Here is a 54,732-nt window from a genome sequence, read left to right as displayed (position 1 = left end):
AGAGCAGCCCGAAGATGCCGATCGGGATCGTGCCGACGATGACGTACCAGCCCATGCGGTAGTCGAGGCTGGAGCGCACCGAGCGGTCGACCAGGCCGAGGCACCAGGTCCGGACGATCCGCCAGATGTCCTTGAAGAAGTAGATGAGCACCGCGGCCTCGGTGCCGAGCTGGGTCACCGCGGTGAACGACGCCCCGGCGTCCCGGCCGAAGAAGATCGCCGAGGTGATCCGCAGGTGGCCGGAGGACGAGACGGGCAGGAATTCCGTGAGCCCCTGGACGATGCCCAGGACGATGGCCTCGACCCAGGTCACTCGCCGACTCCGGAGAGGTCCAGCGCCTCGGCGACGGTGCGGAGGGTCTGCACGCCGCTGTCCCGGTCGGCCACGAACAGGGTGACCGACAGGGTGGTGACGCCGGCGGCGGCGTACTCCCGCATCCGCTCGGCGATGCGCTCCTTCGGGCCGAGCAGCGAGGTGCGGTCGATGAACTCCATGGGCACCGCGGCGGCCGCGTCGCGCTGCCGCTTGGCCAGGTAGAGGTCCTGCACCTCGCGGGCGGCGTCGCCGTAGCCCATGCGGGTGGCGAGCTGGTTGTAGAAGTTCTGCTGCCGGCTGCCCATGCCGCCGACGTAGAGGGCGGCATACCAGCGGACCAGCTCGGCACAGCTGGCGATGTCGTCGCCGACCACGACCGGCACCGACGGGACGACGTCGAAACCGGCCAGCTCCTTGCCGGCCTTGGCGCGGCCGGCGCGGACCGAGGCGAGCTGCTCCTCGGCGAACTCGGGGGCGTAGAAGACGGCGAGCCAGCCGTCGGCGATCTCGCCGGCCAGCTCCAGGTTCTTCGGGCCGACCGCGGCCAGGTAGATCGGGATGTGCTCGCGCGGCGGGTGGAAGCCCAGCCGCAGCGCCTTGCCCGGGCCGTCCGGCAGCGGCAGCGTGTAGTGCTCGCCGTCGTACGCGACCTCCTTGCGGGCCACCGCCAGCTTCACGATGTCGACGTACTCCCGGGTGCGGGCCAGGGGCTTGGCGAAGCGGACGCCGTGCCAGCCCTCGGAGACCTGCGGGCCGGAGACGCCCAGGCCCAGCCGGAACCGACCGCCGGAGAGGGCGTCGATGGTCGCGGCGGTCATCGCGGTCATCGCCGGGGTGCGGGCGGGGATCTGCATCACCGCGGCGCCCACGTCGATCCGCTCGGTCTGGCCGGCCATCCAGGCCAGCATGCTGGGCGAGTCGGAGCCGTAGGCCTCCGCCGCCCACACCACCGAGTAGCCGAGCCGATCCGCCTCCTGGGCCAGAGCCAGGTGGTCGGCGGGCGTGCTCCACGCCGTCTGGTATCCGAGGCTGAGCCCGAGTCGCACTGGTCCTCCCACCATCCGCACCACAGGTCGCATCAGGTTACGCAATGGGAGTGGCCGCCCGGACCACCGGCTCACCTCGAACGCGTCACACCGCTGGGAGGTCGCGCGGGAAGTTGACTATGGCGAGGATATCCGTGACGCCGGGTTCGAAATAAGGTTCACCCATGCAACAGCGACCGCTCGGCCGAAGCGGGCTGGCGGTTTCGCGGCTCGCGCTCGGCACCATGACCTGGGGACGGGACACCGATGCCGACGATGCTGCCGCCCAGCTGAAGAGTTACCTCGACGCGGGCGGCAACCTCGTGGACACCGCCGACGTCTACGCCGACGGCGACGCCGAGTCGGTGATCGGCTCCCTGCTGGGCAGCCTGGTGCCCCGCGACGACCTGCTCATCGCCACGAAGGCGGGGCTGCGGCCGGGCAGCGGCCGCCGCCGGGACGGCTCCCGGGGGCACCTGCTGCGCACCCTGGAGGCGTCGCTGCACCGGCTCGGCACCGACCACGTCGACCTCTGGCAGGTGCACGGGTACGACCCGGACACCCCGCTGGAGGAGACGCTCTCCGCGCTGGACCACGCGGTGTCCAGCGGCAAGGCCCGGTACGTCGGGGTGTCGAACTTCTCGGGCTGGCAGACCGCCCGCGCCGCCGCCTGGCAGGCCGCCTGGCCGGGGCGGGCCCCCGTGGTGGCCGCCCAGGTGGAGTACTCGCTGCTGGAGCGGGGTGTGGAGCGTGAGGTGCTGCCCGCCTGCGAGGCGATGGGGCTGGGCGTGCTGCCCTGGTCGCCGCTGGGCCGCGGGGTGCTGACCGGCAAGTACCGCAACGGCCGCCCGGCGGACTCGCGGGCGGTGTCGCCGCACTTCGAGCGCTTCGTGGCCACCTACCTGGAGCCGCGCTGCTCCAGCATCGTGGAGGCGGTGGCCATCGCGGCCGGCGGTCTGGGCGTGTCGCCGCTGGAGGTGGCGCTGGCCTGGATCCGGGACCGGCCCGGGGTGACCGCGCCGATCCTCGGCGCCCGCACCGTGGGGCAGCTGCTCGGGGCGCTCCAGGTGGAGCGGATGACCCTGCCGGAGGAGATCGTCACCGCCCTGGACGACGTCTCGGCGGTGCCGGTCGGCTACCCGGAGCGGGACGGCTGAGCCCGCCGGCCCCGGCGCCGCTGCCCGAAACGGGCGACGTGGGTCACCCTCAGGGGGTGGCGGCAGGCAGCGGAGCTGGGCAGCATAGAAGGCATGGACTACGAATACGCGCCGCTGCGGTTGCCTTCGAACGTCGATCGGTTGACCGCCGCGGCGCAGCTGGCGATCCAGGCGGAGTTCTCCGGTTGGGAGTTGGCCCGGGTGCGGCTGTACCGGGACGGCACGCGGCAGGTCATGCTGCGGCGCCGCCGGGTCAACCAGCCGCAGCCGGGCCTCTCCTACTGACGGCGGGGCGGAGCGTCCCCGGGGCCACCGCGGGCCCCGGGGCGCCGCTGCCTAGTGGGCGTGGTCGTGCTCCTCGTCGAGCTCCAGGAACGGGTGCTCGTCGAGCCGGCCGACCAGCCGGTCGTCGGCGGCCGGCTGGAACGGGCCGACCGGGTCGTCGTCGTCGAACGACTCCAGGTCGACCGGGGTGCCGACCTCGCTGACCATGACCACGCCGTCGAGCGGCTCCAGCTCGGGCACGTCAAGCGCGGACAGCGAGCCGTCGCCGCTCTGCAGCAGCTCCAGCACGGCCTCGCCGACACCCTCGACGGGGGCCGTCTCGTCCTCCTCCGGGGTGCCCTCACGGCGGGCCGCCTCGGCCGCCCGGATCAGCGCGGCGACGCTGGGGACGCGGTAGTCCCGCCGCTGCCGCACCGAGATCACCCGCGGGTGCGGGTCGGTCGCCTCGACGCCCTCGGCGCCGCCGAAGCGCTCGTCGGCCTCGTCCGGGTCGATCGACTCGACGTCCCAGGGCGTCACCTCGCCGAACGCGTCGAGCAGCTGCTCGTCGTACGCGAACGAGGCGTTGTTCAAATTGACGTACGCCTGCCAGACGGCGTCGTCGTCGATCCGGCCCTGGGCGGCGCGGACGGCGGCCAGGTGGGCGCGGGCCGCGTCGATCACCCGCTCGAGGGCGGCGTCCAGCTCACCGTGCTGGTCGGTCATGTGAGGCAGTCCCTTCGCGATGGGGGAGGTTCCGCGCCGACGGCGCGACGGGCACGGTCAGCAGCTGCGGAGAAAGCGGTCGAGAACCCGCACGCCGAACTGTAGTCCGTCCAGCGGAACCCGCTCGTCGATGCCATGGAACAGGCCGGAGAAATTGAGGTCGGCGGGCAGCCGCAGCGGCGCGAAGCCGAAGCACCGGATGCCGAGCTGGGCGAACGCCTTGGCGTCGGTGCCGCCGGAGAGCATGTACGGCACCGGGCGGGCGCCCGGGTCCTCGGCGCGCAGCGCGGCCGACATGGCCGCGACCAGGTCGCCGTCGAAGGTGGTCTCCAGGGCGGGCTGGCGCTGGACGTACTCGATGGCGATGTCGGGCCCGACCAGCTCGCGCAGCTGCCGCTCCAGCACCTCGCTCTGGCCCGGCAGGCTGCGGCAGTCGATGGTGGCGGTGGCCCGGCCCGGGATGACGTTGTCCTTGTAGCCGGCGGCCAGCCGGGTCGGGTTGGCGGTGTTGCGGATGGTCGCGCCGATGATGTTGGCGATCGGGCCGAGCTTGGCGATCGCGGTCTCCGGGTCGTCCGGGTCGATGTCGATGCCGAGGACGTCGGAGACCTCCGCCAGGAACGCCCGTACGGTGTCGGTCATGACGACCGGGAAGCGGTGCCCGCCGATCCGGGCGACCGCCTCGGCGAGCGCGGTGACCGCGTTGTCGTCGTGCACCATCGAGCCGTGGCCGGGGCGGCCCTTGGCGTGCAGGCGCAGCCAGTCGATGCCCTTCTCGGCGGTCTCGATGAGGTAGAGCCGCCGCGACTCGTCGACCGAGTAGGAGAAGCCGCCCACCTCGCCGATCGCCTCGGTGCAGCCGTCGAAGAGGTGCCGGTGCCGCTGGGCGAGGAAGTGCGCGCCGTAGTCGCTGCCGGCCTCCTCGTCGGCGGTGAAGGCGAGCACGATGTCCCGGGTCGGGCGGACACCGGCGCGCTGCCAGCCGCGGACCACGGCCAGCACCATGGCGTCGAAGTCCTTCATGTCGATGGCGCCCCGGCCCCACAGGTAGCCGTCGCGGATCTCCCCGGAGAACGGGTGCACCGACCACTCGTCCGGGTCGGCGGGCACCACGTCGAGGTGGCCGTGCACGAGCAGCGCGTCCCGGCCCGGGTCGGTGCCGGGGATCCGGGCGACCAGGTTGGCCCGGCCCGGCGCGGACTCGACCAGTTCCGCGTCGACGCCGACCTCGGCGAGCTTCTCGGCGACGTACTCCGCGGCCCGGCGCTCCCCGACGCTGGTGTCGTTGTCCCCGGTGTTGGTGGTGTCGATGCGCAGCAGGTCGCGGCAGAGGTCCACGACCTCGTCGGTGGGGTCCGGTCGGGTGGAGGGGGCGTCGCTCGTCATCGCTTCTTCATACCAGCCGGCCCCGCCGGGCGGTTCGCCCCGGTCGGCGCGCGGTTTCGCGGATCGCGCGGGCGGGTACCGCCGGACCGTCACACCCGTCGATCCCGGAGGGCACCATGACCGTCCCGCTGCCGCCGCTGCCGCCCGCCGCCGACGACGCGTACCGGCCGGGTGGGCGGAGCCTGGCCGACCACGTGGACCGGGAGCACCGGGCGCTGCTCGGGCTGGCCGGGCAGGTCACCGACCCGGGCCTGGACGGGGCCCGCCGCCGCGAGGTGCTGGACGTGCTGACCGCCGCGGTGTCCCGCCACCTCTCCGCCGAGGAGCAGTATCTCTTCCCGGCCGCCCGGGCCGCGGTGCCGGAGAGCGGCGAGCTGGTGGACCGGGAGATCGAGGCCGACGCGGCCCTGCTGACCGCCCTCAAGGGACTGTCCGGGCCGGACGATCCCGCGGTGGCGGAGGTCGCCGACCGGGTACGCCGGCACGTCAGCCGGGTCGCCGCCCTGCTGACGCCGCTGCGCGAGGTGGCCAGCGACGCGGAGCTGATCCGGCTGGGCAACCGGTGGGAGATCGCCGAGGAGGCGGCACCCACCCGGCCGCACCCGGGCACGCCGGCCACCCCGCCCTGGAACAAGATCGTCGAGCCGGCGGTGGGCGTGCTGGACAAGGTGCGCGACGTGGTCAGCGGGCGGCGTACCCGCCTCGCCGACCTGGAGCGACCCCGCGACCACTGAACCCCTGGTTCATACAGCTATACCGATGCGGTCGGACCCTTCCGCCCACCCGCTGGGTGGTCCTACCGTCACCGTATGAATCTGGAGCTGCGACACCTGCGGGTGGTCTGCGCGATCGCGGAGACGGGGAGCGTCACGAAGGCGGCCTCGACGCTCGGCCTGGCCCAGCCGGCGCTGACCGCCCAGCTCCAGCGCATCGAGCGAGCCCTGGGCGGGCCGCTGTTCGAGCGGGACCGCCGGGGCGCCCGGCCCACCGCGCTGGGCGAGCTGGTGCTGGACCGGGCCCGGGTGCTGCTGCCGGCCATGAAGGGCCTCCAGGACGAGGCGGCCCGGCTGGCCGGGGCGGGCGACCCGCTGAGCCGGTACCGGTTCGGCGGGGTGAACAGCCCCATCCTCGGCCGGCTGGTGCACCGGCTGGCCGCCGAACGCCCCGAGGTGCAGATCACCACGTACGCGTCCTGGTCGGCGGACGAGCTGGCCCAGCTGGTGGCCGGCGGGCGGCTCGACTTCGCCCTCACCGGGGTGTGCGGGGACGCCACCCCGTCGGCGGAGTTCGGGCTGAGCTGGCGGGAGGTGGCCGTCGACCCGGTCTTCGTGCTGCTGCCGCAGACCCACCCGATGGCCGGACGCGACGAGGTGCGCCTCATCGACCTGCGCCGCGAGCAGTGGGTGGCCGCGCCCGGGGACGGCTGCTTCGGCGACTGCTTCGCGGCCGCCTGCGCCCGGGCCGGCTTCACCCCCCGCAAGGTCTACGAGGCGGACGTGCGGGCCTGCCTGGACCTGGTGGACGCGGGCGAGGCGGTGGCGCTGTGCCAGGCCACCTTCCGCCCGGTGGCCGGGCTGGTGACCCGCCGGCTGGCCGGAACGCCGCTGCGCTGGCGGCTGCTGCTCGGCTGGCACCCGGACGCCCCGGCGGCCCGGGTCGCCGAGCCGGTGCTGGAGACGGCGGTGGCGTCGTACACCGACGCGCTGGCGAACCACCCGGACTACCTGGCCTGGCTGCTGGCCCACCCGGACTTCGGTGCGCAGCCGACCACGGCGGGCGGGGTGCGAACCGCCTGATCGCGGGTATCTGGGCGGCATGACTGATCTGTACCCCGCCGCCGACCAGCGGGAGCTGCTGCGCCAGGCGGCCGCCGCGCACACCGCCGCCTCCGCCGACCTGGAGGCGTTCCTGCGCCGGTTGCCCGAGGTGCCCGAGCCGGCCGACATCACCGAGTACGCCAACCTGCTGACCCGGGAGGAGCGGGCCCGCGGTGAGCGGCAGGACGCGGCGGACGCCGCCGGACTGCAACTGCCGAGCATGGAATCGGAGTAGGCCGACGGCGGCACCCGGGACGAGATCCCGGGTGCCGCCGTATCGGGCGGTCAGCGTTCGATGAGGACGTCGTGGCCGAGGTCGAGCAGCGAGTGCCGCCACTCGTCGTCGGCGTTGCCCCGGCTCGGCTTCGCCGCGGTGAGCGCCCGGATCCGCTCGATGGCGTCCCGCATCACCTCGATGTCGTCCGGGGTGAGGTCCACCTTGCGCTTGGTCAGCACCTGAAGGATCCGCCGGCCGCGCTCGGGCAGGTCGAGGTCGGGGTTCGGGCCGAACGCCTCCTCGCCCGAGCCGCGGGTGAGCAGCCACTGCCGCAGCTTCTCGGAGGGAACGTTCACCTCGGCGTGGAAGTCGTCCCAGATCACCTCGACCTCGGGGTCGAGTCGCGCCTCGCGTACCATCACGCCTCCTCTTCCGCCGGCGACCCGGACGGCGTCGGGTCGCCCTCGCCCTTGTCGGTGTGCTGCTTCAGGCCCTCCGGCGGCACCTTGACCCGGGCCGGGTTGGCCGTCGGGGGCGCGACGATGGGTTCGGTGCGCTCGGTGTCCTCCTGGGTCTCCTCGGGTTCGGTCATGTCCGCCCTCCGATCCGTCGGGGCTGGGGCGTCTTCCCTCATCGCGGATGGGACGTCGTCGCTGCCGTGTGGCCGCGGTCGGCGGCGCTCACCTCGAAGACGAGCTGGCCGTCCCGCGCGTCGACGGTGACCTGCTGGCCGGGCGAGATCTCGTTCTGCAGCAGCATCCGGGAGAGCCGGTTGTCGACCTCGCGCTGGATCACCCGGCGCAGCGGCCGGGCCCCGAACTCGGGCTGGTAGCCGTGCTCGGCCAGCCAGTCCACCCCGGCGGTGGTGAACTCGACCCGGATGTCCTGGGCGTGCAGCCGGCGGCGGGTCTCCTCCAGCAGCAGCCCGGTGATCTGGCGCAGCTGCTCGGCCTCCAGCCGCTGGAAGATGATCACCTCGTCGATCCGGTTGATGAACTCGGGCCGGAAGTTCTCCTGGAGCCGGCGCATCAGCCGCTCGCGCAGCTCGCTGGACTCCTGCTCGCCGGGTTCGCCCGCGCCGAAGCCGACGGTGCGCTGGGTGCCCGTGATCAGCTCCGAACCGAGGTTGCTCGTCATGATCAGCACGGTGTTCTTGAAGTTCACCGTGCGTCCCTGGCTGTCGGTGAGCCGGCCGTCGTCGAGCACCTGGAGCAGGATGTTGAACACGTCCGGGTGGGCCTTCTCGATCTCGTCGAGCAGCACCACCGCGTACGGGCGGCGGCGCACCGCCTCGGTGAGCTGGCCCGCCTCCTCGTAGCCGACGTACCCGGGAGGCGCGCCGACCAGCCGGCTGACCGTGTGCCGCTCCTGGAACTCGCTCATGTCCACCCGGACCATCCGGTCGGCCTCGCCGAACAGCGCCTCGGCGAGGGCCCGGGCCAGCTCGGTCTTGCCGACGCCGGTGGGACCGAGGAAGAGGAAGCTGCCCATGGGCCGGTCCGGGTCGGCCAGCCCGGTACGCGAGCGGCGCACCGCCTCGGCCACCGCGCTGACCGCCTCGTCCTGGCCGACCACCTTCTCGTGCAGGTGCCCCTCCAGGCGCAGCAGCCGGTCCCGTTCCTCCTCGGTGAGCTGGTTGATCGGGATGCCGGTGGCCCGCGAGACGACCTCGGCGATCTCCTTCGGCCCGACCTCGGGCACCTGGTTGGGGCCCTCGTCGCCGCGGGCGCGCCGGAGCTGGTCCTCCAGCTCGGCGGTGCGGTCCCGCAGCTGGGTGGCCCGCTCGTACTGCTCGTCGGAGACGGCCTGCTCCTTGTCCCGGCGTACCTCGTCGAGCTGCTGCTCCAGCTCGCGCACGTCGGCGGCCGGCGTGCGGGTGCGCAGCCGCACCCGGGCGCCGGCCTGGTCGATGAGGTCGATCGCCTTGTCCGGCAGGTACCGGTCGGTGACGTACCGGTCGGAGAGCTCGGCGGCGGCGACCAGCGCCTCGTCGGTGAAGCGGACCTGGTGGTGCGCCTCGTACCGGTCGCGCAGGCCGCGCAGGATGGCCACGGTGTCCTCGACGCTGGGCTCGGGGACCAGCACCGGCTGGAACCGGCGGGCCAGCGCGGCGTCCTTCTCGATGCTCTTGCGGTACTCGTCCAGCGTGGTCGCGCCGATCACCCGCAGCTCGCCGCGGGCCAGGGCGGGCTTGAGCATGTTGGACGCGTCCATGCCGCCCTCGCTGCCCGCGCCGCCCGCGCCGACCAGGGTGTGGATCTCGTCGAGGAAGACGATGAGCTCCTCGCGGTGGGCCCGGATCTCGTCGATCACCTTTTTGAGCCGTTCCTCGAAGTCGCCCCGGTAGCGGGTGCCGGCGACCAGGCCGGCCAGGTCGAGCTGGATGACCCGCTTGCCGATCAGGGTCTGCGGGACGTCGCCGTCGCAGATCCGCTCGGCGAGCCCCTCCACGATGGCGGTCTTGCCGACGCCGGCCTCGCCGATCAGCACCGGGTTGTTCTTGGTACGCCGCGACAGGATCTCCACGGCCTGCTCGATCTCGTCGGCGCGGCCGATCACCGGGTCGATCTGGTCCATCCGGGCCAGGTCGGTGAGGTCCTGGCCGTACTGGTCGAGGGTCGGGGTGCCCCGGTCCGGCTTCGGGCCGGTCGACGGGCCGCGCTCGGCGCTGGCCGCCTGCAGCGACTCGGGCTGGATCCGCCCGGCGGCGAGCATCCGGCCGGCCGGCGACTCCGGGTTGAGCGGCAGGGCCATGAGGATGTGCTCGGGGCCGATGTAGTTGGCGCCCATGGCCCGGGAGAGCTGGTGCGCGTCGAGCAGCGCCCGCTTGGCCGCCGGGGTGAGCGACAGGTTCGGCGGCACCTCGCCCCGGGGGGCACCGTCGCCACGCCCGCCCAACGCGTTGACCAGCGCGTCCGGGTCGGCGCCGGCCCGGCGGACGAGGTCCCGCAGCGGCTCGCGCTGCAACGCCGCCCACAACAGGTGGTCGGTGTCCAGGTCGTTGCTGTGCTTCTGGGCCGCGCGGCGGGCCGCGTCGGCCAGCATCTCCCGCGCGTCGGCGGTCATCAGCCGGGTGATGTCGACCCGGTGCGCCGGCCGGCGTCCCCCCTCGCCCCGCCCGAAGTACCGGGCCAGGAACTCGTCCCACGGGTCGTTGCCGAAGTCACCGGGTCCCATCAGTTCTCCTCCGCAGTCGGTCGGCACGGCCGCCGGGGCGCGACAAGGCGCGGCACGGTCGGCGGTGGCTACCCGGCGGTCGGCGCGACAAACCCGTCACGGATGGCACGCTGGGGGCATGGAGTCCAGGCCGCTGTTGATCGTCGACGGCGCGAACGTGGTCGGGTCCCGGCCGGACGGCTGGTGGCGGGACCGGGCGGGGGCGGCCGCCCGGCTGCGCGACGCCCTGGCGCCGCTGGCCGAGGCGGGCGTGCCGCCGGAGCTGCCGCCGCCCGTCGAGGTGGTGCTGGTGGTGGAGGGCGCCGCCCGGAACGTCCCGGCGGTGCCCGGGGTGGCCGTGGTGTCCGCGCCCGGATCCGGCGACGACACCATCGTCGAGCTGGTCGCGGCGGCGCCGGGCCGCCGCCGGGCCGTGGTCACCGCCGACCGGGAGCTGCGGGCCCGGGTGGGCGCGCTCGGCGCCGAGGTGTACGGCCCGCGCCGGCTGCCCCGCTGACCGCCACCGCGTCCGGTCGACGGGACCCGCGGGTCCGCCGACGGGACCGACCGGCGCCGCCGGGAAGCGCCTTTGCGCACGTCAGGGCGGCAATCGGACAGTCGGGGAGGAACGTCGCGAGGGCGGATGTTCGCCCACCCGTCGGGATGGGTTGTAATGGAGATCTCCCCCGCCCCCAGGAGGTCCCCCGTGGCGAGCGTCGCCGAGCTGAAGGCAGCGATCGATGTCGCTCTCCAGCAGATAGGAGACGGGCAGGCAGCGGTGCAGGCGGCCGGCGAGAAGCTGGCCGAGGCGCAGCAGACCCTCGCCGGCGCGCTGGAGGGCAGCGGCCACGAGACCGTCGAGGCGGCCCAGGCCTCGCTGACCCAGGCCAGCCAGGAGCTGGAGGAGTGTCTCGCCGCCACGCTGGTGGCGGTCGAGCAGGCGCAGCTCTACGTCGCGACCCTCTGAGGACCGGTCGTGTCCATCGTCGAGGACATCGGCGCGCAGGTCCGCGCGGCCGCCGAGGAGCTGCCGCTGGCCCAGCTCGCCGCCGCGCTGGAGAAGTTCGGCCAGGCCACCGAGCGGCTGCGCTGGGTGCGCCAGGAGTCGGCCAACCCGATGGGGGTACCGGAGCTCTCCGCCGCGACGGAGCACGCCGAGACCGCCGGTTACGCGCTGCGGGTGGCGCAGGAACAGCTGTCGGCGTACCTGGCCGCGATCGGGCTGGCCGCCGACGGGGCGCCCCCGCCGCGGGCCGCCGACCGCCGGCCGGGGCACGACCCGGCCCGCGGCGAGGTGGCGCCCCCGGCGCCGGGGACCGCGCCGGAACGGGATGAGCAGCCGGCCGTGCGGCGCTGGTGGGCGGTGCGGGTGGCGGAGCTGACCGGGGGTCGGGAGGGCGCCCCGGACGAGCCGGACGAGCGCGTCGAGGACTCCCGCGAGCTGCTGCGCCGGGTGGTGAACGGGATCCGCTCCGGCGACCGGGACCGGCTGCACCGCGAGCTGCGCCGGGCGCACGCCGACGTCGGGCTGGGACTGGCCGCGATCGCCCCGCCGATGCTGCGCGGCCTGGCCGGGGAACTGCTCGGCCACCCGCCGCGCGCCGACGACCTGGGCCGGCTGCGCCGGGAGCTGGACGGGCGGGTCCGCGACCTGCTGCCCGGGCTGCCCGCGCCGGTGCTGGACACCCTGCTCACCCGGGTCTGCCGGATGCCGCCGCCGCGCCGCGGCGACGACCAGGAGCAGCCGCACGCCGCCGACCCGGCGGTGACCGCCGGGGTGGTCACCGGGGTGCTGCTCGACCGGCTCGGCCGGGACCTGCCCAGGGACACCGACGACCGGGAGCCGACCCGTGGCTGACGTCCGCGCGCAACTGGTGACGCGGGTCCGGGGGATGCTCTCCGAGGCCCTGGGCGCCACCCGGAGCCGGCTCGCCGCCGCCGAGGACGACCTGGCCAGCGGCCGGGACCGGCTGGCCCGGGTGCGGCGCGCCGCCGCCGCCGTACCGGAGCGGGTGGGCGCGCAGCGGGACCGCCGGCTCGCCGAGATCGACGCCCGGCACGCCGCCCGCATCGCCGAGCTGGCCCGCCGGGCCGCCGCCGCGGCCGGGCGGGAGGCCCCGGGCGCGGCGTCCGCGCCGTGGGACCGCTGGCAGGCCACGCCCGCCGGCCGGGCCGAGCCACCCGGCGCCGTCCGGATCGGCACGGTACGCATCCCCGGCGCCGAGCCGGTGCCGGCGCTGGTCCCGCTGCTCGACGCCGGGCACGTGCACCTCGCCGGCAGCGACCGGGAGGGTGCCGCCGCGGTGGTGCCCGCGCTGCTGCTGCGCTCGGTCGGCCGGGCCGACCCCGGCGCCGTCCGCCTCTTCGGGTACGACCCGGAGCACCTGGGCGGCGGGCTGGCCGGGTTCGCCCCGCTCGGCACCGCCGGGCTGCTCACCTTCGTCGGCCCGGGTGGCCTGGGCCGGCTGCTGGACGACCTGGTGGAGCAGATCCGCCGGATCAACGAGACCGTGCTGGCCGGCGAGTACACGTCGCTGCGCGAGTTGGCCGCCGCGACCGGCCGGCGCCCCGAGCCGTGGCGGGTGGCGGTGCTGCTCGGCGGCGACGAGCTGTCCCGGCACGAGCGTGGCCAACTGGACCGGGTGGTGCGTACCGGGGCGGCCTGCGGGGTGCACCTGGTGGTCCGCGGCACCGACCTGCCGGACGGCCCGACCGTCACCCGCGTCGTGGTGGACCCGGACGACGCCCGGATCGGCGGCCTGCCGGTGGTGCTCGACGCCCCGCCGCCGGCCGGGCTGGTCACCGAGACCTGCCGCGAGGTGGCCTCCCGGGTCAACGCCGGCCCGCCGCCGGCGCCCTTCACCGACCTGCTCCCCCCGCCCGGCGAGTACTGGCGGGAGGACTCGGCGCACGGGCTCAGCGCCCCGATCGGCGAGGGCCCGCACGGCCGGCCGGTGCTGCTCACCCTCGGCGACTACCCGCCGCACGCGCTGATCGGCGGCCCGTCCGGCACCGGCAAGACCAACCTGATCTTCGCGTGGATCGGCGCGCTCGCCGCCCGCTACTCCCCCGCCGAGCTGGAGTTCTATCTGCTCGACTTCAAGGAGGGGGTGTCCTTCGCCCGGTTCGCCCAGGGCCGGCGGGACCCGAGTTGGCTGCCGCACATGCGGCTGGTCGGGATCAACGTGAACACCGACCGCGAGTTCGGGCTGGCCCTGCTGCGGTTCCTCGCCGAGGAGCTGCGCCGCCGGGCCGACGCGGCGAAGAAGCACGAGGTCACCAAGCTGGCCGAGCTGCGCGCGGTGGACCCGACCGGGCACTGGCCGCGGATCGTGGCGGTGGTCGACGAGTTCCAGGCGCTGCTCGCGGGTCGGGACGTGGTCGCCCGGGAGGCCGCCGACCTGCTGGAGGACCTCGCCCGGCGGGGCCGGTCGCAGGGCATCCACCTGGTGCTCGCCTCGCAGGACGTGCGCGGCATCGAGGCGCTGTGGGGTCGGCCCGCCCTGGTCGCCCAGTTCACCCTGCGTATCGCGCTGCCCAAGGCGCTGCGGATCCTGGCCGAGCGCAACGACGCCGCCCAGTCGCTGCCCCGGCACCACGCCGTCGTCAACGCCGAGTCCGGCCTGGCCGAGGGGAACGAGGTGGCCCGCATCCCCCTCGCCGGCGACTGGGAGACGTGGAGCGAGCTCCAGCACCGGCTGTGGCGGATGCGCCCGCAGGACGCCGCCCCCGCCCGGCTCTTCGACGGCGACGCCATCCCGAGGTTGGCCGAGGCGCCCGACTTCCGCGCGCTGACCGCCCCCGAGCAGGGGGTCCCCCGCAGCCCGGTCGCGCTGCTCGGCGAGATCATCGACGTGCAGGCCCGCTCGGCGGCGCTGCGGCTGCCCCGCGCCCCCGGGCGGAACCTCGCCGTGCTCGGCACCCGCGTCGACGAGGCGTGCGCGGTGCTCGACGCCGCCGCCCGCTCCCTCGCCCGGCAGTACCGCCCCGGCACCGCCCGGTTCTCCATCGCCTGCCTCGACCCCGACGCCGACCCGGCCGCCCGCGCCCTCTACGAGGACCTGGCCGACGACGCCGCCTGGTACGACGAGGAGACGGTGCCCGAGCTGATGGCCGAGGTGGGTGACGCGCTCGGCGCCCCGGGCACCCCGCAGACCCCGCACTTCCTGCTGCTCTACGCGGTCGACGCGGCGGCCGGGCAGCTCGCCGGGAAGGCCGGCCGGCGCACCGGGCTGGAGCAGCTGCGCCGGATCCTGCACGACGGGCCGGAGCGGCGGACCCACGTGCTGGCCTGGTGGCGCGGGGTGGCCCGGATGCGGGTCGACCTGGGCGGGCCGGCGGCGCGCACCGACCAGATCGGCGCCTGGGTGGCGCTCGACGTGCAGGGCGCCGAGCTGGGCTCCTCGCTCTACCCGGGCACCGGCGGCCCGGACTGGTACCCCCGCCCGTGGCGGGGCCTCTACTTCGACCGGGCGGTGCACCGCACCGGACAGGTGATCATCCCTTATGGTCCGTCCCGATGAACGAACCGGTCTCCAGTGAGACGTACGCCGCCCAGATCCGCCGGCTCGCCGACCTGACCGCCCGGGTGGCGGCCCAGCGCGACGAGGCGCACAGCTGGTACGCCCAGCAGGTCGCCGCCGCCGACCGGGCGGTGGACGACGCCACCGAGCAGGTGCGGCGGGCCGAGGCCGAGGTGGCCGAGGCGCAGCGGCTGGTGGAACGGGTGGACGCCGAGGCCACCCACCTGTGGGGGCAGCTCCGGGCACGGATCGGCACCGGCGGCCGGCGGCTGGGCGACCCGCCCGGGCCGGCCCGCGACGCCACCGGCGACCCGGTTCCGCTGCTGCGCGGGGTACGCGAGCTGCTGGAGCGGACCCGCCAGCCCGGCGAGCTGCCCAGCTCGGCGAACCCGCTGCTGGTCGCGTGCGGGATCGGCGGCGCGCTGGTGGCGTACGCCCTGGGCGAGGGTGCCCGGGCGCTGGGCGCCGGCTCCGGCGGCGACCTGGCCGTCGGCATGCCGGTGCTGGCCCTGGTCGTGACGCTGCTCGGCCCGCTGGTCGGGCTGGCGCCGGCCCGCCTGCTCGCCGACCGCCGCCACGCCGTGCTGACTCCCCGCCCCATCCTCCTGGTAGCGGCCGCCGGCCTGGCGACAACGGCCCTCCTGCTGACCCTGACCGTCACCCGCTGACCGAACACCCACCCGGCCCCCGACGCGGCCCGGACCGGGCGCCGATCATGAAGTTGGCGGCGCGACACGCCGTCGACGACGCCCGCCAACTTCATGATCGCCGGGAACAGAGGCTGGGCTGGCCGGGTGGACGGACTCAGGCGGGGGTCAGGACGGCTTCCTTCAGGAGGCGGCGGGTCAGGACCAGGCGGTCGGCGTCGTCGTCCAGGCCGGGTAGGTCGCCGATCCGGGTGACCTCGCCGGCGAGCAGCGCGCGGACAGCCGGCTCGCAGGTGCCGGGCAGGGTGACGGTGCGGTCGAACAGGCGCAGCGCGACCTTGCCGTCCCCGGCCGGGGTGAGCTGCCACCGCAGGCCCGCCCGGGGTGCGACGCGGCTGTCCGCGTCGAGCGTGGCCAGGGCGGCGGCCTGGGCGAGGGGCCGGATCGGCGCCGGGCGGGCCGCCGGCCAGGCCCGGGCGCGCAGCCGCGCGGCCACCGCGGCGGGGTCGGCCCGCAGCAGCCAGTCGCGCAGCGCCTCGACCGTCTCGGTCAGCTCCGGCTCGATGGCGTCCGGGTCGGCCACGTCGATGCCGAACGGCAGCCCGGCGCGCAGGCGGGCGTCCTCGGCGGCGAGCGCCAGCAGTTCCTCGACCAGGGCGTACCGGGTCAGTGCCCGGATGCCGACGGTCAGGTGCAGCGAGCTGGACTCCTGCGCCTGGGCGCTGTGCAGCCAGCCGCGCGGCAGGTAGAGGGCGTCGCCGGGTTCGAGCACCACGTCCAACGCGGGCCGGCCCTCCGCCGTGGCGGAGACCTCGTCGGCCCGGCCGCCCCACGGCTGCTTCTCCAGCGGGTCGGGCAGCACCGGCGGGTGGATCCGCCAGTGCTTGCGCCCGTCGACCTGAAGCACGAACACGTCGTGGGTGTCGTAGTGGGTGGCGAAGCCCTGGCTGCCGGCCGGGGTCAGGTAGGCGTTCACCTGCAACGGCTGGGCCAGCGCGGCGCCCAGGTCGCGGGCGAAGTCGACAAGCGCCGGCCACGTGCGGTGCAGGCCCTGGAGGACCAGGGTGGCGCCGTCGGCATACAGGGCCAGGACCTTCTCGTCGAGGACCTGGTCGTCGATCTCGGCGCCCGCGCCGCCGCCGCCGGTGTACCGTGCCGCCGGCACGAGCTGGCCGTCCTTGGCGACCCGCAGGAACGGGGTACGCAGGCCGCGCCGGCTGAGCAGCTCGTCGGCGTCGGCGGGGCCGAGCAGGTCGGTGAAGCCGGCCGGGTTGGGCAGCTCGGCCGCCCGGGACAGCAGCGGGCTGCGCCCCCAGTGGTCGGCGGCGAACTTGGTCGGCTCGACCGCCACGCAGCGCGCGAGGGCCTCGGCCGCGGAAGACGGAACCGCCGGGCGGCCGTGGCCGCCCGGCGGATCGATGTGCGTCATGGCGATCGTCAGGAGGCGCTGCCGTCGGCGCCACCGTCGCGCTGGCCGGGGGTCGCACCACCGTCGGCCGGGCCCTCCGCGCCGCCGTCCGCGCCACCGTCCTGCTGGCCCGGGGTCGCGCCGCCGTCGGCCGGACCCTCCGCACCCTGGTCGGCACCCTGGTCGGCGCCGCGCTCCGCGCCCCGGTCGGCACCGCCGTCGGCCCCACCGTCCTGCTGGCCGGGGGTCGCGCCACCGTCGGCCGGGCCCTCGGCACCGCCGCCGCTGGTGGTCTGCATGTCGTCGTCGTTGAGTGCCATGGGTGCTCCCTCGGTGTGCCGCCCCGTCGTCGGGGTCCGTGTGCAGCGGGTGGTACCCCACGCCCGATCTTCTCTAACCACACCGTAGACGCCCGGACCGGGCCGCACGGACGGTTCGGCGGGCACCGGCACGGGTCACCCGTTGCGGCAGGTCACGCCGCTCACCCGCGATGGCGGACGGCCCGGGAGCCGGTCTCCGCGGGGTCGCCGGGCGGCGGGCGGCCGCGTCCGGTGCCAGGATGGCGGGAAGGGAGCACGCGGGAAGGGGGTGGCCGTGGGGCAGCCGGAGCCGTTGACGCCGCTGGCCGAGGACTGGCAGCGGGCGCTCGCCGTGGTGGCCCACCCGGACGATCTGGAGTTCGGCGCGGCCGCCGCGGTGGCCCGCTGGACCGGGCAGGGCAAGCAGGTCGTCTACTGCCTGCTCACCAGCGGCGAGGCGGGCATCGACGGGATGCCGCCGGAGCGCAGCCGGGTGCTGCGGGAGGAGGAGCAGCGGGCCTCCGCCGCCGTCGTCGGGGTGGACACCGTGGAGTTCCTCGGCCTCCCCGACGGGCTCCTGGAGTACGGCGTGGCGCTGCGCCGCGAGATCGCCGCGGTGGTGCGCCGGCACCGGCCGGACATTGTGGTCACCAACAACTTCCGGGACACCTGGGACGGGGCGTACGCGCTGAACCAGGCCGACCACATCGCCTGCGGGCGGGCCACGCTGGACGCGGTCCGCGACGCCGGCAACCGGTGGATCTTTCCCGAGCAGCTCACGGACGGCGTACAGCCGTGGTCCCGGGTCCGCGAGGTGTGGGCGGCCGGCTCCCCGGAGGCCCGGCACGGGGTGGACGTGACCGCCAGCTTCGACCGCGGGGTGGCGTCGCTGCGGGCGCACGGGGCCTACCTGAGCGGGCTCGGCGACGGCGGTTTCGACGCCGAGGAGTTCCTCGAGGGGCTGGCCCGGCCGGCCGGCAGCCGGCTGGGCGTCCGGTACGGCGCCGCCTTCGAGGTCTTCCGGATCGACCTCGCCTAGGCGGCCGGGATGATCCTCGTCGGCACGTCGGGCTGGCAGTACCGGGACTGGCGTGAGCGCTTCTACCCGGCGAAGCTGCCGCAGCGGCTATGGCTGGAGCACTTCGCCGCGCGGTTCGCCACGGTGGAGGTCAACAACGCCTTCTACCGCCTGCCGGAGCGGGACACCTTCGTGGCCTGGCGGGACCGCACCCCGGACGACTTCTGCGTGGCGGTGAAGATGAGCCGCTACCTCACCCACATCAAGCGGCTGCGGGAGCCGGCCGAGCCGGTGGCGCGCTTCCTGGACCGGGCCACGGGGCTGGGCGACCGGCTGGGCCCGGTGCTGGTGCAGCTGCCGCCCACCATGCGGGCCGACCCGGCGGCGCTGGACGCGACGCTGCGGCTGTTCCCCGCCGAGGTGCGGGTGGCGGTCGAGCCGCGGCACCCGTCCTGGTGGACCGACGACACGCGGCGCGTGCTGGAGCGCCACCGGGCGGCGCTGGTCTGGGCGGACCGGCTGAGCCGCCCGATCACCCCGCTGTGGCGCACCACCGACTTCGGCTACCTGCGGCTGCACGAGGGCCGGGCCCGGCCCTGGCCCCGCTACGGCCGGGCCGCGCTGGCCACCTGGGTGCGCCGGCTGGCCACCGCCTTCCCGGCCGGCGAGCCGGCGTACGTCTACTTCAACAACGACCCGGGCGGCGCGGCGATCGTCGACGCGGTGGCCTTCGCCGGGTTGGCCCGGCGGGCCGGGCTGCCGGTCACCCGGACGCCGCCGACCCGCCCCGCCACGTCGGCGGAACGGGCCGGGAACGGTGTGGTCACGGGATCATCCGACCCAGGTCCTTCGGCATCGCCGACTTGACGTCCTCCCATTCGCCCTGGGTCACGTGCTTGCGCAGGGTGTCCAGCACCACCTGCACCACCCGCTCGGTACCGCCCTCCACGTCGTACGGGAAGCCCTGGCGGACCTCGTAGAGGAAGTCCTCGCGGTTCAACTTGATCGGCACGTTCTCCGGCTGCCACCCGTCGAAGTAGACGCCCCGCAGCAGCACCGGCAACTGTTGGGCGAACTCGACACTCTGCCCCACCGGCATCCGGTCCCGCAGCAGGTGCAGCACCGTGCGCAGCGCCGCGTAGGACTGGTTGCGCTGCTCCTTCGGCCAGCCGTACGCCGACTCGATCTCCTTGAGCATCACGTTCGTCTTGTCCAGCGAGGACTCGAACGCGGAAATCATCTGCTCAGCCATCTGCCCACCCCCGTGCATCGGTTTCCCAGCGTCGGTCGTCGGTGCGTCCCGGCGGCCCGCTGGGCCCCCGCCAGAGCCGGGTCGGGCTGAACCGACCGGGCCGCTCGCCCCGCCGGGGCAGGTCGGACCTGCCGACCACGTGCAGCACCCCGCCGCGACGGCGATCCGCTACGACCCGCACCGTCATGACCCCACCTCCTCCTCGGCCGCGCGGTCGTGTCGGTCGACGGACCGCGCACACCGTCCATGCTGCTGGCGCATCGGGTGAGGCGGCCTCACCCGGGGCGGGTGAATCGTCAGTCGGCGTCGAGCAGGCCGGCCAGGGTGGTGGCGTTGCGCTGGGCGTAGTCGCGGTAGCAGTTGTTCATGAGGACGTGGGTGTGCTCGGCCTCGCCGGCCAGCTCGCGCAGCTTGGGCGCCCAGTCGCGCAGCTCCCGCTTCGAGTAGTCGTAGCCGAACTTCTCGTGGATGTCCTTGCTGGTCCACTTGTCGCTGTGGCCGTGGAAGCGGACCACCGCGAGGTCCGCGGTGGCCGCCAGGACCGGGGGTACGGACGACTTGTGCCCCTGCGGCATGTCCACGCAGACGAACGGCAGTTCGTGCTGGCGCAGGAAGCCCAGCGTCTCCTCGGCGTTGTCACCGTCGAACCAGGAGGCGTGCCGGAACTCGAAGACCGGGCGCAGCGGGTCACACCGCCGTGCCACCTCCAGCAGGTACTGCTTGTTGTCCCGCTTGATGGTGAACCAGGGCGGGAACTGGAACAGGATGGCGCCCAGCTTGCCGGCCTCGACCAGTGGGTCGAGGGCGGACAGGAACCGGGTCCAGACCTCCTCGTACGCCTGCGGCGGCAGGTCGTCCGGGTAGACGTTCTTCTTCTCCGTGTCCGGGCGCAGGTCCTTGTAGAGCGCGGACACCCGGGTCGGGTGGCCGGTCAGCAGGCTGAACGCCTTGACGTTGAAGGTGAAGCCCGGCGGGGTGCGCTCCACCCAGAGCCGTGCGGTCCGCTCGGCGGGCGGCGAGTAGTAGGTGGCGTCCACCTCGACCAGCGGGAACTGCCGGGCATAGTAGGACAGCCGCTTCTCCGCCGTGTCGGCCGTCGCCGGGTACCAGCCGGAGTCGAGCAGGGTCGGGTCGGTCCAGGAGGCGGTCCCCACCAAGATGTCACCCATCTGGCGAGTCCACCGCTACCGGGACCGACCGGCAACCCGTACGGCTCAGGCCGCCCGCCGCTCCCGGGTCTGCTTGCAGGTCACGCAGGAGGTGGCGGACGGGAAGATCTCCAGCCGCTCCACGGGGATCGGCGCGGAGCAGCCCTCGCAGAAGCCGTAGGTGCCCTCGTCGAGCCGGGTGAGCGCGTGCTCGAACTGGGCGCGCCGGTCCAGGATGGTGCGCAGCAGGGACTGTGCGGTGTCCCGCTCGGCGGTCTTGGTGCCGCTGTCGGCCTGGTCGTCGCCGGCGGTGTCGCCGACCTCGACGAGCCGGAGCACCTGGCTCTGCAGCACGGCCTGCTCGTACTCCGCGGTCAGCTCGTCGTACCGCGACTTCAGGGACTGCCGGATCTGGTCGACCTCCGCCTGGGAGCGGCCCGTGGCTGTCGTGTCGTGGACGAGCATCGCTGCCTGCCTTTCCTGGGGCCTCATACGGTTCCGGGGCGGCGAGCGCCCCGAAACGTGGTCCGATGGATGCGCGGGCGAGATCACCCGTGCCTTGTGAGCCGGGCGATTACCCGCCCGCTCCGCGGATCAAACCGGGGATTTCCGCGTTCTTCGTGGCCGTTCGTGCGCGGTTGGGCCGCTCGGCCCGTCCCCGTCCCTGCCGCTCCGCCGCCGATCGTCCGGAAGAGGGTGATACGTCCGGGTCAGTCGCGCTCGACCAGGGCGGGGTGCCGCGGGTCGTCGGCCCGGACCACCACGTCGGCGAAGGAGGCGGGGTCGACCTCGTCGGCGTACCGGGCGAAGGCCGGCAGGGTCCAGCGCAGCTCCGGGTCGGTCCGCCGGTCCAGGGCCGCCGGGGAGAGCACCAGGTGGACGGCGACGTCGAACGGCAGGCCGCCGCCGAGCAGCAGCGCGCCGCTGACCAGGACCACCCCGCCGGGCGGCAGGTCGACGTACGGGGCGCGGCTGGCCCGGTCGGCGGCGGCGTCCCACAGCGACGGGAGCAGTCGCCCCGACCCGTCCGGGCCGGCCGGGTCGAGCACCTCCCGCCGCAGGCCGGCCTCGTCGACCCAGCCCTCGTAGTACGCGTCGGGGTTGGTCCGGCCGTGCTCGAGGCGGATCGAGGCCGGCCGGAGGAAGTCGGCGGCCCGGACGTGCAGCACGGGCCGGCCGGCGGCGCGCAGCGGGTCGACGAGGGCGGCGGCGAGGGCGTCCGGCTCGGCGGCCGGCGGGCCGTCCACGGCCACCCGCAGCCGGCCGGGCGCGGCGGCGCCGGCGAGGCGGTCGGCCAGCTCGGTGACGAGCAGCTCGGGCGTGATGGGGCGGACGCGCATCCGACCATCCTGCCCGGCGGCCGGGAGGACGCACCACGGGATCCGCCGGGCGGTCGGGGCTCCGTCCGGAGTGGGATCGGCACGTGGCGGCCGGACCGGGGCGTCAGCCGGTGCGGTCGATGGTCACCCGCGCGTCGTCGGCGAGCCGGTAGCCGACCCCGTAGACCGTGGTGACGAGCGGGACGTCCACCCCGACCTTGCCGCGCAGCCGGCGCACGTGCACGTCGACGGTGCGGACGCCGGCGTGCTCGTAGCCCCAGACGGCATTGAGAAGTTGCAACCGGGTGAACACCCGGCGGGGATGGGCGACGAGGTGCAGCAGCAGGTCGAACTCCAGCCGGGTCAGCGGCAGCGGCTCGCCGTCGCGGAGCACGGACCGGGACGCCGCCAGGATGTGCAGGGTGGGGATCGTCGGCGCGAGCGGGCGCCCCGGGGCGCGGCCGGGCGGCGCCGGGTCGGGGCGGCGCTCCGTCGGGACGGCACCGGTGCTGACCACGGCGTCGCCGCGTTCGAGCAGCTCACGGGCGGCGTCCAGCAGCCGGCGGGCGGCCGGGGTGAGCGACTCCTCGCACGCCAGCGGGATGTTCAGGGTCACCGTGAGCACGGGGGCCGAGGTGTTGGCGGGGCGACGCTGGCCGCCGGGGGGACGACCCGGAACCGCGGGTTGGGACGTATGCCATCCGGCGCGCGACGAGGCGGGGCTGACCGACATGGTCCTCCTTGGCTGGTCCGGGTATCTCCCCACGGCCCGGGACGCCGCTTCATCGATGCTTCCCGGCGCCTGTGCGAGGGTCAAGGGGCGGCTGCGTTGCATGAATGTGACAATTGGCGAACACATAGCAGCCGTGTGCTCGCTCTGCGTACGAGGCCCGTTGATTACAGCAGAGCGCCGGGTTGACCCGGTACGGGGGGTCCCCGCCCGGTTCACAATGGCCGGTGCTAGCTCCGGCGGCGCGGGAACGTGAACGCGGCGCACCCGGGATCCGGGTGCGCCGCGTGCCGGCCGGGGCGGCCTCAGCGCTCGCCGTCCACCACGATCCGGGCCTCGTCGGCGAGGCGGTAGCCGACGCCGTACACGGTGGTCACAAGCGGCGTGTCGACGCCGAGCTTGGCCCGCAGCCGGCGCACGTGGACGTCCACGGTGCGGGCCACGGCGTGCTCGTAGCCCCAGACGTTGGCGAGAAGTTGCCGCCGGGTGAACACCCGCCGGGGATGTTCGGCGAGGAAGAGCAGCAGGTCGTACTCGATCCGGGTGAGGGTCACCTCGACGCCGTCGTGGCGGACCCGGCGGGTGCCGGTCAGGATGCGTACCGTCCCGGGCTCCTCGGCCCCGGCGGGCGGTGCGGGTGGCTCCGGCGGCGCGGCGGGGCGGCGCACGTCGAGCACGGCGCGGGCGGCCCGGTGCTCCTCGGGCCGGAGCAGTCCCTCGCCGGAGGCGGCGAGCTCGTCCAGCAGGTCGACCAGCCGGGCCAGGCCGGGCGTCAGCGGGCCGGCGCCCAGGTCGAGGGTGATGGTCAGGGTCGGGGCGGTACGCGGCCGGGGCGGGACCGCCCGGTCGGGTCGGCCCGGCCGGGCGGGACGGGAGGTGATGGCGACGACGGACATGGGGGCCTCCTGTGCGGGCGGTCGCCCCGCCCCACCGGGTGCGGCGGGGCGGTCAGCGGGGCGCCCGGCCGGCGGTGACCGGGGGCGCGGTGGACGAGGGTCGGAGCGGCGGGGTGGGGCCGAGCGTGGGCAGGCCGGCGATGCGCCAGGCGGCGAAGCCGCCCACCACGTCGGTGGCCCGGTGCAGGCCGAGGTCCTGGAGCGCGGCGGCGGCCAGCGAGGACGTGTAGCCCTCCTGGCAGAGGACGATCACCGGAACGTCGTAGCCGACGGCCTGCGGCAGCCGGGCCGCGCAGCGCGGGTCGAAGCGCCACTCCAGGACGTTGCGCTCGACGGCGAGGGCGCCCGGGACGGTGCCGTGCGCGGCGCGCTGGCCGGCCGGCCGGATGTCCACGAGCAGCGCCCCGCCCCGGACCGCCAGGTGGGCTCGCTCGGGGTCGAGCCGGTGCAGCCGGGCGCGGGCGGCGGCGAGGATCTCGTCGATGCTCCGCGAGCCGGGTGGCGGGACCGGACAGCTGTCGGTGCGGGTGGGGGGCTGCGCCATCGTGGCGTCCTTCCGTGCGGCGGGTCTCGGGGACAGGGGTGCGGGCCGGTTCACCAGGCGACGCCGGCCTCGGCCACCTCGGCGACCAGGAGCTGCCCGGCGGCGAGGCGGTAGCGGGTCATCCGGCGCAGCGCCGGCCGGTAGACGTGCACGCTGACCGCCGGCTGGTCACCCCGGTTGGTGACCACGTGGACGTGCCGGGGGCCGAAGCGCCGGCCGGTGCCGGCGGCGAGCCGGTGCGGGCGCAACCGGCCGCCGCCGACGGTCTCCTCGACGAGGGCGCCGGCGACGACCAGGAAGGCGCCCGAGGAGCCGCCGTGGTCGTGCAGGTCGGTGCCCTGCCCGGGGAGCCAGCTCAGCGCCCACACCTCGCGCTCGTCGTCGGCGGCGAGCCGCGCGTACCACCGCTCGGCGCGGTCGAAGCGCAGCGGCACGGGCCAGCGGGTCGGGTCGGCCCAACGGGCGGCGACGGCGAGCAGGTCGGAGGGGTCGGAACTGGTCATCGGCGGGGGCGTCCTCACGGTACGGGCGGCGCGTGCCCCCTCACTATAGGCTTTAAACCCTATAGGTTTAGTAGGTAATATCGAATACTGGGACGCTCCGGTCCGCGGGTCGGGCGGTCAGCGCAGGACGGGCGGGTCCACCCGGTAGCCGGGGACCGACGGCCAGCGCACGGTGAGCACCACCGACTCGCGCTCGGCGTACCAGGAGTGGTCCACGCCCCGGCCCCAGACCACGTAGTCGCCGGGATCGCGCAGCACCACGGTGCGGTCCGGCAGCTCGATCCGGAACGCGCCGCTGATCAGCACCAGCAGGGCGGTACGCCGCTCCCCGGTGGCCCACCGCGAGCGGGTCTCCCCCGCCGGGTGCACGCCCCACTTCACCTCGACCTCGGTGCTGTGCCGGACGTCGCCGAGCGGCTTGAAGTGGCCCAGCAGCCAGCCCGCGTCGGTCGCCCCGTCCACCGCCGCGTTGCCGACGTACACCCGATCGTCCATCCACGCCTCCCGTGCCGGCTCGGCAAGCTACCAGGCGGGACCGGCGGGGCGGCCACTAACCTGGACGGATGCCCGACGAACTCGACGCCGAGACGCTCGCCTTCGCCCACCGGATGTTCGACCTGGCCCGTGCCGGGACGACCGACGATCTGGCGGCGAACGTGGACGCGGGTCTGCCGGTCAACCTGACCAACGCCAAGGGCGACACGCTGCTCATCCTGGCCGCGTACCACGCCCACCCGGAGACCGTCGGCGCGCTGCTCGACCGCGGCGCCGACCCCGCACGGACCAACGACCGGGGGCAGACGGCGCTCGCCGCGGCGGTGTTCCGCAGGAACGCCGAAGCGGTCCGGGCGCTGCTCGACGCCGGCGCGGACCCCGAGCACGGCGACCCGTCGGCGGTCGAGACGGCCCGCTTCTTCGACCTTCCCGAGATGCTCACCCTCCTCGGCCGGAGCTGAGCGGCCCGGGCGAGGTGCCGGCGCGCCCGACGCGGCCGGCGGCGGGGCGGTATACAGGTGCGGTGGAGGATCCCGTACCCGAGCAGATGCGCGCGGCGGCCGGCGCGCTGCTGGCGGCGCTCGACGAGCCGGCCCGGCAGCGGGCCCGGCACGACTTCGACGACGAGCCGGCCCGCCGGTGGCTGGAGTACCGGCCCCGACCCCGGCCCGGCGCCAGCCTCGCCGACCTGGACGTCACCGCCCGTAAGGCCGCCCACCGGCTGCTCGCCACCGCGCTCAGCCCCGCCGCGTACGCCCAGGCCATGGCCGTGGTGGCGCTGGAGGAGGTGCTCGACCGGGCGGAGGGCTGGCGGCGCGGCCGGCACAGCGGCGACTACTGGGTGGCCGTCTTCGGCCACCCGGCGCGCGACGACCGGTGGGCGTGGCGGTTCGAGGGACACCACCTGTCGGTGAGCATGACCGTGGTCGACGACCAGGTCTCCCCCGCCCCGATCTTCCTGGGCGCCAACCCGGCCACCGTCCGGCACGCCGGCCGGCCGGTCTCCCGGCCACTCGGGCCGGAGGAGGACCTGGCGCGGGAGCTGCTCGACGCGCTCGGTCCCGCGGGCCGGGCCGCCGCCGTCGTCGCCGACGAGGCGCCCGCCGACATCATCAGCGCCACAAGGCCCCGCGCTCCCGGGCGGCTCGATCCGCTCGGCGTGCCCCGGGACCGCCTCACCCCGACCGGCCGGGCGCTGCTCGACCGGCTCGTCGCGCTCTACCTGGACCGGCTCCCGCCGGAGCTGGCCGCCAGGGAGGCGGGCCGGCTGGCGGGCGGCGAGCTGCACTTCGCCTGGGCCGGGCCGGCCGGGCCGGGGCAGCGGCACTACTACCGGATCCAGGGCGACGACCTGCTGATCGAGTACGACAACACCACCGAGGACGGCAACCACGCGCACACCGTGCTGCGCCGCCCGGCCAGCGACTTCGGCGCCGACGTGCTGGCCGCCCACCATGCCGCCGCGCACTGACGCCGGCCGGGTCAGGGCCGGCGGGCCTCGATGAGGAAGCGTCGGGCGTGCGCCACGAAGGGGCCCTCGGCGCGGATCCGCTCGTGCAGGCGCCGCAGCTCGGCCCGGTAGCGGTCGACGGTGAAGCCGGGCACGGTCCAGACCACCTTGCGCAGGAACCAGACCACCGCGCCGACGTCGTGGAAGACGGTCCGCAGGGTGGCCGTGCGCAGGCCCACCACGGTCAGCCCGGCGGCTTCGGCGGCGGCGACGGCCTGCTCCGGGTGGCGGCTGGCCGGCGGCGGCAGCGGTCCGAGGACGGCCTCGCTCAGCTCGCGGACCGTGCCGGCGCCGATCTGCTGGGACAGGTAGCCGCCGCCGGGGCGCAGCACCCGGGCGATCTCGTCCCACCAGGTGTGGACCGGGTGCCGGCTGACCACCAGGTCGAACGACGCGTCGCGGAACGGCAGCGGCGGCCGGTCGGCCACCTGGACGACGGAGGCGCCGATCCGGTCGAGCGTCCGCCGCGCCACCGGCACGTTCGGCGGCCACGCCTCGGTGGCGACCAGCAGCGGCGGCGGGGTGGGGACCTCGGCCAGCACCTCTCCCCCGCCGGTGTCGATGTCCAGCGCGGAGTGGACGGTGGCCATCCGGGCGCCCACCAGGCGGGCGTAGCCCCAGGGCGGGCGCTCCTCGGTGGCGCGGCCGGCCAGCCAGGCGAAGTCCCAGCCCTCGACCGGCGCCGCCGCGCCCTCGGCGATCAACTCGTCGGCGTCCCGTCCCGTGTCCACGGGCCGAGCCTGGCGGCCGGATGTGGCCGCCGGCAAGGCGTTTTCAGGCCTTCGGGCGGATGATCTCCACGGTGGCGCCGGGGATGTCGCGGAGCGCCTCGAAGCCGGTCGGCTCGGCGGCGCGGCCCCGGTCGAACTGGCGCATCAGCCGGGCGCCCAGCCACACCCCCACCGAGCCCACGGCCAGCGCGAGCAGTTCCGTGGCCACCTCGACGCCGGTCGCGCCCCGCTGCGGCGCGTGCGCCCGCATCAGGCAGGTGAGCAGGAACAGCGCCGCCATCGCGGCGTTGACCAGGTTGAACGTGACCGCGGTGCGGCGGGTGTGGCCGGCCCGCACGTCCCACAGGTCGACCATCCCGGCGACCGCCGTGAGCGCGGCGGCGACCAGGGCGGCGACCGCCGTCCAGTAGCCCACCTCGCCGAGGAAGGCCGGACCGCCGGCGACGTCGGCCAGGTCGAAGACCGCGGCGCTGACGAAGAGTCCGAAGGGGAACGTCACCAGCATCGGTTGGATCGGATGGCCCTGCACTCGCAGCCGGCTCTCCATCGGTTCCTCCCCAGGTCGGATCAGCTCACCAGTCCAGGGTGCTACCCGAGGCCCTCCGGGGTGAAACGAATGTCGCTCAGTTGTCCCGGGGCCGGGAGACGGTGAGCACGAGCCGCTCGGCCACCTCGCGCAGCGGTATGTCCAACGAGGAGGCGGCGCTGCGGAGCACGTCGAGCGCCTCCGGGGCGGGGCAGCCGCGCTGCGTCATGATCACGCCGACTGCCTGCCCGACGACCCCCTCCGCCAGCAGCGTGGTGTCGACCTGGTCGGCCCGGGCGGCCTGCCGCTCCCGGTCGCGGGCGGCGGCGAGCAGCAGCCCGGCGTGCTCGGCGAGCAGCATGGCGGTGAGCTGGTGCCGGGGAGTGAGCGCGCCGGCCGACTCGGCGTAGAGGTTGATCGCCCCGATGACCTGCTCGTCCACGTCCACCGGCGCGGAGATCACCCCGTGCACGCCGAGCCCGCGGGCCCGCTCGGACCAGGCCGGCCAGGGCGACTCCTCGGCCAGGTCGGCAGCGGTGATCATCTCCCGCCGCCGGATCGCGGTCATGGCCGGTGTGTCGGGGCCATGCCGCAGGTCGTCCAGCTCCGACCGCGCCGGGTCGGAGGCGGCCACGCCGGCGGGCTCGCCGGCGCGCAGCGCCGTGAAGCCGCAGCAGTCCACCCCCGGTACGGCGTCCCGGGCTATCCGGACCAGCCGGTCCAGGGCCTCGTCGAAGCCGGCAACCGCGATCAGGCCGGCGGTCAGCTCCCGCAGCAGCGCGGCGGTCTCCAGAACCCCGAGCGTGTCGATCATGGGCTCCCGCGTGTCGAGGTTCACCGGGCCACGGCCTCCGCCACCACCGCGTCCGCGTACGCGGTGTCCCCGTCCGGCGCCGTTGCCTGTCCCATGTCCACTCTCTCCCTGACTCGAAGCCCCGGCCTACTACCCTCGCAAACCAGGATCGAAACCGCGCAAAGGGGTCCCTTCCGGCGCGGTACGCACCGGAAGGGACCCCTCGCGAACGGTCAGCGGGAGCCGATGAGCCGCCGCCCCACCGAGGCGATCAGCCGGTCCAGCTCGGAGCCGAACGGGTTGTCGTGCACCAGGTAGGTCCAGGTGGCGGTCGGCCGCACCAGCTTGGCGGAGTCCGGCTCCCACCCGTCGTCGAACTCGGTTTCCTCGAAGGTGGCGATGGTCCGCGTCTCGATCTCGGGGATCAGCTCGTTGAACGCGGGCACCGCGCTGCGGTGGAACTCGTCCAGCGGGTCGAGCCGGCCCAGCGCCCGCAGGTGCACGCCCTCGCGCACCTCGGACAACTCGGCCAGGTGGTCGGCCCAGAGGCGGTCCAGGTGGTAGAGGGCGATCGTGCGGGCCACCTCGGCGAGCAGGTCCTCGTCCATCTCGCCGGCCTTCTCCGGCACCCGCTCCAGCAGCATCAGGGCGGCGATGTCGCTGGTGAGCAGCCGCTCCCGGCGCTCCGCGAGCGCCTTGCGCTGCTGCTCGATCACCTGGCTGTAGCGCCAGGTGTTGCGGTGGATCTCGTGGTTGACGCCCTCGGCGACCCGCTGGGCGTGCTCGACCGCGTAGTCGACCTGCGGGTCGGTGACCAGGCCGTCGGCGTTCATCCGGGGCGACGGCGGAACGGTGTCGCCGGCGTGCCGGACGACCAGGTCGTCCTCCAGGCTGACGAGGAAGACCGACCCACCCGGGTCGCCCTGCCGGCCGGCCCGGCCGCGCAGCTGGTCGTCGACCCGGCGGCTGTCGTGCCGGCCGCTGCCGATCACGTAGAGGCCGCCCAGCTCGGCCACCCGCTCCCGGTCGGACTGGTCGCTGCCGCCGAGCCGGATGTCGACGCCCCGGCCGGCCATCTGGGTGGAGACCGTCACCGCGCCGTACGCGCCGGCCTCGGCGATGATCCCCGCCTCCTCGTCGTCGTTCTTGGCGTTGAGGACGACACAGGGCACCCCGGCGGCGTGCAGGCCGGCCGCGAGGCCCTCGGACTCCTTGACGTCGAGGGTGCCGACCAGCACCGGGCGGCCGGCCTCGTGGCAGCGCCGGATCTCGTCGATCAGCGCCTCCTCCTTCTCGGCCCGGGTGGCGTAGATCCGGTCCGGCTCGTCCTCCCGGATGCACGGGGTGTTCGGCGGGATCACCGCCACCTCGAGGCCGAAGAACTCGCGGAGCTGGTCGCCCACGAGGACGGCGGTCGCGGTCATCCCGCAGACCGTGGGGTAGAGCGCGATGTAGGCCTGCACGGTGATGGTGCCGAGCACCTCGCCCTCGGCCGTGGCGTCCAGGCCCTCCTTGGCCTCGACCGCCGCCTGGAGCCCGTCGGGCCAACGGCGGCGCTGTGCCACCCGGCCGCGCATCTCGTCGATCAGCTCGACCGAGTTCTCGCGGACGATGTAGTCGACGTCGCGGTGCAGCAGGGCGTGCGCGTGCAGCGCCACGTTGACCGCGGAGAGCTGTGCGACGTGCTCCTCGTCGTAGAGGTCGATGCCGCCGAGCTTGGCCTCGACGGTGGCCAGGCCCGTCGAGGTGAAGGCGACGCTGCGGCCGTCCTCGGCGATCGTGTAGTGCTTGCCCTTGCGCAGGCCCCGGACCAGCGCGGCGGCGGCGTGCACCGGGTCCTGCTCGCCGGGGACCGCGCCGGCCAGGACCATCGGCACCCGGGCCTCGTCGATGAGGATGGAGTCGGCCTCGTCGACGATCGCGGTCTTCAGCGTCGGCTGGACCCGGTCGGCCAGGTCGGTGACGAGCTGGTCGCGGAGAAAGTCGAAGCCGGCCTCGCTGACCGACACGTACGTGACGTCGCAGGCGTAGGCGGCACGCCGCTCCTCGGGGGTGGACGCCTCGTTGACCCAGCCGACCGTGAGGCCCAGCAGGGTGTAGATCGGGCCCATCCACTCGGCGTCGCGGCGGGCCAGGTAGTCGTTGACGGTGAGCACGTGCACCGGGCCGTTGCCCAGCCGGACGTGCCCGTACGCGGCGATGGTCGCGGTGAGCGTCTTGCCCTCGCCGGTGGCCATCTCGGCGACCTTGCCGGAGAGCAGCGCCATGGCGCCGAGCAGCTGGACGTCGTACGGCCGCTGGTCGAGGCCGCGGCGGGCCGCCTCGCGGCCGATCGCGCAGATCTCCTCGTAGCCGGTGGCCTGCCCGGCCGCCTCGGTCAGCTCCGCGTCAGACAGCTTCTCCAGCTCCGCCTCGCGGCCCTCGATCGCTGGCAGCAGCTTCTCCAGCGGGGCCAGGTCGACCGTCGTCCCCGGGCGCTCGAGGAACCGCCGGAACCTGCTCTTCAGACGTTGCGACACACCCATGAGCGGCAACGGTACGCGAACCGGAGCCGATTGTGACCCCCGCCCGGCGCGGGGGCCGGACCGTGTCCGGATTGTGCCGTGTTTCCGCAGGTCAGGGCGTTTTCCTGATCATCCGACGAGGAGCTGGTGGGTGGCCAGCTCGCGGTAGAGCGGGCTCGTCGAGGTCAGCTCGTCGTGGGTGCCGGCGGCGACCACCCGGCCGCCGTCCAGCACCACGATCTGGTCGGCGTCCACCACGGTGGAGAGGCGGTGCGCCACGATCAACAGGGTGCGGCGCACCGCGACGGCGTCGATGGCCCGGCGCAGCGCGGCCTCGTTGCGGGCGTCGAGATTGCTGGTCGGCTCGTCGAGCAGCAGCACCGGGGGCCCGGCCAGCAGCGCCCGGGCGATGGCCAGCCGCTGCCGCTCCCCGCCGGAGAGCAGCACGCCGCCCTCCCCGACCTGCACGTCCAGCCCGTCGGCCGTCCGCTCGGCCAGGTGCCCGAGGTTGACCTCGTCGAGCACGGCGCGCAGCCGGTCGTCGGTGGCCTCCGGCGCGGTGATCAGCAGGTTGTCCCGGAGCGTGCCGGCGAGCACCGGCGCCTCCTGCTCGACGTAGCCGAGCCGGGCCCGCAGCACGTCCCGGGGCAGGTCGCGCACATCCACCCCGTCCAGGCGCAGCGCACCCCCGGTCACCTCGTAGAAGCGCTCGACCAGGGCGAGCAGGGTGGACTTGCCGGCGCCCGACGGGCCGACCAGGGCCGTGCGGGTGCCGGCCGGCACCGTGAAGCTCACCTCGTGCAGGACCGGCGGGCCGCCCGGATAGCCGAAGCCGACCCGGTCGAACTCCACGGCCGCCGGCCCGGTCGGGACGGGCCGGGCGGTCACCGCGGCCGGCCGGTCGTCCGCCCCCTCCCCCGGCACGGCGAGGATCTCCTCGATCCGGGCCAGCGCGCCGAGCCCGCTCTGAAGCTGGGTGTACGCGTGCACCGCCTGCCCCAGCGGCAGCACCAGGAAGAACAGGAACATCACGAAGGCCACCAGGTCGCCCACGCTGATCGCCCCGGCCGCCACCCGGGCCCCGCCCACGGCCAGCACCAGCAGGAACGCGCCCTGGACGGTGACCGTGCCGGCCGGACCGACGACGGCCTGCGCCCGGGCCACCCGCAGCCCGGCCGCGTACGCCTCGGTCGCGCTGGCCGCCACGGTTGCCGTCTCCCGCCGCTCGGCGCGGCTGGCCCGGATGGTCCGGGCCGCTGAGATGGCCCGCTCCACGGCCGAGGTCATCTCGCCGACCCGTTCCTGGGCCTGGCGGGCCAGCCCGCGCACCCGCCGGGCGACGGTGAGGGCGAAGCCGACGCCGACCGCGACGGCGGCCAGGGTCACCCCGAACAGCAGCGGATCCAGCAGCAGCATGGCGGTGCCGGCGCCGAGCACCATGACCGCCCCCGTGACGGTCTCGAAGAGACCGGAGGTGACCACCGCCCGCAGCAGCGTGGTGTCGGCGCCGACCCGGGACAGCAGGTCACCGGTGCGGCGCCGGTCGTACTCGGCGATGGGCAGCCGCAGCACGTGACCGGCCAGCCGCCGACGGGTGCCCAGCACGAGGCCCTCGGCGGTGCGCTGGAGCAGGTAGTCGCGGAGCCCGCCGAGCAGCGCGCCGACCACCACGAGCGCCACCAGGGCGACGACCAGCCCGGCGGCCGGGCGACCGGCGGTGATCCGGTCCAGCACCCCCCGGGTGAGCAGGGGCTGGGCCAGCGCCGCCCCGGCGCCGGTGAACGACAGCGCGCCCACCGCGACGAGGGTGCCGCGGTGGGCGCGCAGGTACGGCAGCAGGGCGGCGAGTCCGGGCGGGCTCCCGGCTTCGGTGGTCATGGCAGCACGGTAACCGGGCCGGCCCAGGCTCAGCCGGTGAGCACCACCTGGAGCTCGGAGCGGCGCCGCTCGGCCAGGTCGGTGAGCAGCGCCGGCGCCTCCTCCAGCGGCACCACCGCGGAGACGAGGTGCTTGCGGATCAGGTCGCCGTACTGGCGGAGCAGCTCGATGGTCTCGGCGGAGAGCCGCTCCCGGTCCCAGGTCGGGGCCAGCCCGCGCGGCACCCGGCCGATCTGGGCGCAGCGCAGCGACAGCCCGTTGTGGTGGAACTCCTCGCCGAGCCGGACCGCGTCCGCGCCGGCCTGGTAGAACGCCAGGTCGATCACGGTGCCCTGCGGGCGCAGCAGGCGCAGCGCGAGCTGGAGCGCCCAGTCCTGGCCCCGGCACTGGAAGACCACGTCCGCGCCCCGGTCGCCGGCGGCGTGGTTCCAGCGGGTCTTCAGCACCACGGCCGGGTCGTCCGCGTCCGGGTCGAGGGTCTCCAGGCCGAGCGCCTCGGCCACCTCGCGCCGGGCGGGCGTCGGGTCGAGGACCACCACGGAGGCGGCACCGTGCCGCCGCGCGAACAGCGCGGTGAGCAGCGCGACCACCCCGCTGCCGACCACCGCCACCCGCCGGCCGCGCACCCCGTCGCCGAGCGAGCGGACGTCGGTGCCGCACAGGTCGGCGGCGGCGTGCAGCAGGCCGTTGGCGCAGATCGGGCCCATGTGCGCGACGTAGACGCCGAGCAGCGGGTCGAGGTCGTCGGGCAGCGGCACGAACCGCTCGGCCACCGGGTCGGCGACGTAGCCGCTGCGGTGGCCGTACGTCATGGCGCCGACCGTGCCCACGGCGACGGCCGGAGTGCGGCTCTCCACCACCCGGCCGACCTGCATGTAGCCGAGCCGGGTCACCGGGTACGGCGTGCTCCCCTCCCCCGGCTGGAACAGCCCGAGGCCGGCGTCCCAGGTGACGTTCAGGTAGGGGTTGGTGCCCTTGACGTAGCTCAGCTCGGTGCCCGCGGACACCCCGCTGTAGAGGGTCTCCACCCGGAAGGTGCCATCCCTCAGCTCGGCCGCGTCCTGCTCGACCAGCTCGACCCGGCCCGGTCCGCTGACCACCACCACCCGGTCACGCATCGACGGTCACCCCCGTCTGCTCGGCCGGCGCCGCGTCGGCGACCGCGGCGGTGAGCCGCGCGGCCGGCCCGGTGGGCAGCGCCACGGCCCGCCCGGTACGCGCCGACTCGGCCACCGCGAGGGCCAGCCGCTGGGTGCGCAGGGCCTCGGCGTACGGGACCCGCACGTCGTCGCCGATCCCCCGGACCGCGTCGACGAAGGCCCGGTCGACGGCCACCCGGGCGCCGTCCGGGTCGGCGGGAAGGTGCCGCTCGCCGTCGGCGTCGCAGATGGTCAGGCCGTCCTCGGCCAGCGACAGGGCCAGCCCGTCGGCGAGGATCTCCACGCCGGCCCGGTGCTTCCAGCCCAGCACGCAGGCCGCCGCCAGGGTGCCGACCGCGCCGGAGGCGAAGCGCAGGGTGGCCGCGGTGACCGAGTCGATGTCCGCGCCCTCCACGGGCGGCGGGGTGCCGTCGCCGTACGCGGTCACCTCGGTCGCCTCGCCGACCAGCAGCCGGACCAGGTCCAGGACGTGCGCCGCCTGCTCGACGACCGGGCCACCGGAGCGGTCCCGGCGGGCCCACCAGGCGACCGGTGGCACCTTGTCCAGCCAGGCCCCGTTGACCATCCGCACCGGACGGTCGGCGAGCAGCTGCCGGGCCTCCTCCACCACGTGCAGGTAGCGCCAGTGGTGGCCGACCCCGGTGAGCAGGCCGCGCCGCTCGACCAGCGCGGCGACCCGCTCCGCCGTCTCCAGGTCCACGGCGACCGGTTTCTCCACGAACATCGGCACCCCGGCGTCGATCACCGCCTCCTCGACGGGGCCGTGCGCGAACGGCGGCACGCAGACGTAGACGGCGTCCGGGCCGGCCGCGAGCAGCTCGTCCACGTCGCGGAAGGTCCGGGCGCCGTGCGCGCCGGCGAGCGCCTCCGCCGCGTCCGGGGCGACGTCGGTCACCCCGATCAGTTCCACGTCGTCAAAGCCCGTCAACACGCGGGCGTGGCGTTGCGCCACCCCGCCGGCTCCGACCAGTCCCACCCGGCACGCGCGCATGTTCTCGACCCTCTCACCGCTCCGACAGACTCCGGAGAGCACTCCCCGGGTGGCCCCGTGGTCAAACGCGGTCGGACGCGCAATCAAACGTTCACCGCGCGGGAACCGACCGGTACGGAGGCCGTGATCAAGCTGTTAGGCATGATCCGGTTAGCACGGGCGGTGGAATGGGAAACCAGAAGCCCGTGGTTCCGCCACAACCTGGGGGTGTGCCCGTGCGGGATACAGATTCGATCGTCTCACCTGTGGTGGAGGCCTGGGCGACATACCGCACCACGTCCGCCGACGACTGGCCGGCGCGACGCCTGCTGCGGGCCAAGGGCGCGAGCCGGGTCAGTGTGGTGCTGCCGGCGCGCAACGAGGAGGGGACCGTCGGGGCGATCGTGTCGACGATCCGCGAGCACCTCATGGACCGGGTGTCGCTGGTGGACGAGCTCATCGTGGTGGACTCCCGGTCCACCGACCGGACCGCGCAGGTGGCCCGGGGGGCGGGCGCCGAGGTGGTCAGCCAGGACGCCATGACGCGCGGGCTGCCGCGGCTCACCGGCAAGGGTGACGCGCTCTGGGCCGGGCTGGCCGCGGCCGAGGGCGACGTGGTCGCGTTCGTCGACGCCGACCTGCGGGACTTCCGGCCGCACTTCGTCACCGGGCTGCTCGGGCCGCTGCTCACCGACCCGTCGGTCGACTTCGTGAAGGGCTTCTACCACCGGCCGCTGGTCCGGGCCACCGACGTGGAGGCCGACGGCGGGGGCCGGGTGACGGAGCTGATGGCCCGCCCGCTGCTCAACCTGTTCTGGCCCGAGCTGGCCGGCTTCGTGCAGCCGCTCGCCGGCGAGTACGCCGGCCGCCGGGAGGTGCTGGAGCGGGTGCCCTTCGTCTCCGGCTACGGCGTGGAGACCGCCATGCTCATCGACCTGCTGGAGCTGGTCGGGCTGGACGCGCTGGCCCAGGTGGACCTGGGTGAGCGCAAGCACCGCCACCAGGACACCGCGGCGCTGGGCCGGATGTCCGCGCAGATCCTGCTGACCGCCTGGTCCCGATTGCAGCGGCGCGGCTGGGCGGCGCCGGGCGTGGCGCCGACCGCCCTGCTGACCCAGTTCCAGCGGGGCGGCTCGGAGGCGCTGCCCAACCTGGACCGCGAGATCGTCGTCAGCGACGTCTCGATCGAGGAGCGGCCGCCGCTGGCGCAGCTGCGCCACCGGGTGCCGCGGCGACGGGTCGCGGCGTGAACGAGGGAAGGGACACCGCACGATGAGTCTCACCGTCCTGATGAACGCGGGTCCCTGGTTGTCGGTGCCGCCGCCCGGCTACGGCGGGATCGAGAACGTGGTCGCCACCCTGGTGCCGGAGCTGCGCAAACTCGGCGTGCGGGTGGTGCTCGCCTCGGTCGAGAGCAGCACGCTGCCGGTCGACGAGAAGATCTCGGTCTTCCCGGACGGGCAGTTCCAGGCGCTGCAGCGGCCCTACAACCAGGTCTGCGGGGTGTCCCAGGCGCACCTGAACGGGGTGGTCCGGGCGCTGCACGGCCGCGACGACATCGACCTGGTGCACGACCACGTGGAGGCGGTCGGGCTGGCCACCATGGCCGCGATGGGCCCGGACGCCCCGCCCGCGCTGCACACCCTGCACTGGGATCTGGCCAAGCACCCCGAGCTCTACGGCAACCTGGACGGCGGCGACCGGGTGCGGGTCAACGGCGTGTCCGCCTCGCAGCTCGCCCGGGCGCCACGCGCCCTCCAGGAGCACTCGGTGGGCCACGTGCACCTGTCCACCCCGCTCGCCGTCGGTGCGGACCGCCGGCCGGCGGTGGAGAAGGGCGAGCACGTGGTCATCCTGGGCCGGATCAACCCGGGCAAGGGGCAGGACCTGGGCGCCCGGCTGGCCCGCCAGGTCGGCTTCCCGCTGGTGCTGGCCGGCCCGGTCGGCCCGTACCACCGGCCCGAGGATCTGGCCGCGGCGGGCGACGAGGCCCGGCAGAACCCGGACGTGCGGTTTTTCTACGACCACGTGGCCCCGCACGTCGACGGCGACCTGGTGCGCTGGGTCGGCACGGTCGCCGGGCAGGAGCGTGACGACCTGGTGGCCGGGGCGCGGGCCTCGCTGTTCCCGCTGCGCTGGGAGGAGCCCGGCGGCACCGCGGTGGTCGAGTCGCTCGCCCTGGGCACGCCGGTGGTGGCCACCGCCCGCGGTTGCCTGCCGGAGCTGATCGAGCACGGCCGGACCGGGCTGCTCACCACCGACGAGGAGGAGCTGGGCGACCTGGTGCTGGCCGCCGGGCTGCTCGGTGAGGACGAGTGCCGCCGCGAGGCGGCCGCCCGGTTCACCCCCGAGCTGATGGCCCAGCGGTACGTGGACCTGTACGAGCGGGTCCGCCAGCTCGCCGCCCGGCCGTTGCAGCTCGCCTGAGTCGTACCGCGCCCGGCCCGGACCGTCGCGGACGGTCCGGCCGGGCGCGAGTTTGTCGCCGGCGGACCGGGGAAAGCCGCGCGGTCCCTGTCAGCTAGGAGGCCGGCATGACGAACTCGATGGCGCACTCCCGTGGGCGACGCAACCCGGCCGACGGCCGGGCGCCGGTACGCCGGGCCGCGGCGACCCTCGGCGTGATCTTCCTGGTGATCGGCGTGCTGGGCTTCATCCCCGGCATCACGACCCACTACTCCGACCTGAAGTTCGCCGGGCACGACTCCGACGCGAAGCTGCTCGGGCTGTTCCAGGTCTCGGTGCTGCACAACATCGTGCACCTGCTGTTCGGCGTCGCCGGCCTGCTGCTGGCCCGCACCGTCTCCGGGGCCCGGACGTTCCTCATCGGCGGCGGCGCGATCTACCTCGTGATCTGGCTCTACGGCCTGGTGGTCGACCACAACAGCGGCGCGAACTTCGTCCCCTTCAACGGCGCGGACAACTGGCTGCACTTCCTGCTCGGGGTCGGCATGATCGCCCTCGGGCTGCTCCTGACGCGGGACCGGAACCGCCGCTGAGCGGGGCGGTGTCCGGTTTCACCCGCCCGGGCACGGGTACTTCCCAGGTCTTCCCGACGAGACGGAAACGGGGGCCTGGGATGTCGACCCGGATCAGGTGCGAGGTCCGCGACGAGTCGGCGGTCACGGTCGTACGGCTGGCCGGCGCGCTCGACCTGGCCACCATGCGCTCGGTGCACACGGTGCTGGACCACTGCCTGGCGGCGCAGCCGGACGCCCTCGTGGTCGACCTGGAGAAGCTCGACGTCACGGACCCGCTCGCCCTCTCCGTCTTCGCCGCCGCGGCCCGCCGGGCCGCGGACTGGCCGGCCGTGCCCATGGTGCTGTCGGCCCCGCCGCCGGAGACGGCGGCCTGGCTCGCCGAGACCACGGCCTGCCGGGTGGTGCCGGTCCGCCGCGACTGCGCGGAGGCGACGGCGCTGGCCGGAGCGGTGGCGGCCCCGCGGCTGCGGGCCCGGCTGGAGCCGGTGGCCGGGGCCTGCCGGCGGGCCCGCGAGCTGGTCACCGACGCGTGCGCCCGGTGGAACATCCCGGAACTGGCCGGCCCGGCCTCGTTGGTCCTCAGCGAGTTGGTCGGCAACGTCGTCCGGCACGCCGGCACCCCGATGCAGGTGACGTTGACCCTGCGCCGGCCGTACCTGCGGGTGGCCGTGATGGACGGCAGCCCGGACGACCCGCGGGCGGCGACCGATCGGGACCTGCGCGCCGAGGGGGGCCGTGGGCTCATGCTGGTCCGCGAGCTGACCCAGCGCTGGGGCAGCAGCCCGGCGGGCACGGGCAAGGTGGTCTGGGCCATGCTACCGGCGAACTGACCGAATTCTCCGGTCTCGCCTGGTTTGATGGGCAGAGGTTCGGGTACGCGTGCCCGTCCTGTCTGTCGTCACACGGGGTGAGAAGCCATGCCTGAGCGGGTAGTCACGGAGCCACGAGACCGGGGGCCGGCCGTCCTCGCGCCGGCCCACTTCGGCGGCTATCCCGGCCCGGTGCGGGAGGCGGTCAAGGGCGACACGCTCTGGCGGCTGCTGCGCACCACCGACGCGAAGCTCATCGGCCTGCTCTACCTGGTCACGTCCTTCGCGTGGTTCGTCGTCGGCGGGTTCATGGCGATGCTCATGCGGGCGGAGCTGGGCCAGCCGGGGATGCAGATCCTCTCCCCCGAGCAGTACAACCAGCTGTTCACCATGCACGGCACGATCATGCTGCTGCTGTTCGCGACGCCGATGGTGTTCGGCTTCGGCAACTACATCGTGCCGTTGCAGATCGGCGCGCCGGACGTGGCGTTCCCCCGGCTCAACGCCTTCGCCTACTGGCTCTACCTCTTCGGGGGCCTGATCGCCGGGGCCGGGTTCTTCACCCCGCAGGGCGCGGCGGACTTCGGCTGGACGGCGTACACCCCCCTCAGCACCGCGCAGCACAGCCCGGGCGTCGGCGGGAACATGTGGGTGGTCGGCCTGGCGCTCTCCGGCCTCGGCACCATCCTCGGCGCCGTCAACCTGATCACCACCATCATCACCCTGCGCGCGCCCGGCATGACGCTGTTCCGAATGCCGATCTTCACCTGGAACCTGCTGCTCACCAGCGTCCTGGTGATCCTGGTCTTCCCGCTGCTGGCCGCCGCGCTGTTCGCGCTCGCCTCGGACCGGATCCTGCACTCGCACGTCTACGACCCGACCACCGCCGGGCCGATGCTCTGGCAGCACCTCTTCTGGTTCTTCGGCCATCCCGAGGTCTACATCATCGCGCTGCCGTTCTTCGGCATCATCACCGAGATCATCCCGGTCTTCTCCCGCAAGCCGATCTTCGGCTACACCGGTCTGGTGCTCGCCACCATCGCGATCACCATCCTGTCGATGACCGTCTGGGCGCACCACATGTTCGCCACCGGCCAGGTGCTGCTGCCGTTCTTCAGCATCCTCAGCTACCTGATCGCGGTGCCGACGGGCGTGAAGTTCTTCAACTGGATCGGCACGATGTGGAAGGGCCAGATCACCTTCGAGACGCCGATGCTCTTCGCCGTCGGCTTCCTCGTCACGTTCCTGCTCGGCGGGCTGACCGGCGTCCTGCTGGCCAGCCCGCCGGCCGACTTCCACCTGCACGACACGTACTTCGTGGTGGCGCACTTCCACTACGTGCTCTTCGGCACCATCGTCTTCGCCGCGTTCGGGGGGCTCTACTTCTGGTTCCCCAAGATGACCGGGCGGCTGCTCGACGAGCGCCTGGGCAAGATGCACTTCTGGACCATGTTCATCGGGTTCCACGCCACCTTCCTCGTGCAGCACTGGCTCGGCGCCGAGGGCATGCCCCGCCGGTACGCCGACTACCTGCCCAGCGACGGTTTCACCATTCTCAACGTGATCTCCACCCTCGGTTCCTTCCTGCTCGGCGCGTCCACGCTCTTCGTGATCTACAACATCTGGAAGTCCTGGCGGTACGGCGCCAGAGTCACGGTCGACGACCCGTGGGGCTTCGGCAACTCGCTGGAGTGGGCCACCACCTGCCCGCCGCCGCTGCGCAACTTCGACCGGATGCCGCGGATCCGCTCCGAGCGGCCGGCCTTCGATTTGAAGTACGGCTCGCTCGTCGCCGACCTGGGTCGGGACCTGCCGCAGCGCACCACCAAGCCCCCGCAGCACTTCATGGAGGAGTTGCACCACGAGCGGCACGTCCCCGAGTCGCCGGCCGCCGAGGGCGCGCACGGCGCCCGCGGGGCCGTCGAGTACCAGCCCGCCCCGCAGTCGGGCGCCCGGCCGGTCGACGTGCCGGAGCCGGAGGAGGTGCGCCGGCCCAGCTTCGAGGAGACCGACGAGCCGGAGGAGACGATCCTGGGGGCGCAGCGCGAGGAGCAGCCGAACGACGAGTGGCGGCACCCGCGCGGCCACGGCGACACCCCGGAGCACTGAGCGGAGGACCGCGGGAAGGGCCGGCACCGTCGGGCGCCGGCCCTTCCGTCTCGCGGGTACGCGGGGCGGACACGGCGCCGCGCCGGCCCCGGGAACGGGAGCCGGCGCGGTCGGAGCGGTCAGTCGGCGGCGGGCAGGCCGGCCGCGGTGAGCGAGCGGCGCACCGCGGGCTGCACCCGGGTCAGCCGCAGCGGCACCCCGGTACGCGCGGCGGCGTCCCGGCCGGCCATCAGCGCGGCGATCCCGCCGGCGTCGAAGCCGCCCGCGCCCACCAGGTCGACCACCACCTCGCGGGGCTGCCCCGTGACCGCCTCCAGCATGGCCTTGCGGAGCTGGTCCGCACCGTCCCGGTCGACCTCTCCCCCGACCTCGACGACCACCCGGTCGCCGTTCTGCCGCACCGAGATCCGCGCCTTGGCCGGCTCGGACTCGGCTGCGCCGTTCTGCCAGGGTGGCGGGGCGTCGGCGAGCATCGCCTGGCGCAGCCAGGTCAGCGCCCGGGACAGCAACCGGGACACGTGCATCTGTGAGATGCCGAACCGGGCCGCGATCTCCGCCTGGGTCTGGTTGCCGTAGAAGCGCATGGCGAGGATCCGCCGCTCGCGCCAGGGCAGCCGGTGCAGCAGACCGCTGACCGTGACCCGGTCGTCGACCGACTCCAGGGCGTTGTCCGACTCGCCGACGAGGTCGCCGAACTCGGCGGAGCTCTCCCCGCCGACGGGCGCGTTGAGCGAGGCCGGGCTGTAGCCGGCGGCCGACTCCAGCGCGGCGAGGATCTCCTCCTCCGGCGTCTCCAGCCGCTCGGCCAGCTCGGCCACCGTGGGCGCCCGAGACAGCTCGCTGGTCAGCGCCGCGGTCGCCTGCCCGACCTCCAGGATCAGGTCGCGCAGCCGGCGCGGCACGTGCACGCCCCAGGTGCGGTCCCGGAAGTGCCGTTTGATCTCGCCCACGATGGTGATGGCCGCGTACGCGGTGAACGAGCCCCGCTCGGGGTCATAACGGTCGACGGCGTTCACCAGGCCGAGGCGGGCCACCTGCTCCAGATCCTCCAGCGGTTCCCCGCGGCCCCGGTAACGGCGGGCCAGCCGACCGGCGAAGGGCAGCGCGAAGCGGACCAGGTCGTCCCTCGCCTCCTGCCGCCGCTCCGGTGGCAGGCCGGCGATCCGTGCCGCGTACGCGAGCGCCGCCGCGTCGAGGTCCTCCAGGCCCCGCTCGGTGGGTGGTGGTGTGGTTGTGGTGGTCTGTCCGAACATCCGCGCCTCCCTCAGGAAGGTCCCCCGCCCGGATCGGAACCGGTCGTGCGCGTGGTCGGGCCACGCACCGGGCCGGAAGTTGGGTTACGTGACGGAACGCCGGAAGCGGCGGCCGCCCGCCGCACGGCGTCGTGGGCCGTTCCGCGGCGAGCGGTGTTCCCGCTCCGTAGGTACTCAATCACGGACCGCAGGATCGCGAGGATGTTTCGCCAGGTTGGCCGGCGACCCGCCGGCCGCCCGCGTCAGGAGACCAGCAGCCCCTGGTGGGCGCCCGCCTCGCGCAGCGCGGCGAGGGCCTCGGCCATCCCCAGGGGCGGCGGCACGGGCAGGTCGTAGGGCTGGTTGCGCAACACCTCCGTGGCACGGCGGGTGGCGACGGCGGCGACCGGGTAGCCGCGCGCCGAGCCACGGTCCAGGGCGCGACGGCGGCGGCCGAACCCGGCCACCGCGAGCCACTGCGGCAGCCCCGCGACGGCCGGCGAGCGGACCCCGGGCGGCTCGGGCAGCACGTCCACCGAGCTGAACGGCTCGCTGCCGGCGAGCCACCACTCGACCCCCTGCACCCGCCGGCGGGTCGCGTTCTCGCACCAGTAGGGCACCAGCCCGGCCCGGACCACCTGCCAGGGGTCGAGCAGCCGTCCGCACTCGACCACCAGGCGGTCGCCGGTCTTGCCGGCCCGGCGCAGCCAGCGCCGGTACAGGTCGGCGGTCGCCGCGCTCAGCGCGTCCGGCTGCGGGACGACGATCCGGTGCAGCGGGTGCCCGTGCCGGCCGCCCCACTCCCGGGCGTCGTGTTCGAAACCGGACTCCACGCCGTTCTCGGCGAAGGCCGCCGGTGAGGTGACGTCCGGGGGCGCCCACCGCGCCCCGTCACCGCCGGTCGAGCGGAGCACCTGGCGCAGCGCGTGCGCGTCCGGGTGGAAGTCGACCGGGTCCAGCCCGCTGGCCGGGGAGCCGACCTGGAAGCTGTGCCCGGTCCCGTCGTCGCGCACGGGCCAGGTGCGCGCGTCGTGCAGCAGCAGCACCGGCGCCCCGGGCTCCAGCCCCTCGACCAGGAACCGGGCGTACGCCGCGGGCAGCGCCCGCCAGCGCAGCGCGAGGCTCACCAGGGCGCCCGCCGACGCGCCCCGGCTGGCCGGGCAGTGGACCTGCCGGACGTGCACGCGGGCGTTGCCGGCGAGGAGCCGGCCGGCGAGCGCCGCCCCGTGGTCGAGCGCGGCGTCGGGGCGGTCCACCGCGCCCCGGTTCCAGTGGGCGGCCACCTCGAACCCGGCGGGCAGCCAGGGCACCCCGAGCGCCACCGCCAGGTGGGCCGCCGCGCCGTGCGGCGAGCCGAACACCGCTCCGGGCCAGCGCCGGGCCGGGTACTGGCCGACGAACCACCCGGCAACCCGTTCGAGGTCCACCTCGGCGACCTCGGCGGGGGTGAGCGCGGCCCGGCCGGCGGCCCGCGCCGCGGCGGCGCGGCGGACCGGCTCCGGGGCCCCGGTGAAGCGGGACAGCGGGCCCGGGTGGCCGAGGTCGCCGCAGTCGTCGCCGCGCAGCGCCCGGGCCGTCACGGCGACCAGGAGGCGCGCGGCGCTGCCCGGCGCCACCACCCGTTCGCCGTCCAGCGCACCGTCGGCCGACTGCCCCACGGGCACCTTCCGCACCGACCCCACCTTGCCTCGTTCGCTCACCACGCGGCCCGGCTTCCCGTCCCTCTGGGGTCTAAACGGGGCATCCCCCCACGGGTCGGGTCAATCACCGGACGGGCGGCGGCACCGCGCGCGGCACGCACGAAAGCCGTTCCGCCGTCCCCCGCCCAGCGGCAGGCAGACGCGTCGATCATGAAGTTAGCGCCCTGGAACACGCTTTCCAGAGGCGCCAACTTCATGATCGACGGGGGCGTGCGGTGCGGCTAGACCAGGTCCTCCGCCTCCACGGCCGTTCCCGTGTGCAGGACCCGCTCGCGTACCCGGCGGGCCGCGTCGCCGTTCGCGAACAGGCCGCGCAGGTCGGCCAGGGCCGGCTCGGGCGGATCCAGCGGGACCGCCGGGTCGACCACGGCCTCCAGCACGCTGGGCCGGTCCGCGGCGAGCACCTCGTCCCAGGCGGGACCGACCAGGTCGGGGCGGTCCACGCGTACGCCGTGCAGGCCGAGCAGCCGGGCCCAGCCGGCGTACGGCACGTCGGGCCGCCGGTCGGCGAACGCGCCGGGCGGGCGACCGACGCCCATCCCGGACTGGTCGCGGTTGTTCAGCACCAGCACCACCAGCCGGGGGTCCTGCCACTCCTGCCAGTGGTGCGCCACGGTGATCAGCTCGGCCAGCCCGTTGAGCTGCATGGCCCCGTCGCCGAGCAACGCGATCACCGGCTCGTCCGGCCGGGCCAGCTTCGCGGCCACCGCGTACGGCAGACCGCACCCCATCGAGCCGAGCGTGCCGCAGAGCTGGGCCCGGACGCCCGGCGGCAGTTCCAGGTGCCGGGCGTACCAGTAGATGACCGAGCCGACGTCCACCGCGACTGAGCCGCGGCGCGGGACCCGCGTCGAGAGTTCCTGCAGCACGAGCTGCGGGTTGATCGGCTCGGCGGGGGCGGCGGCGCGCTCGGCGGCGGTCTCCCGCCACCGGTCCACCGAACCCTCCACCACGCCCCGCCACTGGGCGTTGGGCCGGGCCGGCACGCGGGCCAGCAGCGCGCGCAGCGTCTCCGCGGCATCGCCCACCAGAGGCACGTCGACCGGGTACCGGGTGCCGATGCGCCGGCCGTCGATGTCGATCTGGACGGTGCGGACCTGGCCCGGCATGGGGAACCAGTCGGTCCACGGGTCGTTGGTGCCGACCATGAGCAGGGTGTCGCAGCCACCCATGAGCTGCGCGGCGGCCGTGGTGCCGACCTCGCCGAGCACGCCGGTGTGGAAGGGCAGGCGCTCGTCGAGCACCGGCTTGCCCAGGAGCGAGGTGGCCACGCCCGCGCCGAGCCGGTCGGCGAGCGCCACGATCTCCTCGGCCGCGCCGTGTGCGCCCTGGCCGACCAGGATCGCCACCCGCTGGCCGGCGCCGAGCAGCGCGGCGGCGGCGTCCAGGTCGACGTCGTGCGGCAGCACCCGGGCCAGCGGCTCGCCCGGGGTCGCCGACATCACGCCGGCGACCTGCGGCATCAGGTCGGGAACGGCGGCCACCTGCAACGCGTACGGCAGCACCACGCAGGTCGGGCTGCGGGTCGCCGCCGCGGTGCGGAACGCCTGGTCCAGCAGGCCCGGCACCTGGTCGGGCGTGCGGCCGTAGCGGACGAACTGGTTGCAGACGTCGCCGAAGAGCCGGCCCAGCCCGATCTCCTCGTGCGCCCCGCCGAGCGGCCCGCTGATGTCCTCGCCGACGATGGCCACCACCGGTTTGCTGTCCAGCTTGGCGTCGTACAGGCCGTTGAGCAGGTGCACCGCGCTGGGGCCCTGGGTGGCCAGGCACACCCCGATCCCGCCGGTGAACTTGGCGTGCCCGGTGGCCATGAACGAGGCGGTCTCCTCGTGCCGGGCGGGGATGAACTCCGGATCCCCGCCCGCCGCGTCGAGCGCGTCGACCAGTGGCGCGATCGCCGCCCCCGGGTAACCGAAGGCCCGGGGCACCCGCCAGGCCCGCAACCGTTCGACGACCAGGTCCGCCACGGTGCGGTCAGTCATTGCCCCGCCCGGGCGTGCTGGCGTCGACGTAGCGCAGCACGGCGCCGACACCGTCGGTGAGCTCCGGCGCCTCCTCCGGCGCGAGCACGGTCAGCTCGGCGTCGGTGCCGATGAGCGCGCGCAGCAGCGCGGCGTCGGCGCGTACCTTCTGCGGGTCGGCCACGGACATGTCCGCCAGCTGCCGCGGGTCGGTGGCGATCTCGGTGGGCTCCGGCCCGACCCACAGCTCGCCGTCGGCGGACGGGTCGTCGACGATCAGCATGGTGTCGACCTGGTTGCGTTGCAGGGCAGAGACCACCGCGTCCAACCCGGCGCCGACGTCCTCCTGCACGCCGAAGCGGTCCAGCGCGGTGGCGATCCGTTGGTCGGCGACCTCGGCGATGGTCTGCACGGTGATGTCGTCCATCAGCATCTCGTCGGCGCCGACGTACTCGCGGGAGCCGGCGTCGGTGCGGACCAGCACGTCCTGCCAGCGCTCCGGCAGCTGGGCGGCGATCATCCCGGTGGCCCGGATGTCCCCGGCGACCAGCACCACGTCCGCGCCGACCCGGTCGGCCAGTTCGGCGGTGGCCGCGGCGGCGTCGCCGGCGTTGTGGTGCCACGCCTCCATGGCGGCCCGCTGGTAGCGGGACTGCGACCAGCCGCCCGGCTGCACCCGGCGCAACTGGTGGCTCTCCCGCCCCTTGATCGTGGCCCGGCGTGGCACCCCGCCGGCGCTGACCGCGACGGCGTCCGCGCCGGTCCGGTCGGCCAGCACCCGCACCCAGGCGATCTGCTCGCCGCGCTGGGCGACCAGCGGCATGGTGTGCGGCAGCGCGGACCAGCTCGCCAGGTCGCGCAACGGTGGCGCGGAGAGGTACTCGGTGAGCACCACCCGTCCCCGGTTGGCGAAGACCGCGATGCCATAGTCCCCGGGCATCGGGGTGTGCCGGCGGACCACCTCCTCGACCGCCTCGACGGTCGCCTGGTCGGCGCCCTGCCCGATCAGGTCGCCCTTGAGCGCGCGCCAGCGCAGGTCGACCTGCGGACGCGCGTCGTGGGTGTCCCGGGAGGCGTCCATGTACACCGAGCACCAGGGCCCGGGACGGTCGTAGAGCGGGCGCAGGAAGGACAGCTGCATGCTCGACCCCTTTCCAGCTCGGCCGCACGCATACCCGCGCGACCCCGGATGTCACCTTGCGGGCGCCGGCCGCGTGACCGGCGTTCATTCACGTCGTTCAACCCGGAGGATCGATACGATCAGTGAACGCGACGGAACTCTCGGTGGTGAAGATGGACACGGAGCTGCACATTCGCCGCAGCGTCCACCCGACGGAACGGATCCTCACCGGGCGGCTGGTCCGCCTCCTGGAGGGCTATGCCCGCGAGGTGCGGGTGGGGCAGCCGGTGCTGGTCGCGGTGCTGACCGCCGCGGGTGTGGTGGGACTCCTGCTCCGGGTGGTGCGCGCGTTGCTCAGCAGCGGCGGCGGGGGCGCCCGGCGCAGCTTCAAGGAGCTGAAACAGGGGCCCGAGTTCCTGGTCACGCCGGTGCGGGTGCGCGACGCCGCCGACCGGCTCGTGGAGGTGGAGCTGCACGGTCACCTGCCGCAGAGCGCCCTGCACCCCGGTGACCACGTGCAACTCACCCTGCGCCCGCAGCGCGACGCCGACCTGCCGCCCCGGATCGAGCGGATCGTCAACCTGACGACCGGCCAGCTGCTGACCCCGCGTACCGCGACGCTCTGGTCGCACCTGGGGCCGGCGCTGCTGCTCCAGGCGGTGCTCGGCGTGCTGCTGCTCGCGGGCGTCGCCGCCTGCTCGGCGCTCGGCTGAGGTTTCCGCCTCCGCCGCCCGGGGCACCGGCTCGGTCATGTTCCCCGGATTCACCCTGTCGGAGATCGATCTCGGCCCGGTCCGGCTGCGGGTCCGGCACGGCGGCTCCGGGCCGCCGGTGGTGCTGCTGCACGGGCATCCGCGTACCCACGCCACCTGGCACCGGGTCGCGCCGCTGCTCGCCGCGCGGCACACCGTGATCTGCCCGGACCTGCGCGGCTACGGCGGTTCGTCCAAGCCGCCGAGCGACCCGGCGCACACGGTCTACTCGAAGCGGGCCATGGCCGGCGACGTGGTGGCGCTGCTCGACGCGCTGGGCCATCCCCGGGCGGCGGTCGTCGGCCACGACCGGGGCTCGTACGTGGCCATGCGCACGGCGCTGGACCACCCGGACCGGGTGACCCGGCTCGGCGTCCTGGACGGGGTGCCGATCGGCGAGGCCCTGACCCGCTGCGACGCCCGGTTCGCGGCCCGCTGGTGGCACTGGTTCTTCCTGGGCCAGCTCGCCAAGCCGGCCGAGCGGGTGATCAACGCCGACCCGGACGCCTGGTACGGCGGCTCGCCGGAGGCGATGGGCGCGGAGGCGTACGCCGACTACCGCCGGGCCATCCACGACCCGGCCACGGTGCACGCCATGTGCGAGGACTACCGGGCCGGTCTCGGCCCGGACCGGGCGGCGGACGACGCGGACCGGGCCGCCGGCCGGCGGATCGGCTGCCCGGTGCTGTTCGCCTGGTCCGAGCGGGACGACATGGTCGACCTGTACGGCGACCCGGCGGCGATCTGGCGGGACTGGGCCGACGACGTGCGGGCGGCCTCGATCCCCTCCGGCCACCACATGGCCGAGGAGGCCCCGGCGGAACTGGCCGCCCTGCTCGGGGACTTCCTGGCCGGGTGAGCCGCGGCGGTCAGCCGACCGGCGTGAGGGGACGGTCGGTGGCGGCCGGGGCGGCGAGGAGGCCCCGGCGGCGGGCCCACCGTTCGAAGAGCACCGTGGCGAACGGCGGCACGGCGCACGCGAGCGCGATCGCGGTGTGCCACAGCGACCAGCGCCGTTGCCGGGCCACCACGAGCACGAGCAGCCCGTACGCCACGAACAGCGCGCCGTGGACGGGGCCGAAGACGTGCACGCCGATCTCGTTGCGCGGCGGCCCGTACTTGACGGCCATGCCGGCCAGCAGGGCGGCCCAGGAGCAGGCTTCGGCGATCGCCGCCGCCACGAACAGCCGGATGGTCGTCTCGCGCATCCGGCCATGCTAGCCACCCGGGCCCGCGGGACCGGCCGGGGAAACCGGCGAGGCGACAGGGATCACCGGCGGGACGGCTGGGTAGTAATCGATCCCCCGGGTCTTTCCCCGCGACACCGGGGCGTGCGAGGTTAGGGGGGACCAACGGTGACAGGGTGGTGACCATGGGCGAGGACGTCGGCGCGCGCACCTTCAGCCGGGAGGACCGGGCCCGCTACCGCGACAAGGTGCGGCGCTGCCTGGACGTGTTCGCCGAGATGCTGCGCGAGTCCCGCTTCGACGTGGAGCGGCCGATGACCGGGCTGGAGATCGAGCTCAACCTGGTCGACGACGAGTCCCAGCCGGCCATGCGCAACGCGGACGTGCTGGAGGCGATCGCCGATCCGAGCTTCCAGACCGAGCTGGGCCAGTTCAACGTGGAGATCAACGTCGCGCCGCGCCGGCTCACCGGCACCGGCACGGCGCAGTTCGAGGAACACGTCCGGGCCAGCCTCAACGCCGCGGAGGAGAAGGCCCGCGGGGTCGGCGCGCACATGGTGATGATCGGCATCCTGCCCACCCTGCGCCCGGAGCACCTGACGGCCGAGACCCTGTCGGCCAACCCCCGCTACGCCCTGCTCAACGAGCAGATCTTCGCCGCGCGCGGCGAGGACCTGCGGATCTCGATCAGCGGAGTGGAGCGGCTGGCCACCACGGCGGACACCATCACCCCCGAGGCCGCCTGCACCAGCACCCAGTTCCACCTCCAGGTCAGCCCGGCGCAGTTCGCCGACTACTGGAACGCCGCCCAGGCGATCGCCGGCGTCCAGGTCGCCCTGGGCGCCAACTCGCCGCTGCTCTTCGGCCGGGAGCTGTGGCGGGAGACCCGCGTGCCGCTGTTCCAGCAGGCCACCGACACCCGCGCCGAGGAGATCAAGGCCCAGGGGGTACGCCCCCGGGTCTGGTTCGGGGAACGCTGGATCACCAGCGTGTTCGACCTGTTCGAGGAGAACGTGCGCTACTTCCCGGCGCTGCTGCCGGTCTGCGACCCGGAGGACCCGGCGGAGACCCTGGCCGCCGGCGGCGTGCCGAAGCTCGCCGAGCTGCGGCTGCACAACGGCACCGTCTACCGGTGGAACCGCCCGGTCTACGACGTGCTGAAGGGGCGCCCGCACCTGCGGGTGGAGAACCGGGTGCTGCCCGCCGGGCCGACCGTGCTGGACACCGTCGTCAACGGCGCCTTCTACTTCGGCCTGGTCCGCGCCCTCGCCGAGTCCGACCGGCCGCTCTGGTCGCAGATGTCGTTCAGCGCGGCCGAGGAGAACTTCACCAACTGCGCCCGACACGGCATCGACGCCCAGGTGTTCTGGCCCGGGCTCGGCTACCTGCCGGTGACCGAACTGGTGCTGCGCCGGCTGCTGCCGCTGGCCCACCACGGGCTGGACCGGTGGGGCCTCGACCCGGCCGAGCGGGACCGGCTGCTCGGCATCGTCGAGCAGCGCTGCCTGACCGGCCGCAACGGCGCGACCTGGCAGGTGGAGACGCTGCACCGGCTGGAGTCCGCCGACCACCTGGACCGGCCGGAGGCGCTGCGCGAGGTGGTCCGCCACTACGTCGACCTCATGCACAGCAACCGCCCGGTCCACGAGTGGCCGCTGCCCTGACCGTTCCGGGTCACAGCGGAGTCGAGCGCGGCGCACGGCCGGCCAGCTGGTCGCGGCGACGGATGAGGTACGCCGTCTCGGCGGTGTTGCCGGCCAGCCCGATCGCCCGGTCGTACGCCGCCCGCGACTCCGCGCTCCGGCCGAGCCGGCGCAGCAGGGCGGCGCGGGCGGCGTGGAAGGCGTGGTAGCCCTCCAGCGGCAGGCCGTCCACCTCCGCCAGGGCGACCTCCGGGCCGTCGAGCTCGGCGACCGCGATCGCCCGGTTGAGCCGCACGATCGGCGAGGGGTCGAGGCGCACCAGCCGGTCGTAGAGCGCGACGACCTGCGACCAGTCGGTGTCCCGGGCGTCGCGGGCGTCGGTGTGGACGGCGTTGATCGCGGCGAGGATCTGGTACCGCCCCGGGGCCTGGCCGGAGGCGAGGCGCGCGCGGACCAGGGCGTGGCCCTCGGCGATCAGCTCGCGGTCCCAGGCGCCGCGGTCCTGCTCGTCCAGGGTCACGAGCTCGCCGCTCGCGGACACCCGCGCCGCCCGGCGGGCCTCGGTCAGGAGCATCAGCGCCAGGAGGCCGGCCACCTCGCCGTCGGCCGGCATGAGGGCCCGGACCAGCCGGGTCAGCCGGATGGCCTCGGCGGTCAGGTCGCCGCGGACCGCCTCCGTGCCGGGGCCGGAGGCCAGGTAGCCCTCGTTGAAGATCAGGTAGAGAACGGCCAGCACCCCGCTGAGCCGGGCCGGGAGGTCCTCCCGGAACGGCACGCCGAAGGGGATCCTGGCCGCCTTTATCTTCGCCTTCGCGCGGGTGATCCGCCGGCCCATGGCGCTCTCCTGGACCAGAAACGCGCGGGCGATCTCGGGCACGGTGAGCCCGCCGACCAACCGGAGCGTCAGCGCGATCCGTACCTCCATGGCGAGAGCGGGGTGGCAGCAGGTGAAGACGAGGCGGAGCCGGTCGTCGTCGATGGCGCCGAGCGGCTCGGGGATGTCGGACAGCATCAGCGCCTCCCGGTGCTTCTCCTCGCGCCGGACCTCCCGCCGGAGCCGGTCGACGGCCTTGCGGTGGGCGGTGGTGGTGAGCCAGCCGCCGGGACTCGGCGGGACGCCGTCGACGGGCCAGCGCTCGACGGCGGTCGCGAACGCCTCGGCGGCCATGTCCTCGGCGATGTCGAGGTCGCCGAAGCGCCGGGCCAGGGCCGCGACCACCCGGGCCCACTCCTCGCGGTGGACCCGGGTGATCACCTCGTCGACGTCGGTCATCAGCCCAGGAACGGCCGGAGCTCGACCCTCCGGTTGCAGTGCTTCGACCCTGAGGCGGCGAGCCGGAGCGCCACGTCGAGGTGGGGGGCCTCGATGATCCAGAAGCCGATGACGTGCTCCTTCGACTCCACGTAGGGCCCGTCGGTGAACACCGGCTCCCCGTCCCGGCCGTCCACCACGGTGGACGAGGCGGGCGACGCGAGGCCGCCGGCGAAGACCCAGTGGCCGTCGGCCCGGAGCCGCTCGTTGAAGACGTCGATCGCGGCCATCTCCGCGTCGGTGGCGAGGTCGGCCGTGTCGGTGAGCACGGACATCAGGTACTGCGCCATGGGGGATCATCTCCTGTCGCCGGTGGCCGCTCCCTCGGGCCGCCTGTCACCCCTGCTACGAACGCCGCCGCCCCGATCCGACACGCGCGCCGGGATTTCTCCGGGGATTGTCCTCCGCTTTTCAGAGCGCGACGATCGCGGCCGACTCCGCCGGCAGTTCGATCCCGTCCCGCATGACGGTGACCCCTTCGGAGGTGGCGAGCAGCACCCGGCGCACCACACCGGGCAGGTTGATCCGCTGCGCCTTGCCGGCCAGGTTCGCCACCACGAGGCAGCCGCCGCGGCGCATCAGCAGAAACTGGTCGCCGTGGCGTACCTCGACGTGGCTGAGCCGCGGGTCGGACAGGTCGGGGCGGCGCTTGCGCAGCGCGATGAGCCGCCGGTAGAAGTCGTACATCTCCCGGTGCTCGGGCTTGTCCAGCTCGGCCCAGTCGAGCCGGGACCGGACGAAGGTCTGCGGGTCCTGCGGGTCGGGCACGTCCCCCGCCGGCCAGCCGTGGGCGGCGAACTCCCGCCGGCGCCCGGTCGCCACGGCGGTGGCCAGCTCGGGCTCGGGGTGGCTCGTGAAGAACTGCCAGGGGGTGCTGGCGGCCCACTCCTCCCCCATGAACAGCATGGGGGTGAAGGGCGCGGTCATCAGCAGGGTGGCGCCGACGCGCAGCAGCCCGGCGGAGAGCGTGGCGGAGATCCGGTCGCCGGTGGCCCGGTTGCCGATCTGGTCGTGGTTCTGGAGGTACGCCACGAACCGGTGCCCCGGCGTGCGCTGCCGGTCGACGGGCCGGCCGTGGCTGCGGTTGCGGAAGCTGGACCAGGTGCCGGCGTGGAAGAACGCGCCGGTCAGCACGTCGGTGAGGCATTCGAGGGAGCCGAAGTCGCCGTAGTAGCCCTGCCGTTCCCCGGTGAGCAGGGTGTGCAGCGCGTGGTGGGCGTCGTCGTTCCACTGGGCGTGCAGCCCGTAGCCGCCGGCCTCCCGCGGGGTGATCAGCTTCGGGTCGTTGAGGTCGCTCTCGGCGATCAGCGACAGCGGCCGGCCCAGGTGGGTGGAGAGCGTCTCCACCTCGACCGCGACCTCCTCCAGGAGGTGGGTGGCCCGGGAGTCGGGCATGGCGTGCACGGCGTCCAGCCGCAACCCGTCGACGTGGTAGTCGCGCAGCCACATGAGCACGCTGTCGACGATGTAGCGGCGCACCCCGTCGGAGTGCGGCCCGTCCAGGTTGACGGTGCGGCCCCAGGTGTTGCTCTGCTCGGTGAGGTACGGCGCGAAGCGCGGCGCGTAGGCCCCGGAGGGCCCGAAATGGTTGTAGACGACGTCGAGGATCACCCCCAGCCCCTTCGCGTGCGCCGCGTCGACGAAGCGCTTGAGCCCGTCCGGCCCGCCGTACGGCTCGTGCGGCGCGTACCAGCAGACGCCGTCGTAGCCCCAGTTGTGCTCGCCGTTGAAGGCGTTGACCGGGAGCAGCTCGACGAGGTCGACGCCGAGGTCGACCAGGTGGTCGAGGCGGCCGATCGCCGCGTCGAAGGTGCCCTCCGGGGTGAAGGTGCCGATGTGCAGCTCGTAGAGGACGCTCCCGGCCAGCTGCCGCCCGGTCCAGCCCTGGTCGGTCCAGCCGAACGCGGCGTGGTCGTAGCGCCGGCTCGGCCCGTGCACGCCCTGCGGCTGCCAGGCCGACCGGGGGTCGGGCAGGGCCCGCTCGTCGTCGTCGAGGAGGAACGCGTAGTCGGTGCCCGGTCCGGCGCCGGGCACCTCGACCCGCCACCAGCCCTCCGGCCCGGGACGCATGTCGTGGTCGGCGACGCCGGGCAGGCGCAGCCGGACCCGGGCGGCTTCGGGCGCCCACACCGTGAACTCGGTCATGCGGCTGCCTCCACGGAGTCGGTGGGAGCGAGGAGGGCGACGGGATAGGTGCTCAGCAGATCGTGCATCAGCAGCTCAGCCCCACTGTAGACCCGACCGGTGAACACGTCCGTAACACTGTTGCCGGAAATCGCCAGCGTCGTGTCGCCCCACCCGCCGGCGCGGGCCAGCCGCAGCGGCAGCCGGGTGGCCACCGCGACGGCGCCACCCCGGTCGAAGGCCACCGCGTGCGCGCCGGCCGGGCCGTGCGCGGGCACCGGCCGGTAGCCGGTGAACAGACCCGGGCGGTCCCGCCGCAGCCGCAGGGTGCGGGAGACCACGAGCAGCTTGGCCGCGCCGTCGGCGGCCACCGCGGGCCGCCAGCCGACGTCGAGCCGGGCCAGCAGGTCCCGGCGTACGGCGAAGTCGACCGGGCGGCGGTTGTCCGGGTCGACGAGGGAGTTCTCCCACAGCTCGGTGCCCTGGTAGGTGTCCGGCACACCGGGCATGGCGAGCTGGACCAGCTTCTGCCCGAGCGAGTTGGACCAGCCGGCCGGGGTGATCTCGTCGGCGAACGCGGTGAGCTGGGCGTGCAGCTCCGGGTCGTCGTACATCCGGTCGACCAGGGCGTGCAGCTCGTGCTCGAACGCCGGGTCGGGGTCGGCCCAGCTGGTCGACGCCGACGCCTCCCGGGCGGCCTTCTCCGCGTACCCGTGCAGGCGCTCCCGCTCGATCGGCCAGGCCCCGACGGCGGTCTGCCACAGCAGGTGGGCGAGGGCCGGGTCGGCCAGCGGGGCCCGGGACATCCAGTCGGCGACCCGCTCGGCCCAGCGCCCGGGCAGCTCGGACAGGACGGCGAGCCGGGCCCGGACGTCCTCGCCGCG

At 74.7% G+C, this 54,732-nt stretch carries 56 protein-coding genes (2 of these 56 cut by a window edge); 22 read left to right on the top strand and 34 right to left on the bottom strand.

Annotated features, from left to right (window positions below; genetic code table 11):
• Both FXF50_RS25110 and FXF50_RS25105 read right to left on the bottom strand, forming a co-directional pair.
• Window positions 1–313, bottom strand: the beginning of a protein-coding gene (locus tag FXF50_RS25110; protein ID WP_148431361.1) for an undecaprenyl-diphosphate phosphatase. 524 nt of this gene lie to the left of the window's left edge; the window shows 313 of its 837 coding nt (coding positions 1–313); it begins with the start codon at window positions 311–313; its stop codon lies off the left edge, out of view.
• Window positions 310–1,362, bottom strand: a complete 1,053-nt coding sequence (locus FXF50_RS25105; protein ID WP_148431359.1) for an LLM class F420-dependent oxidoreductase — start codon at window positions 1,360–1,362, stop codon at window positions 310–312. Before FXF50_RS25105 ends, FXF50_RS25110 begins: the two co-directional genes overlap by 4 nt.
• A gap of 164 nt (window positions 1,363–1,526) precedes the next feature.
• On the opposite strand from FXF50_RS25105, the gene FXF50_RS25100 reads away from it, so the two are divergent.
• Both FXF50_RS25100 and FXF50_RS25095 read left to right on the top strand, forming a co-directional pair.
• Complete coding sequence (locus FXF50_RS25100; protein ID WP_148431357.1) at window positions 1,527–2,498, top strand: aldo/keto reductase; 972 nt, start codon at window positions 1,527–1,529, stop codon at window positions 2,496–2,498.
• 93 nt (window positions 2,499–2,591) lie between these two features.
• Window positions 2,592–2,783 (top strand): DUF5703 family protein, encoded by a 192-nt coding sequence (locus FXF50_RS25095; RefSeq protein ID WP_091265978.1) that lies wholly within the window; start codon window positions 2,592–2,594, stop codon window positions 2,781–2,783.
• A 51-nt stretch (window positions 2,784–2,834) separates the two neighbouring features.
• Here FXF50_RS25095 and FXF50_RS25090 read toward each other — a convergent pair whose 3' ends face one another.
• Together FXF50_RS25090 and FXF50_RS25085 are read right to left on the bottom strand one after the other, a co-directional pair.
• Window positions 2,835–3,488 (bottom strand): hypothetical protein, encoded by a 654-nt coding sequence (locus FXF50_RS25090; protein ID WP_148431355.1) that lies wholly within the window; start codon window positions 3,486–3,488, stop codon window positions 2,835–2,837.
• A 57-nt stretch (window positions 3,489–3,545) separates the two neighbouring features.
• Window positions 3,546–4,874: a M20/M25/M40 family metallo-hydrolase gene (locus FXF50_RS25085; RefSeq protein WP_148431353.1), complete on the bottom strand. Its 1,329-nt coding sequence runs from the start codon at window positions 4,872–4,874 to the stop codon at window positions 3,546–3,548.
• Window positions 4,875–4,990: 116 nt separating this feature from the next.
• On the opposite strand from FXF50_RS25085, the gene FXF50_RS25080 reads away from it, so the two are divergent.
• The 3 genes from FXF50_RS25080 (at window position 4,991) to FXF50_RS25070 (ending at window position 6,926) form a co-directional block, all read left to right on the top strand.
• Complete coding sequence (locus FXF50_RS25080) at window positions 4,991–5,608, top strand: hemerythrin domain-containing protein (protein WP_148431352.1); 618 nt, start codon at window positions 4,991–4,993, stop codon at window positions 5,606–5,608.
• Between the two features lie 75 nt (window positions 5,609–5,683).
• Window positions 5,684–6,670, top strand: coding sequence for a LysR family transcriptional regulator (locus FXF50_RS25075; protein WP_148431350.1), 987 nt, complete (start codon window positions 5,684–5,686; stop codon window positions 6,668–6,670).
• Window positions 6,671–6,689: 19 nt separating this feature from the next.
• A complete protein-coding gene (locus tag FXF50_RS25070; RefSeq protein ID WP_091308900.1) occupies window positions 6,690–6,926 on the top strand; it encodes a hypothetical protein in 237 nt (78 codons plus the stop codon).
• Window positions 6,927–6,976: 50 nt separating this feature from the next.
• On the opposite strand, the gene FXF50_RS25065 is transcribed toward FXF50_RS25070, so the two are convergent.
• Genes FXF50_RS25065 through FXF50_RS25060 form a run of 3 tightly spaced genes read right to left on the bottom strand, consistent with a single transcriptional unit; the run spans window position 6,977 to window position 10,085 of the window.
• On the bottom strand, window positions 6,977–7,327 hold the full coding sequence (locus FXF50_RS25065) for a DUF3140 domain-containing protein (protein ID WP_148431348.1): 351 nt from the start codon (window positions 7,325–7,327) through the stop codon (window positions 6,977–6,979).
• On the bottom strand, window positions 7,327–7,500 hold the full coding sequence (locus FXF50_RS29445) for a hypothetical protein (protein WP_187399812.1): 174 nt from the start codon (window positions 7,498–7,500) through the stop codon (window positions 7,327–7,329). Before FXF50_RS29445 ends, FXF50_RS25065 begins: the two co-directional genes overlap by 1 nt.
• Window positions 7,501–7,538: 38 nt before the next feature.
• Window positions 7,539–10,085, bottom strand: a complete 2,547-nt coding sequence (locus FXF50_RS25060) for an ATP-dependent Clp protease ATP-binding subunit (RefSeq protein WP_187399811.1) — start codon at window positions 10,083–10,085, stop codon at window positions 7,539–7,541.
• A gap of 118 nt (window positions 10,086–10,203) precedes the next feature.
• Here FXF50_RS25060 and FXF50_RS25055 point away from each other — a divergent pair, with 118 nt between their 5' ends.
• The 5 genes from FXF50_RS25055 (at window position 10,204) to FXF50_RS25035 (ending at window position 15,255) form a co-directional block, all read left to right on the top strand.
• Complete coding sequence (locus FXF50_RS25055) at window positions 10,204–10,581, top strand: hypothetical protein (protein WP_148431347.1); 378 nt, start codon at window positions 10,204–10,206, stop codon at window positions 10,579–10,581.
• A 189-nt stretch (window positions 10,582–10,770) separates the two neighbouring features.
• Window positions 10,771–11,031, top strand: coding sequence for a hypothetical protein (locus tag FXF50_RS25050; protein ID WP_148431345.1), 261 nt, complete (start codon window positions 10,771–10,773; stop codon window positions 11,029–11,031).
• Between the two features lie 9 nt (window positions 11,032–11,040).
• Entirely contained in the window at window positions 11,041–11,922 is an 882-nt protein-coding gene (locus FXF50_RS25045) for a hypothetical protein (RefSeq protein ID WP_148431343.1), read from the top strand.
• Entirely contained in the window at window positions 11,915–14,587 is a 2,673-nt protein-coding gene (locus FXF50_RS25040; RefSeq protein ID WP_148431341.1) for an FtsK/SpoIIIE domain-containing protein, read from the top strand. Before FXF50_RS25045 ends, FXF50_RS25040 begins: the two co-directional genes overlap by 8 nt.
• A complete protein-coding gene (locus FXF50_RS25035; protein ID WP_148431340.1) occupies window positions 14,584–15,255 on the top strand; it encodes a hypothetical protein in 672 nt (223 codons plus the stop codon). The genes FXF50_RS25040 and FXF50_RS25035 overlap by 4 nt, the downstream gene beginning before the upstream one ends.
• Window positions 15,256–15,391: 136 nt before the next feature.
• Here FXF50_RS25035 and FXF50_RS25030 read toward each other — a convergent pair whose 3' ends face one another.
• On the bottom strand, window positions 15,392–16,663 hold the full coding sequence (locus tag FXF50_RS25030) for a cupin domain-containing protein (protein WP_148431338.1): 1,272 nt from the start codon (window positions 16,661–16,663) through the stop codon (window positions 15,392–15,394).
• 8 nt (window positions 16,664–16,671) lie between these two features.
• Window positions 16,672–16,962, bottom strand: a complete 291-nt coding sequence (locus FXF50_RS25025) for a hypothetical protein (RefSeq protein WP_091308928.1) — start codon at window positions 16,960–16,962, stop codon at window positions 16,672–16,674.
• Between the two features lie 274 nt (window positions 16,963–17,236).
• Between FXF50_RS25025 and FXF50_RS25020 the strand changes: the two genes are divergently transcribed.
• Window positions 17,237–17,980, top strand: a complete 744-nt coding sequence (locus FXF50_RS25020) for a PIG-L deacetylase family protein (protein ID WP_148431336.1) — start codon at window positions 17,237–17,239, stop codon at window positions 17,978–17,980.
• Window positions 17,981–17,989: 9 nt separating this feature from the next.
• Complete coding sequence (locus tag FXF50_RS25015; RefSeq protein WP_148431335.1) at window positions 17,990–18,826, top strand: DUF72 domain-containing protein; 837 nt, start codon at window positions 17,990–17,992, stop codon at window positions 18,824–18,826.
• Here the strand turns inward: FXF50_RS25015 and FXF50_RS25010 are convergent.
• The 9 genes from FXF50_RS25010 to FXF50_RS24965 all read right to left on the bottom strand — a co-directional run bounded on the left by FXF50_RS25010 (window position 18,783) and on the right by FXF50_RS24965 (window position 24,846).
• Window positions 18,783–19,211 carry a DUF2267 domain-containing protein gene (locus FXF50_RS25010; RefSeq protein ID WP_148431333.1) on the bottom strand — a complete coding sequence of 143 codons (429 nt, stop codon included), beginning with the start codon at window positions 19,209–19,211 and terminating at the stop codon, window positions 18,783–18,785. The two genes, FXF50_RS25015 and FXF50_RS25010, sit on opposite strands and share 44 nt — an antisense overlap.
• Window positions 19,212–19,507: 296 nt before the next feature.
• A complete protein-coding gene (locus tag FXF50_RS25000) occupies window positions 19,508–20,380 on the bottom strand; it encodes a DUF72 domain-containing protein (protein ID WP_148431331.1) in 873 nt (290 codons plus the stop codon).
• 45 nt (window positions 20,381–20,425) lie between these two features.
• The gene (locus FXF50_RS24995) at window positions 20,426–20,824 is read right to left on the bottom strand and encodes a TraR/DksA C4-type zinc finger protein (protein ID WP_148431330.1); all 399 of its coding nucleotides are present in this window, start codon (window positions 20,822–20,824) and stop codon (window positions 20,426–20,428) included.
• 245 nt (window positions 20,825–21,069) lie between these two features.
• Entirely contained in the window at window positions 21,070–21,699 is a 630-nt protein-coding gene (locus FXF50_RS24990; RefSeq protein ID WP_148431328.1) for a uridine kinase, read from the bottom strand.
• Between the two features lie 103 nt (window positions 21,700–21,802).
• Complete coding sequence (locus tag FXF50_RS24985; protein WP_148431326.1) at window positions 21,803–22,411, bottom strand: winged helix-turn-helix domain-containing protein; 609 nt, start codon at window positions 22,409–22,411, stop codon at window positions 21,803–21,805.
• A gap of 302 nt (window positions 22,412–22,713) precedes the next feature.
• Window positions 22,714–23,304 carry a winged helix-turn-helix domain-containing protein gene (locus FXF50_RS24980; RefSeq protein ID WP_148431325.1) on the bottom strand — a complete coding sequence of 197 codons (591 nt, stop codon included), beginning with the start codon at window positions 23,302–23,304 and terminating at the stop codon, window positions 22,714–22,716.
• 52 nt (window positions 23,305–23,356) lie between these two features.
• Entirely contained in the window at window positions 23,357–23,848 is a 492-nt protein-coding gene (locus FXF50_RS24975; RefSeq protein WP_148431323.1) for a rhodanese-like domain-containing protein, read from the bottom strand.
• A gap of 50 nt (window positions 23,849–23,898) precedes the next feature.
• The gene (locus FXF50_RS24970; protein ID WP_148431322.1) at window positions 23,899–24,351 is read right to left on the bottom strand and encodes a cysteine dioxygenase family protein; all 453 of its coding nucleotides are present in this window, start codon (window positions 24,349–24,351) and stop codon (window positions 23,899–23,901) included.
• A gap of 117 nt (window positions 24,352–24,468) precedes the next feature.
• A complete protein-coding gene (locus FXF50_RS24965; RefSeq protein WP_148431320.1) occupies window positions 24,469–24,846 on the bottom strand; it encodes a signal peptidase I in 378 nt (125 codons plus the stop codon).
• A 68-nt stretch (window positions 24,847–24,914) separates the two neighbouring features.
• Between FXF50_RS24965 and FXF50_RS24960 the strand changes: the two genes are divergently transcribed.
• Both FXF50_RS24960 and FXF50_RS24955 read left to right on the top strand, forming a co-directional pair.
• Window positions 24,915–25,307, top strand: a complete 393-nt coding sequence (locus FXF50_RS24960; protein ID WP_148431318.1) for an ankyrin repeat domain-containing protein — start codon at window positions 24,915–24,917, stop codon at window positions 25,305–25,307.
• Between the two features lie 86 nt (window positions 25,308–25,393).
• On the top strand, window positions 25,394–26,317 hold the full coding sequence (locus FXF50_RS24955; RefSeq protein WP_148431378.1) for a DUF3500 domain-containing protein: 924 nt from the start codon (window positions 25,394–25,396) through the stop codon (window positions 26,315–26,317).
• 11 nt (window positions 26,318–26,328) lie between these two features.
• Here the strand turns inward: FXF50_RS24955 and FXF50_RS24950 are convergent, their stop codons facing one another.
• The 7 genes from FXF50_RS24950 to FXF50_RS24920 all read right to left on the bottom strand — a co-directional run bounded on the left by FXF50_RS24950 (window position 26,329) and on the right by FXF50_RS24920 (window position 34,939).
• Entirely contained in the window at window positions 26,329–27,087 is a 759-nt protein-coding gene (locus tag FXF50_RS24950) for a class I SAM-dependent methyltransferase (RefSeq protein WP_148431317.1), read from the bottom strand.
• Between the two features lie 43 nt (window positions 27,088–27,130).
• Entirely contained in the window at window positions 27,131–27,634 is a 504-nt protein-coding gene (locus tag FXF50_RS24945) for a DUF2231 domain-containing protein (RefSeq protein WP_148431315.1), read from the bottom strand.
• A gap of 76 nt (window positions 27,635–27,710) precedes the next feature.
• Complete coding sequence (locus FXF50_RS24940; RefSeq protein ID WP_148431313.1) at window positions 27,711–28,451, bottom strand: GAF and ANTAR domain-containing protein; 741 nt, start codon at window positions 28,449–28,451, stop codon at window positions 27,711–27,713.
• 188 nt (window positions 28,452–28,639) lie between these two features.
• Window positions 28,640–30,931 carry an accessory Sec system translocase SecA2 gene (secA2, locus tag FXF50_RS24935; protein WP_148431311.1) on the bottom strand — a complete coding sequence of 764 codons (2,292 nt, stop codon included), beginning with the start codon at window positions 30,929–30,931 and terminating at the stop codon, window positions 28,640–28,642.
• A gap of 108 nt (window positions 30,932–31,039) precedes the next feature.
• Window positions 31,040–32,788, bottom strand: coding sequence for an ABC transporter ATP-binding protein (locus FXF50_RS24930; protein ID WP_148431309.1), 1,749 nt, complete (start codon window positions 32,786–32,788; stop codon window positions 31,040–31,042).
• 29 nt (window positions 32,789–32,817) lie between these two features.
• Window positions 32,818–33,906, bottom strand: a complete 1,089-nt coding sequence (locus FXF50_RS24925; RefSeq protein ID WP_148431307.1) for a zinc-binding alcohol dehydrogenase — start codon at window positions 33,904–33,906, stop codon at window positions 32,818–32,820.
• Entirely contained in the window at window positions 33,899–34,939 is a 1,041-nt protein-coding gene (locus FXF50_RS24920) for a Gfo/Idh/MocA family protein (RefSeq protein ID WP_148431305.1), read from the bottom strand. The genes FXF50_RS24925 and FXF50_RS24920 overlap by 8 nt, the downstream gene beginning before the upstream one ends.
• A 215-nt stretch (window positions 34,940–35,154) precedes the next feature.
• On the opposite strand from FXF50_RS24920, the gene FXF50_RS24915 reads away from it, so the two are divergent.
• From FXF50_RS24915 to ctaD, 5 genes are all read left to right on the top strand, one after another.
• Complete coding sequence (locus tag FXF50_RS24915; protein WP_148431302.1) at window positions 35,155–36,168, top strand: glucosyl-3-phosphoglycerate synthase; 1,014 nt, start codon at window positions 35,155–35,157, stop codon at window positions 36,166–36,168.
• Window positions 36,169–36,190: 22 nt separating this feature from the next.
• On the top strand, window positions 36,191–37,345 hold the full coding sequence (locus FXF50_RS24910; protein ID WP_148431300.1) for a glycosyltransferase: 1,155 nt from the start codon (window positions 36,191–36,193) through the stop codon (window positions 37,343–37,345).
• Between the two features lie 107 nt (window positions 37,346–37,452).
• Window positions 37,453–37,917: a DUF4383 domain-containing protein gene (locus tag FXF50_RS24905; RefSeq protein ID WP_148431299.1), complete on the top strand. Its 465-nt coding sequence runs from the start codon at window positions 37,453–37,455 to the stop codon at window positions 37,915–37,917.
• A gap of 80 nt (window positions 37,918–37,997) precedes the next feature.
• Complete coding sequence (locus FXF50_RS24900) at window positions 37,998–38,729, top strand: ATP-binding protein (RefSeq protein WP_148431297.1); 732 nt, start codon at window positions 37,998–38,000, stop codon at window positions 38,727–38,729.
• Window positions 38,730–38,816: 87 nt separating this feature from the next.
• A complete protein-coding gene (gene ctaD / locus FXF50_RS24895; RefSeq protein WP_148431295.1) occupies window positions 38,817–40,817 on the top strand; it encodes a cytochrome c oxidase subunit I in 2,001 nt (666 codons plus the stop codon).
• Between the two features lie 119 nt (window positions 40,818–40,936).
• On the opposite strand, the gene FXF50_RS24890 is transcribed toward ctaD, so the two are convergent.
• From FXF50_RS24890 to FXF50_RS24875, 4 genes are all read right to left on the bottom strand, one after another.
• On the bottom strand, window positions 40,937–42,070 hold the full coding sequence (locus FXF50_RS24890; RefSeq protein WP_148431294.1) for a SigB/SigF/SigG family RNA polymerase sigma factor: 1,134 nt from the start codon (window positions 42,068–42,070) through the stop codon (window positions 40,937–40,939).
• Between the two features lie 242 nt (window positions 42,071–42,312).
• The gene (locus FXF50_RS24885; RefSeq protein ID WP_370464151.1) at window positions 42,313–43,722 is read right to left on the bottom strand and encodes a hypothetical protein; all 1,410 of its coding nucleotides are present in this window, start codon (window positions 43,720–43,722) and stop codon (window positions 42,313–42,315) included.
• A 248-nt stretch (window positions 43,723–43,970) separates the two neighbouring features.
• A complete protein-coding gene (locus FXF50_RS24880) occupies window positions 43,971–45,731 on the bottom strand; it encodes a thiamine pyrophosphate-binding protein (protein WP_148431293.1) in 1,761 nt (586 codons plus the stop codon).
• Complete coding sequence (locus FXF50_RS24875; protein WP_148431291.1) at window positions 45,724–46,851, bottom strand: Vms1/Ankzf1 family peptidyl-tRNA hydrolase; 1,128 nt, start codon at window positions 46,849–46,851, stop codon at window positions 45,724–45,726. The genes FXF50_RS24880 and FXF50_RS24875 overlap by 8 nt, the downstream gene beginning before the upstream one ends.
• 143 nt (window positions 46,852–46,994) lie before the next feature.
• Between FXF50_RS24875 and FXF50_RS24870 the strand changes: the two genes are divergently transcribed.
• Together FXF50_RS24870 and FXF50_RS24865 are read left to right on the top strand one after the other, a co-directional pair.
• Entirely contained in the window at window positions 46,995–47,543 is a 549-nt protein-coding gene (locus FXF50_RS24870) for a hypothetical protein (RefSeq protein WP_187399814.1), read from the top strand.
• A 37-nt stretch (window positions 47,544–47,580) separates the two neighbouring features.
• A complete protein-coding gene (locus FXF50_RS24865; RefSeq protein ID WP_148431290.1) occupies window positions 47,581–48,441 on the top strand; it encodes an alpha/beta fold hydrolase in 861 nt (286 codons plus the stop codon).
• A 10-nt stretch (window positions 48,442–48,451) separates the two neighbouring features.
• On the opposite strand, the gene FXF50_RS24860 is transcribed toward FXF50_RS24865, so the two are convergent.
• Window positions 48,452–48,790, bottom strand: coding sequence for a DUF3817 domain-containing protein (locus tag FXF50_RS24860; RefSeq protein WP_148431289.1), 339 nt, complete (start codon window positions 48,788–48,790; stop codon window positions 48,452–48,454).
• 164 nt (window positions 48,791–48,954) lie between these two features.
• Here FXF50_RS24860 and FXF50_RS24855 point away from each other — a divergent pair, with 164 nt between their 5' ends.
• The gene (locus FXF50_RS24855; protein ID WP_148431287.1) at window positions 48,955–50,433 is read left to right on the top strand and encodes a glutamate--cysteine ligase; all 1,479 of its coding nucleotides are present in this window, start codon (window positions 48,955–48,957) and stop codon (window positions 50,431–50,433) included.
• Window positions 50,434–50,443: 10 nt separating this feature from the next.
• Here the strand turns inward: FXF50_RS24855 and FXF50_RS24850 are convergent, their stop codons facing one another.
• The 4 genes from FXF50_RS24850 to treY form a co-directional block, all read right to left on the bottom strand.
• A complete protein-coding gene (locus FXF50_RS24850; protein WP_148431286.1) occupies window positions 50,444–51,685 on the bottom strand; it encodes an RNA polymerase sigma factor in 1,242 nt (413 codons plus the stop codon).
• Window positions 51,685–52,014, bottom strand: a complete 330-nt coding sequence (locus tag FXF50_RS24845; protein WP_148431285.1) for a YciI family protein — start codon at window positions 52,012–52,014, stop codon at window positions 51,685–51,687. The genes FXF50_RS24850 and FXF50_RS24845 overlap by 1 nt, the downstream gene beginning before the upstream one ends.
• Before the next feature lie 121 nt (window positions 52,015–52,135).
• Window positions 52,136–53,869, bottom strand: a complete 1,734-nt coding sequence (gene treZ / locus FXF50_RS24840) for a malto-oligosyltrehalose trehalohydrolase (RefSeq protein WP_148431284.1) — start codon at window positions 53,867–53,869, stop codon at window positions 52,136–52,138.
• Window positions 53,866–54,732, bottom strand: the 3' portion of a protein-coding gene (gene treY / locus FXF50_RS24835; RefSeq protein ID WP_148431283.1) for a malto-oligosyltrehalose synthase. 1,470 nt of this gene lie beyond the right edge of the window; 867 of the gene's 2,337 nt are visible here — the last part of the coding sequence; its start codon lies off the right edge, out of view; the stop codon is at window positions 53,866–53,868. Before treY ends, treZ begins: the two co-directional genes overlap by 4 nt.

The organism is Micromonospora sp. AP08 (assembly GCF_008085935.1).
Taxonomy (GTDB): domain Bacteria; phylum Actinomycetota; class Actinomycetes; order Mycobacteriales; family Micromonosporaceae; genus Micromonospora; species Micromonospora chersina.
This window is presented reverse-complemented; position numbering and strand designations above follow the sequence as displayed.

Excerpts from the sequence above, each read along its gene's own strand:
- FXF50_RS25100 (WP_148431357.1), top strand. The coding sequence starts at position 1,527 with ATGCAACAGCGACCGCTCGGCCGAAGCGGGCTGGCGGTTTCGCGGCTC.
- FXF50_RS25095 (WP_091265978.1), top strand. The coding sequence starts at position 2,592 with ATGGACTACGAATACGCGCCGCTGCGGTTGCCTTCGAACGTCGATCGG.
- FXF50_RS25090 (WP_148431355.1), bottom strand. The coding sequence starts at position 3,488 with ATGACCGACCAGCACGGTGAGCTGGACGCCGCCCTCGAGCGGGTGATC.
- FXF50_RS25085 (WP_148431353.1), bottom strand. The coding sequence starts at position 4,874 with ATGACGAGCGACGCCCCCTCCACCCGACCGGACCCCACCGACGAGGTC.
- FXF50_RS25080 (WP_148431352.1), top strand. The coding sequence starts at position 4,991 with ATGACCGTCCCGCTGCCGCCGCTGCCGCCCGCCGCCGACGACGCGTAC.
- FXF50_RS25075 (WP_148431350.1), top strand. The coding sequence starts at position 5,684 with ATGAATCTGGAGCTGCGACACCTGCGGGTGGTCTGCGCGATCGCGGAG.
- FXF50_RS25070 (WP_091308900.1), top strand. The coding sequence starts at position 6,690 with ATGACTGATCTGTACCCCGCCGCCGACCAGCGGGAGCTGCTGCGCCAG.
- FXF50_RS25065 (WP_148431348.1), bottom strand. The coding sequence starts at position 7,327 with ATGGTACGCGAGGCGCGACTCGACCCCGAGGTCGAGGTGATCTGGGAC.
- FXF50_RS29445 (WP_187399812.1), bottom strand. The coding sequence starts at position 7,500 with ATGACCGAACCCGAGGAGACCCAGGAGGACACCGAGCGCACCGAACCC.
- FXF50_RS25060 (WP_187399811.1), bottom strand. The coding sequence starts at position 10,085 with ATGGGACCCGGTGACTTCGGCAACGACCCGTGGGACGAGTTCCTGGCC.
- FXF50_RS25055 (WP_148431347.1), top strand. The coding sequence starts at position 10,204 with ATGGAGTCCAGGCCGCTGTTGATCGTCGACGGCGCGAACGTGGTCGGG.
- FXF50_RS25035 (WP_148431340.1), top strand. The coding sequence starts at position 14,584 with ATGAACGAACCGGTCTCCAGTGAGACGTACGCCGCCCAGATCCGCCGG.
- FXF50_RS25030 (WP_148431338.1), bottom strand. The coding sequence starts at position 16,663 with ATGACGCACATCGATCCGCCGGGCGGCCACGGCCGCCCGGCGGTTCCG.
- FXF50_RS25025 (WP_091308928.1), bottom strand. The coding sequence starts at position 16,962 with ATGGCACTCAACGACGACGACATGCAGACCACCAGCGGCGGCGGTGCC.
- FXF50_RS25015 (WP_148431335.1), top strand. The coding sequence starts at position 17,990 with ATGATCCTCGTCGGCACGTCGGGCTGGCAGTACCGGGACTGGCGTGAG.
- FXF50_RS25010 (WP_148431333.1), bottom strand. The coding sequence starts at position 19,211 with ATGGCTGAGCAGATGATTTCCGCGTTCGAGTCCTCGCTGGACAAGACG.
- FXF50_RS25000 (WP_148431331.1), bottom strand. The coding sequence starts at position 20,380 with ATGGGTGACATCTTGGTGGGGACCGCCTCCTGGACCGACCCGACCCTG.
- FXF50_RS24995 (WP_148431330.1), bottom strand. The coding sequence starts at position 20,824 with ATGCTCGTCCACGACACGACAGCCACGGGCCGCTCCCAGGCGGAGGTC.
- FXF50_RS24990 (WP_148431328.1), bottom strand. The coding sequence starts at position 21,699 with ATGCGCGTCCGCCCCATCACGCCCGAGCTGCTCGTCACCGAGCTGGCC.
- FXF50_RS24985 (WP_148431326.1), bottom strand. The coding sequence starts at position 22,411 with ATGTCGGTCAGCCCCGCCTCGTCGCGCGCCGGATGGCATACGTCCCAA.
- FXF50_RS24980 (WP_148431325.1), bottom strand. The coding sequence starts at position 23,304 with ATGTCCGTCGTCGCCATCACCTCCCGTCCCGCCCGGCCGGGCCGACCC.
- FXF50_RS24975 (WP_148431323.1), bottom strand. The coding sequence starts at position 23,848 with ATGGCGCAGCCCCCCACCCGCACCGACAGCTGTCCGGTCCCGCCACCC.
- FXF50_RS24970 (WP_148431322.1), bottom strand. The coding sequence starts at position 24,351 with ATGACCAGTTCCGACCCCTCCGACCTGCTCGCCGTCGCCGCCCGTTGG.
- FXF50_RS24965 (WP_148431320.1), bottom strand. The coding sequence starts at position 24,846 with ATGGACGATCGGGTGTACGTCGGCAACGCGGCGGTGGACGGGGCGACC.
- FXF50_RS24960 (WP_148431318.1), top strand. The coding sequence starts at position 24,915 with ATGCCCGACGAACTCGACGCCGAGACGCTCGCCTTCGCCCACCGGATG.
- FXF50_RS24955 (WP_148431378.1), top strand. The coding sequence starts at position 25,394 with ATGCGCGCGGCGGCCGGCGCGCTGCTGGCGGCGCTCGACGAGCCGGCC.
- FXF50_RS24945 (WP_148431315.1), bottom strand. The coding sequence starts at position 27,634 with ATGGAGAGCCGGCTGCGAGTGCAGGGCCATCCGATCCAACCGATGCTG.
- secA2 (WP_148431311.1), bottom strand. The coding sequence starts at position 30,931 with ATGGGTGTGTCGCAACGTCTGAAGAGCAGGTTCCGGCGGTTCCTCGAG.
- FXF50_RS24930 (WP_148431309.1), bottom strand. The coding sequence starts at position 32,788 with ATGACCACCGAAGCCGGGAGCCCGCCCGGACTCGCCGCCCTGCTGCCG.
- FXF50_RS24925 (WP_148431307.1), bottom strand. The coding sequence starts at position 33,906 with ATGCGTGACCGGGTGGTGGTGGTCAGCGGACCGGGCCGGGTCGAGCTG.
- FXF50_RS24920 (WP_148431305.1), bottom strand. The coding sequence starts at position 34,939 with ATGCGCGCGTGCCGGGTGGGACTGGTCGGAGCCGGCGGGGTGGCGCAA.
- FXF50_RS24910 (WP_148431300.1), top strand. The coding sequence starts at position 36,191 with ATGAGTCTCACCGTCCTGATGAACGCGGGTCCCTGGTTGTCGGTGCCG.
- FXF50_RS24905 (WP_148431299.1), top strand. The coding sequence starts at position 37,453 with ATGACGAACTCGATGGCGCACTCCCGTGGGCGACGCAACCCGGCCGAC.
- FXF50_RS24900 (WP_148431297.1), top strand. The coding sequence starts at position 37,998 with ATGTCGACCCGGATCAGGTGCGAGGTCCGCGACGAGTCGGCGGTCACG.
- ctaD (WP_148431295.1), top strand. The coding sequence starts at position 38,817 with ATGCCTGAGCGGGTAGTCACGGAGCCACGAGACCGGGGGCCGGCCGTC.
- FXF50_RS24890 (WP_148431294.1), bottom strand. The coding sequence starts at position 42,070 with ATGTTCGGACAGACCACCACAACCACACCACCACCCACCGAGCGGGGC.
- FXF50_RS24880 (WP_148431293.1), bottom strand. The coding sequence starts at position 45,731 with ATGACTGACCGCACCGTGGCGGACCTGGTCGTCGAACGGTTGCGGGCC.
- FXF50_RS24875 (WP_148431291.1), bottom strand. The coding sequence starts at position 46,851 with ATGCAGCTGTCCTTCCTGCGCCCGCTCTACGACCGTCCCGGGCCCTGG.
- FXF50_RS24865 (WP_148431290.1), top strand. The coding sequence starts at position 47,581 with ATGTTCCCCGGATTCACCCTGTCGGAGATCGATCTCGGCCCGGTCCGG.
- FXF50_RS24860 (WP_148431289.1), bottom strand. The coding sequence starts at position 48,790 with ATGCGCGAGACGACCATCCGGCTGTTCGTGGCGGCGGCGATCGCCGAA.
- FXF50_RS24855 (WP_148431287.1), top strand. The coding sequence starts at position 48,955 with ATGGGCGAGGACGTCGGCGCGCGCACCTTCAGCCGGGAGGACCGGGCC.
- FXF50_RS24850 (WP_148431286.1), bottom strand. The coding sequence starts at position 51,685 with ATGACCGACGTCGACGAGGTGATCACCCGGGTCCACCGCGAGGAGTGG.
- FXF50_RS24845 (WP_148431285.1), bottom strand. The coding sequence starts at position 52,014 with ATGGCGCAGTACCTGATGTCCGTGCTCACCGACACGGCCGACCTCGCC.
- treZ (WP_148431284.1), bottom strand. The coding sequence starts at position 53,869 with ATGACCGAGTTCACGGTGTGGGCGCCCGAAGCCGCCCGGGTCCGGCTG.